The organism is Klebsiella sp. MBT K-1, assembly GCF_002556465.1.
Lineage (GTDB): Bacteria > Pseudomonadota > Gammaproteobacteria > Enterobacterales > Enterobacteriaceae > Klebsiella > Klebsiella grimontii.
This window is the reverse complement of record NZ_PDEL01000002.1, coordinates 342,058-398,651: the sequence shown is the minus strand read 5'-3', so window position 1 is coordinate 398,651 and position 56,594 is coordinate 342,058. Positions and strand designations below refer to the sequence as shown.

Below are 56,594 nucleotides of genomic sequence, written 5' to 3'. Positions count from 1 at the left end.
ACACCCGTTTCGAAGGCGTGAAGGGGACCAACCCGGAAGAGCTGATCGGGGCCGCCCATGCCGCCTGTTTCTCCATGGCGCTATCGCTGATGCTGAGCGAAGAGGGCTACACCGCCACCTCCATTGATACCGTGGCGGTGGTGACGCTGGATAAATCCGGCGGCGGCTTTGCCATCACCCAAATCGCGCTGCAGAGCAAAATCGTGCTGCCAGGCATCGAAGCCGATGCGTTTGACGGGATCATTCAAAAAGCCAAAGCCGGTTGCCCGGTGTCGCAGGTCCTGAACGCAGAGATAAGCCTCGACTACCAGCTTAATCCTTAATCTCACTGGCGCCCGCCGTCGGCGGGCGCTCCTGCCTTGAAAGCCATCGTTGGCAAATGCCCCCGGCGTGAATTAATGCTATCTTTGCCGCTCACGGAAAAGAGCAGGTAGGGTAATGATCGGCATACGTAAAACCATTGAGGCTCAGGTTCTGGGATTAACCGGGATAGCGCTAAAAGAGATCGATTTTGAGCATCCCAAAGGGGAACCGGGGCTATTTGGCCCGCAATCGGCGATCTGGCAGGTTCACGGCGATTTTACCTCCATGCTCTGCGGCGGCGTCAGCGCGCTGCTGTTACAGATGCTGCATCCTCTGGCGTTGGCGGGGGTCTGGGATCACTCAAACTTCCGTGAGGATATCTTCGGCCGCCTGCGCCGCACCAGCCAGTTTATTTCCGCCACCACCTTTGGTACCACCGCCGACGCCGAACGGCTGATCGCAAAAGTGCAGGGGATCCACCTGCGGGTCAGCGGCCGGGATAAAGACGGCACGCCGTATCAGGCCAGCGATCCGCACTTGCTGACCTGGGTCCACGTCGCCGAATGCAGCAGCTTTATGGCCTCGCATCTGCGCTATAAACGTACCGTGGTGAGCCCCGCCCGCCAGGAGCAGTATTATCAGGAAGCCGCCGAAATTGCCCGCCGCCTTGGCGCTCGGGATATCCCGGTGACGCCGCGGCAGGTTGCCGACTATCTGCAGGATATGTGCCCGGTGCTGCGCTGCGATGAGCGAACGCAGGAAGTGGCCGACGTACTGCTGTCGACCCGCCTGCCCGGTCGCCTGAGCCAGCCGGTTGGGCGAATGATGATGTGCGCCGGAATTGATCTGCTGCCGCCGTGGGCGCAGGAGATGCTCAATTTACCGCTGAGCGCAACGCAGCGCCACAGCGCGCGGATAGCGGTGCACGGCGTCGCTCGCGTACTGCGCGCGTCGGTGCGCAACGGCGCTTATCACTGCGCCATGCGCCGGATGAATCAATTTTAATTATTCAGGCTGCATTTTACCCGGGAATATAGCCATGGCTATTATTGTCATGGCTATTTTTTTTAAAAACAAACTATTCTCATTTATATATTTAGCGATGGTAAAAATAATTAAATATTCTCTTAACGGCGGCGAATTATTCAGGAAAAATTAAGCCGAAGCGCGTACGTTATTTATTTTTTTACGGAGAAGCGAACATGAGCGGGATGACTGATGAGAATCGGCGTTCTCAGGTTGCGCGTAAAACGACGCTGGTCAGCGTGGTGGTCAACCTTTTTTTATCCAGCGCTCAGGTGCTGGCGGGCGTGTTTTGCGGATCGCAAGGACTCATTGCCGATGGTATCCATTCTCTTTCCGATTTAGTCGCCGATTTTGTCGTGCTGCTGGCGAATAAAAAAAGCCGCCAGCCTTCGGATGACGATCACCCCTACGGGCACTGGCGCTATGAAAACGGCGCTTCCCTGGCGATTGGCGCGCTGCTGTTACTGGTTGGCGCGGGGATGCTGTGGTCCGCCTGCGACAAGCTGTGGCATCCGGAGTCTATCCAGAATGTGCATATTACCGCGCTGTGGGTGGCGCTCGCCGCGCTGGTCGCCAAAGAGATTTTATTCCGTTATATGCTAAGGGCGGCTAAGCAAATCCACTCTTCAATGCTGATTGCCAACGCGTGGCACGCCCGCTCAGACGCCGCGTCTTCGGTAGTCGTTGCGGTCGGCATCATCGGTAATCTGGCCGGTTTCGCGTGGCTTGACCCGGTTGCCGCGCTGGTCGTCGGCGCGCTGGTCACCCGCATGGGCTATACCTTTTCGTCTGACGCCCTGCATGACTTAATGGATCGCTCAGTGGACCGCGATACCGAGCAGCAGATAACCGCCACCATTCTGGCGACGCCCGGCGTTGCGGCGCTGCATGACCTCAAAACCCGCCGTGCCGGAGATTTCATTCTGGTCGATGTGCACATTGAAGTACCGGGAAATTTATCGGTTGCGCAAGGGCACGATATTGCGCTGACGGCGCGCTCGCGAGTACTAAATAGCCATAACGTTATGCATATGATGATTCATATCGACCCTTGTCGCGCGGAAATAGCCGCAATGAATACGTAGTTTATTCCCCAGAAACCTAAAGGATTTTATTATTCTGCGGACAATATTGCCTGGCAAATAAAAAAGGACCATAATTCAGCGGCTATTCTTTCATCGCTGATTAATAGCAGGTTGACGCATTGTCGTGTTTTTAAACAATATAAAAAGCCAATCGGCTAATAGAAAATATCTATTGCCCGTGCGAAATTTCAGGAAGTAATACAATGATTATCCGGCCAGAACAACACTGGTTTCTTCGTCTGTTTGACTGGCACGGCTCGGTGCTGTCAAAAATCGTCTTTCGCCTGCTGCTTAATCTGCTGATGTCGATTATCGCCATCATCAGCTATCAATGGTACGAGCAACTGGGGATCCATCTTACCGTCGCGCCGTTTAGCCTGCTGGGGATTGCCATTGCCATTTTTCTCGGTTTTCGAAACAGCGCCGGGTACAACCGCTTTGTTGAAGCGCGCAATCTGTGGGGAACGGTACTGATTGCCCAGAGAACGCTGGTGCGCCAGCTGAAGAATATCCTGCCGATGGAAAGCGTATCCCATCAGCGGCTGGTGAGCTATCTGGTCGCGTTTAGCTGGAGCCTGAAGCATCAGCTGCGCAAGACGGACCCGAGCGCCGATTTAGCGCGTTTGCTGCCGCCGCCAGACGTGGCGGACATTCTCGCCAGCTCGATGCCCACCAATCGTATTCTGCTGCTGGCGGGGGATGAGCTGGGGCGTCTTCGCGCGGAGGGGAAGCTCAGCGATATCACCTTCAGCCTGATGGACAATAAGCTAGATGAGCTCGGTCATGCGCTGGGCGGCTGCGAGCGCCTCGCCAGCACGCCGGTCCCCTTTGCCTACACGCTTATTTTGCAGCGCACGGTTTACCTGTTCTGTACGCTGCTGCCGTTTGCCCTGGTCGGCGACCTGCACTATATGACGCCGTTCGTGTCGGTCTTTATCTCCTACACCTTTCTGTCATGGGATTCGCTGGCGGAAGAGCTGGAGGATCCGTTCGGTACCGCGGCCAATGATTTGCCGCTGAACGCGATGTGCAACACCATTGAGCGCAACCTGCTGGATATGACCGGGCAGCATCCTTTGCCGGCGCAACTTGAGCCGGATCGCTACTACAATCTGACCTAATTTGTATGTTTATTATTCGTTAAATAAGTTAAATCTAACGCGTGATAGATAACATTGATTATACAGTCTCGGCCCTGATTGTTATGCTTTCGTTAACAAAAATGCCCGTTACGCTGGCTGGTAGCGGGTGATAAGAATCATGCGGCGTTTCACCTGCTATCCGCCGCCGAAAGCGCATCAGGAGTGAACATGAGTAATAAAAGACGCGTCGTTCCCGGCGTCCATCCGTATGATGGCCCGGCGGGAGGCTGGGGTGCCTTAAAAGCCACCGCCATCGCCGTTCGTACGCAAATGGATGCGCTCGATGCCCCCGCGACGCTACTGCGAACCAATCAGCCGGATGGCTTTGATTGCCCCGGCTGCGCCTGGCCCGATAAAGAGCATAAATCCACGTTTCAGTTCTGCGAAAACGGCGCCAAAGCGGTGACCTGGGAGGCCACCAGCAAGCGGGTCACGGCAGAGTTTCTGGCGGCGAACAGCGTCACGTCGCTGCTGGCCCGGAGCGATTTCGAGCTGGAAGGCTACGGGCGTTTAACCCAGCCTCTGGCCTACGATAAGGCCAGCGACACCCTGCGTCCGGTGTCATGGGAAGCGGCGTTTACCCGCATTGGCGAAGTTCTTCGCACCCTGCAGCCCAATGAAGTGGAGTTCTACACCTCCGGGCGCGCCTCTAATGAAGTGGCCTGGCTGTTCCAGCTGTTTGCCCGCGAATACGGTACCAACAACTTTCCTGACTGCTCCAATATGTGCCACGAGTCGACCAGCGTCGGCCTGCCGCAGTCGATCGGCATCGGTAAAGGGACCGTCTCGCTTGATGACTTTGACAAAACCGAGCTGGTTATCTCTATCGGCCACAATCCCGGCACCAACCATCCGCGCATGATGGGTACGCTGCACGAACTGGCGCGTCGGGGCGTGCCGATTATCGTCTTCAACCCGTTAAAAGAGCGGGCGCTAGAGCGATTCGCCGATCCGCAGAACGTCATTGAGATGGCGACCTACAGCTCAACCAACATTGCATCGACCTACTTCCAGGTCAAAGCGGGCGGCGACGCGGCGGCGCTTAAGGGGATCGCGAAGGCGCTGTTAAGGCTTGAGGAGGAGCAGGGCGAGGTGCTGGATCGGACCTTTATCGATGAGCATACCCTGGGCTTTGCCGACTTTGCGCGGGATGTCGACGCGACGCCGTGGCCGGATATCGAACGCGAGTCGGGCCTGACGCGCGGCGATCTTGAACGGGTGGCGGCGGCTTACGCTAAATCTCACGCCACGATTATCACTTACGGCATGGGCATCACCCAGCATAACAAGGGCACTTCCAACGTACGCCTGATAGCTGACCTGCTGCTGATGCGCGGGAATATTGGCAAGCCGGGAGCCGGGATCTGCCCGCTGCGCGGCCACTCCAACGTCCAGGGCAACCGTACCGTCGGCATCACCGAAAAACCGAGCGCCCAGTTTCTCGCCAACCTGCAGCGGGTGTGTGGTTTTACGCCGCCGCAGGAGCACGGCCATGATGCGGTAAAAGCGCTGCAGGCGATGATTGACGGTGAATCGAAAGCGCTCATCTGCCTTGGCGGTAACTTCGCGGTGGCCATGCCGGATAGCGAACGGGCTTTTCCGGCGATGCGGGGGCTGGATCTGAGCGTCCATATTGGCACTAAGCTTAACCGCTCGCATCTTCTGGTGGCGAAAGAGACCTTTATCCTGCCGTGCCTTGGGCGAACCGAACTCGATATTCAGGAGACCGGACGCCAGTCGATCACCGTCGAAGATTCGATGTCGATGGTGCACGCGTCATCAGGCAAGCTGAAGCCCGGCTCGCCTGAGCTGCGCTCGGAACCGGCGATTGTCGCCGCAATGGCAACGGCGACGCTGCCGGAGAGCAAAATCGACTGGCAGTGGCTGGTCGCCGACTACGATCGGATCCGCGATCTGATTGAGCAGACCGTTCCCGGTTTTGACCAGTACAATCAGCGTATTCGCCATCCCGGCGGTTTTCGTATGCCGCTGCCGCCGACGGAGCGTATCTGGCCGACGCCGACCGGTAAAGCGATGTTCTCGGTTTTCCACGGCGTGCGCGAAAACCTACAGGTGGAAGGTAACGATGTGATGCGGCTGGTGACGCTGCGCAGCCACGATCAGTACAACACCACCATTTATGCCATGGACGATCGCTACCGCGGGGTGTTTGGCCGTCGCGACGTGCTGTTTATGAACGAGCAGGACATGGCGGAGCAGGGATTCGAGCATGGCGATCGGGTCGATATCAGCTCCGCGCTGCCGGGCCACCAGCAGCGGCTGGAAGATATCACGCTGGTCGCCTACAGCATCGCGCCGGGCACCGTTGCTGCCTACTACCCCGAAGCGAACGTGCTGGTCCCTCTGGATTATCTCGATAAAGAGAGCGGCACGCCGTCGTATAAATCGGCGCCCGTCCGTTTAACCCTGCGCTCGAAAGAGATCCGCCCGCTGGCGGGGCTGCGCTAAGCCGCCGTTTCGCCCACGGCGCGGATAGCGACGCGGGCGAACGGCTACCTTTGCGCCAGAATCAGCTTAATCCCCAGCCCGACAAAACCGGCGGCAAAGCTGACTCTCAGCCCCTGTAAAACCCTGGGGCGAGTCAGCACGTACCCGCGCATCGCCGCCGCAAAGGCGCCATAGAGCATAAAAACCAGCAGCGTCATCAGCATAAACATGGCGCTCAGGATCAGCATTTCCCGGACCGGCGAAGCCGAGCCGCGCTGCATAAACTGCGGCAGAAAGGCGAGAAAGAAGAGCGGCAGCTTGGGGTTAAGCAAATTGATCAGAATGGCGTGGCTGATGACCTGCCGCGGGTTGCGTTGCACGACGCCTTCCACGCTCAGGCTGCCGCGCTGGGTCAGCGTGGCCCAGGCGAGGTACAGCAGCCAGGCGACGCCGGCGTACTTCACCAGTTCGAATGCGCCGGGCGTGCTGTGGAGGATGGCCGCCAGCCCGGTTATCGCCGCCAGCATATGCGGAATAATGCCCAGGGTGCAGCCGAAGGCCGCGGCAAAACTCATTCGTCTGCCCGCCGCCAGACCGGTGGCAATGGTGTACAGCGTCCCGGTGCCGGGAGCGATAACCACAATAAGCGAAGTCAAAAGAAACTCAGGGCTGATGAGCGCCATGATGTTATTCCTGATGTTGTGAATCGAGGCCCTGAGTATTTCGCAAAGCCGCGCGCCGGTATTGAACAAAATTGCACAACATTGGCTAGCGACTCGCCTGAACGAGCGCCTGATAGCTGCCCGGCGTGACGGCAAACTGTTTTTGAAACGCGCGGGTCAGATGGCTCTGATCGGCAAAGCCGGCCATGAACGCGGTATCGGCGGGGGAGTAGCCTTCCGCCAGCAGACGGCGAGCCAGGCGTACGCGGGCCTGTACCAGGTAGGCGTGCGGCGTAATGCCGGTTTCACGGGCGAAGCCGCGGATCAGCTGAAAGCGGCTGAGACCGCAGAGGGTAGCCAGCGCGTCGAGAGAGATTTTTTCTTCCGGGGCGTCGTCGAGATATTGCCTGGCCAGCGCAATGGCGGGAGTGCCGATTTTGGCGGGCCGCCTGGCGCAAAGATGATATTGGCTCACCTGCATCAGGCAGAGCAGCAGCGCCTCTTCCACGGCGGTATCGTCGGGCGCGCTGGCGACGATCTCGCGAAACAGCCGCTGCATTTGCCCGCGCAGCTGCGGGTCGTCGACGACCGGACGCAGGAGGATCTCTTCGGCCTTCATCTCTCCCTGCAGTTCGTCGACAACGCGCTCAGGATCGAGATAGACCATCCGCCAGCTGCGTGGGCCCTCCAGCGGGATACCGTCGTGCATCTCCCCTGGATTAACCATAATGATATTTCCGGCGGCGGCTTCAACTTTGCCCAGATGGCTCCACGAACGCTGCGCGCCCTGAGTGAAAATCCCGATGCCGAACCGATCGTGGGAATGGCGCGAAAAGCTCTGTTCCGTGACTAACGATATGGCTTCCAGCCCCGGCATGGCTATCCGGTGCTGCTGAACGTGATGAAGGCGAGTTTTCAACGGTTTCTCCTGCCGGGGCATAGCATGAGTGTAGCCTCAGGCGCGCGGGAGGAGCAACGGTCGACCGGCGCTTGAATTTCATCAACGCTGAACATAACATTTAGCTAACATTTTGCCTGCGGCGCGGGCAGCAGATTGCGCAAACAGTGGATCATTAATGGATATCAAACAGCTTAAGTACCTGATTGCGCTCGACAGAACACGACATTTTGGCCAGGCCGCGGCGGCTTGTCATATCACCCAGCCCACGCTATCTATGCGGATCCGCAATCTTGAGGAAGAACTCAATCTGACCCTGATTCAGCGCGGGCAGCGGTTTGAAGGGTTTACCCCGGAAGGCGAGCGTATTCTGGCCTGGGCGCGAGCGCTGCTGGCGGCGCACGACGGGCTGGAGGCGGAGGCGGCTATCTGCCGCGGGCAAATGGTCGGCCAGCTCAGAGTGGGAATGGTGCCTTTAGCCAGCCTGAATCCGATGCAGCTGATCAAGCCGCTGGCGGATAAATACCCGGAGCTGCAGTTCAGCCTGCTGTCCATGACCTCGGAACAAATTATCGACGGCGTCAGCCGCAACCAGCTGGATCTGGGGATCTGCTATCTGCATCACGTCGATAGCCAGCTGTTCAACGTGGTGTGGCTGCCGAACACCCGGATGGGTTTGCTGCACGATAAGCGCCATTTCCAGTTTGCTGACGCGATCCCCGGTTGGGAGACGCTGGCCTCGTTGCCGCTGGGCTTTTTGACCAAGGGCATGTACTACCGCGAATCGATTGAGATGAGCTTTAAGGCCAAGGGGCTGGCGCCAAAATACGTTTTCGAAAGCGACTCCACGTTTCAGATTATCCAGGCGGTGCAGGCCGGGATCTGCTGCGCGATTATGCCGCTGAACAACGGTCTGGAAGCGCTGAGCGATAATCTCGACATCAGACCAATCGCCGAGACGGAGGTCGACTCGACGCTGGCGCTGATCATGCGTAATAAAGAGCCGGTGTCGTCGCTGGCGGAAAAATGTTTTACCGATGCGCAGGTGATTTTTAGCGAACATCGGCCATCTGCGACTGGATAAATTCAAGCCAGACGCGCGTTCTGGCGGGCATAAAGTGGCGCTCACGATAGAGGGCGGAGAGCTGTAACGGCGCCGGCGGCAGCTCCAGCGTGACTTCCTGGAGTTCACCGCGTTCGATAAACGGGCGGCAGGGTTTCTCCCCCAGAATCGCGAAGCCGACGCCGGCAAGCGCGGCGTGCAGGGCCATTTCGCCACTGTTGACGCGATAGTGGCCGTTGACGCTAACCTTTTTGAAGCTACCGTCCGCCGCGGCGAACTGCCAGGCTTGCCCCGCCAGGGCGCTAACGGTGGTAATACAGGGCAGCGTAGTTAATTGCTCGCTGTTTGTCGGCATACCCGTTCTGGCAATCAGCTGCGGAGAAGCGACCACGCAGCAGGGAAACGAAAAGAGCGGGCGCGCAATCACGCTGGCGTCTTCCATTTTGCCGCGGGTAATGATCACCGCAATATCCACATCCTCTTTTAACACCTCCGTGCCCGCCAGATTCGTGGTACAGCTCACGGTTATTTTCGGGTAGCGCAGGGCAAATTGCGCCATGAGCGGCGCAAACAGCGAAGGGCCAATCTCGTTTGGCAGGCACAGGCGCAGCGGCCCTTCGGGTTCGGCCTGCTGCTGAGTCAGCTCGGCTTCCGTCGCGGCAAGTTGCTCCAGCAGCGGCCGCATACTGGCGAGCAGCGTCTGCCCGGCAGAGGTCAGCTTCATATGCCGGGTACTGCGCTGTATCAAACGCAGCTGAAGGCTCTCCTCAAGCTGTGAAATCTGTCGGCTTACGTTCGATGAGGGCATCTGCAGCGCTTTTGCTCCGGCGCTGAATGAGCCATTTTCCGCCACGGTGACGAAGACCCGCAGCGCGTTGAGATCCACTCTTTTCACTCTTGATTATCCCGATTTTGATAATTAACAACGCCACTTTTACCGGCTTATGCGCGGATTTACCAGCGGCTAGACTCTGCGCATTCCATTGTAAGGAGCTTTACATGCCCGGTTATCTGGTACGCGCAACGTTGATTATCGCTTTCGTTCAGTTCATCAACGCGCTTGAATATATGATTTTTAATCCCTTATTTACCTGGATGGCGCCGACGTTTCAGGTCCCGGTAAGCCAGGCGGGTTACGTCACCGGTATCTATACGCTGGCTTCAGTCATTTCGGGGATCGGCGTATGGCGATGGGTCGGTCAGCTCAAACCGCGCCGTTTTTTGCTCTGCAACATGGCCCTGTTGGGGGGATTAACGGCGATGACGCTAACCACCACCCGTTTTGACGTATTGTTATTCTGGCGTTTCCTTGCCGGGGTGGTCGGCGGGACCACGATGGGCGTGGCCAGTAGTCTGCTGGTCAACATTATGCCGCCGCAGCTGCGCCCTCGGGCATTGGCCTCAACGATTGCCGCATTCTCGCTGGTCAGCATTGTCGGCATGCCGACGATGCTATTTCTCAGTGAAAAAATCGGCTGGCAGAGTGCCCCCGCGACGATCGGCGGACTCTGTATAATCGCTTTACCGCTGATAGTCCTTGCGCTGCCGGAAAAATCCATCGAGGCGAGCCCTCAGGCGGGCTTGCGATGGTCATCCTCGCTGCTGTTTTACGCCTCCGGCAACGCCCTCGCGCAGTTCAGTCCAATGTTAATCATTCCGCTGTTGGTACCGCTACTTACGACTAAGCTGGGGGCCAGCGGCGACGAATTGCCGTGGCTCTTTTTCGCCGGCGGAGCGGCAGGGCTGTGCGCCACTAAATTGACCGGCAGGCTGTGTCAGCGTTATAGCGGCTACCGCATCAGCCTGCTGGGCAGTCTGCTTTTTATACTGAGCCTGAGCATTGCTTTTACCTTCAACCACGGCGGCGCACTGTTTATGCTGCTGTTTCTGGCAGCCGCCTACTGCCGTCTGGTGGCCTCATCGGCGGTGGCGATGCGTTTTCCAGCGGATAGCGCCAGGGCCGGGTTTACGCTTTTACAAAATACCCTGATGTCATTAAGCACGGCGGCGGCCTTTCTGCTTTCGTCGTGGTTGCTCTCGGTTGACGGGGGCGGCGAACGGGCGATGCAGGGGATATTGCTGCTCTGCGCCCTGAGCGCATTGCCGCTGCCGTGGCTGCTGCGGGTTCAGGAGAAAAGATTAGCCACGCGCGCCGCCGGCTAACCCGGCGGCGGCTAGCGTCAAATATTCTCCAGGCTGATCCCGCGGGTTTTCGGACCAAAGATACCCACCGACAGCATCACCATCAGCATGCTGGCGACGATAAAGCTAATCACCCCTGGGGTTCCGGCGTATTGCAAAATAACGCCGATCAAAATGCTGGTGATCGCCGTTGACAGCCGGCTAAAGGAGTAGCAGAAGCCAACCGCCCGCGCGCGAATGTGGGTCGGGAAGACCTCCGCCTGGTAGGCGTGATAGCTAATGGTCAGCCAGGCGTTTGACCAGGTGATCATAAACCCGCAAATCACCAGCAGCACCGGACTGTTCTGTAGGGCAAACAGGGTGCCAAACACCACCGTCATCAGCGCCGAAAGCACAATTTGCCATTTATTTTCAAAACGATGGACGAAGCGGGTGCAGAACAGACAGCCAATCGGATAGGCGAGGGTAATAAAGAACGCGTACAGCAGGCTGTGGGTAATGCTCGCCCCCTGACCGGAAAGCAGGGCGGGCAGCCAGTTGCCGAAGCCAAAGAAGCCAATGGCCTGGAAGAAGTTCATCACCATCAGCATGATCGTGCGTTTGCGGTACTGCGGCGCCCAGATCGCTTTAAAGCTTCCCAGCCTGCGGCGGTTATGTTGCGTCTCAATCCGGTGGCGCGGCGAGGGAGAAACGCCGCAGCGCTGTTCCATTTCGCACATCACCTTGTGGGCTTCCTCGTGGCGACCTTTTTCCTCCAGCCAGCGCGCCGACTCCGGCAGCTTCTTGCGGATAACCCAGATGATCAGCGAACAGAGCGCGCCGAAGATAATCACCCAGCGCCAGCCGGTCAGGCCGAAAAGGGCGATCGGCACCAGCATCCACGACATCAGCGCCACGGCGGGAACCGATAAAAACTGAATAAAGAAGGCGAAAGCGAAGGCTTTATTGCGCAGATGCGTCGGCACCCATTCGCTTAAATAAGTGTCGATGGTTACCAGCTCAATGCCGAGACCGACGCCCACCAGAAAGCGGCAGAAGATAACCCCTTCGGCGCTGCTTTGCAGGGCCATCATCAGCGAAAATACGCCATACCAGGCAAGGGCGAACATAAACGTCAGGCGGCGGCCCAGTTTATCCGCCAGCGGCGCAAGCAGGCTGGCGCCAATAAACAGCCCCATAAAGGTGGACGAGGCGAAGGCGGCCTGGTCGGAAATGCCGAAGATACCCTGTTCGCCGGTATGGAAAATATTCTCTGCCAGCAGCCCGGTGCTGATATAGCCGGTCTGAAAAAGATCGTACAGCTCGAAGAAGCCGCCCAGCGCCAGGAGGGTGATAAAAGACCACAGGCCAACGGAAGCGGGCAGCGCATCGATGCGGGCGGTCAGACTGGAGTGCGGATGTCCTGGGGAGGCGAACGCGGCGTCGCCCAGAACCTGGGTGGTAGACATATTGTTATTTTCCTCAGATAAAATGTTTGCCTGCTAATGTTATTTGATTGTTAATGGTTTTAAATTTTTAATCACATCGGTGAAATCGCATTTGCAGAATAAAATAGTGACAATGCTATCCCAGTAGAGTTGTATGCTGGTTTTAGCGCTTCATCCGCCCGCGGCCTGAAGGAATTCACCATCACACCGCTGAGTTTGATCTGGATTAAATTTAAGATAACGAGAGATTGTTGCGCTCTGGTTATTCACCTACATTCAAAGCGAGTACGACCACTCAGGAAAAAAATCATGTCCAGTAAGAAAGTCCTACAGGCAGCGCTGGCGGCGGCGCTTTCGCTGTCAATGATGGCAACGCCGGTCTTCGCCAATCCTGGCAACGGCAACGGCAACGGCGGCAGTAGCCATGGTAATAGCGGTAACCATGGCAACAACGGCAATAGCGGTAAAAACAACGCAGACAAGGGCAATCAGGGTCACAAACAGGGTAATCAGGGGCAGAGAAAAAATTACGGCAAACCCGATCATGTCTCTGCCGATATCAGCTTTTCCAGAGCGCGTTCGCTGGCGGTAAACTACGGTTTAACCGGCTACCAGTCGCTGCCGCCGGGAATCGCCAAAAACCTGGCTCGCGGCAAACCATTACCTCCGGGGATTGCCAAAAAAGCGGTTCCGGCATCGATGCTCAATGAACTGCCTTACTATCCAGGCTATGAATGGCGGGTGGTGGGTCAGGATTTAGTGCTGATCGCGCTAAGTACGGCGATCGTGACGTCGATAATTAATGGCGTTTTTGATTAGTGAATTAACCCCGGTTAGTGCCGGGGTTAGTTTTATCAGCACCGATTTAGCGCATTAAGGTCATTCTAAACAAATCGTCACTAAAGCGAGATTTTACCTTTACTCAAATAATTGAATGACTATAATGAGCACAAATTCATACAGGAGAAATATGTTGGACAGTCACCCTTACTTAAACATCAAGGCAAGCTGACGCTATTTTTTCTGCGCTGCTTGCCAACCGGCGGGCAGCAATCCTCCTGATCCAGACGATTGCATCCCATAAAAAATAACGCAGCCAGGCTGCGAGGATAATCGTCATGTTCCTGTTTAAAAATACATTATTCCCTCCACCGTCAACGCGACGTTAATCGCCTCTCCGGCGACAATTTGTCGTGTGCTTAATAAAGCACATAGTTAATTCTTCCAGCAAAAATGGAGGAAACTATGTTGATGTTTCCTTATATCGCAAATTTACTCGCCGCGATGCTGTTGGGCGCGCTGATTGGCGCCGAAAGACAGTGGCGGCAGCGGATGGCCGGCCTGCGCACTAATGCGCTGGTCGCCACCGGCGCGGCGGTGTTTATTCTCAGCTCCGTTGCCGCTTCCCCGGATAGCCCGGGCCGTATTGCGGCGCAGGTGGTCTCCGGGATTGGCTTCCTCGGCGCGGGCGTTATCATGCGCGAAGGCATGAACGTGCGCGGCCTTAATACCGCCGCCACGCTGTGGTGCTCGGCGGCGATTGGCGTCCTGTGCGGGTTAGGCCAGTTCTGGCAAGCCGCGGCGGCAACGCTGATCATCCTCTGCGCGAATATTTTACTGCGCGAAGCGGCGCAGCGAATTAATCATATTCCCGGCGCGACAGAAGAAGAGAAATGCTATGTCCTGAATATTATCTGTCATAGCGAACATGAAAACGCGATTCGTCAGCAACTACTCGCTATCAGCAAAGAGATGAGGCTCAGCCTGTTGGGGCTGGCATCCATAACCGCGCAAGAACAAGGGCATAAAGAAATTCGCATCGAGCTGGTCGGCAATGCCGATTATCGCAAGGCGCGAGACCTTATTATGGAAAAAATTGGCGGTCACGAAAATATTACGTCAGTCCGCTGGGCCATTGAGGGAAGTTAACTTTCGGGCAAGAGTTTGCATAAGGAGGGAATGATGAATGTTCCCAGACAATTAAAGTAAGAAGCATTTAATAGCGTAAAAATAAATTATGCATAAGCCAATTATGCAGGGATAACCACGTTTTTAATTTGAGGATAAATCATGACTGACATGAAAATAGAAAACCGGAAACTCAACCGGTCTGCGTCAGAAAATGATAAGCAGCATAAAAAAAGCTTCGCCATTGAAACCGAGGCATTTAACAGCCCGGATCATACGCTGGCGCGGCTCAACAGCAGCCGTCAGGGGCTCACCACCGAAGATGCCCTTGAAAGGCTGGATGAATACGGCCGCAATGAGGTTGCGCATGAGCAGGCGCCGCCGGCGCTAATTCAGCTTTTGCAGGCATTCAATAACCCGTTTATCTATGTCCTGATGGCGCTGGCCGCCGTCAGCTTCGTGACCGATTACTGGCTGCCGCTGCGTAACGGCGAAGAGACCGATCTGACCGGGATTATCATTATCGTCACGATGGTCAGCCTGAGCGGGTTATTGCGTTTCTGGCAGGAGTTTCGCACTAACAAAGCGGCGCAGGCGCTGAAATCAATGGTCCGCACCACGGCGACGGTGCTGCGTCGCGGTCCGGGTAACATGGGGCCGACGCAGGAGGAAATTGCCATTGAGGAGCTGGTGCCCGGTGACATCATCTTCCTGGCGGCGGGGGATCTGGTTCCGGCGGATGTCCGCCTGCTGGAGTCCCGCGACCTGTTCGTTAGCCAGTCGATACTCAGCGGCGAATCGCTGCCGGTTGAAAAGTATGATGTTCTGGCCAGCGTGTCCGGCAAAGGGTGCGACAGGCTGCCCGAGCCGAACAAGGACAAGAGTCTGCTGGAGATGGGCAATATCTGTCTGATGGGCACCAACGTCACCAGCGGCAGGGCGCAGGCGGTGGTGGTGGCCACCGGAAACCGCACCTGGTTTGGTTCGCTGGCGAAGTCTATTGTCGGCACGCGTACCCAGACGGCGTTCGATCGCGGAGTAAACAGCGTCAGCTGGCTGCTGATCCGCTTTATGCTGGTGATGGTGCCGATTGTGCTGCTGATTAACGGCTTCAGCAAAGGCGACTGGGTTGAAGCATCGCTGTTTGCTCTCGCGGTCGCCGTCGGCCTGACGCCGGAAATGCTGCCGATGATCGTCAGCTCAAACCTGGCGAAAGGCGCTATCGCCATGTCGCGGCGCAAAGTGATCGTCAAGCGGCTGAACGCGATTCAGAACTTCGGCGCCATGGACGTGCTGTGCACCGATAAAACCGGCACGCTGACCCAGGACAATATCATTCTTGAGCATCATCTTGACGTCAGCGGCAGCGAGAGCGGCCGGGTGCTGACGCTGGCGTGGCTTAACAGCAGCAGCCAGAGCGGGGCGCGTAATCTGATGGACCGGGCGGTGATGCGCTTTGGCGAGGGGCGGATTGCGCCAGCGACCAAAGAGCGCTTCGTGAAGCTTGATGAACTGCCGTTTGATTTTGTTCGCCGTCGGGTGTCGGTGTCGGTGGAAGATGTCCGCCACGGCGATAAAAGCCTGATCTGCAAAGGCGCGGTCGAAGAGATGCTGACGGTGGCCACGCATCTGCGCGAAGGTGACCGCGTGGTTGCGCTGGATGACACCCGACGCGATCTGCTGTTAGCCAAAACGCAGGATTACAATGCCCAGGGCTTCCGCGTGCTGCTGGTTGCGACCCGCAAGCTGGATGATTCTGCTCTGACAGCCCCGCTGTGCGCCGACGATGAGCAGGGGCTAACGGTCGAAGGAATGCTGACCTTCCTCGACCCGCCGAAAGAGAGCGCGGGAAAAGCGATTACCGCGCTGCGCGACAACGGGGTGGCGGTGAAAGTGTTAACCGGCGATAACCCGGTCGTCACGGCGCGGATTTGCCTGGAAGTGGGCATCGATGCCCACGGTATCCTGACCGGGCCGCAGATTGAGTCGATGACGGATAACGAACTGGAGCGCGAAGTGGAAACGCGCGCGGTGTTCGCCAAACTGACGCCGCTGCAGAAGTCGCGGATCCTGAAAACGCTGCAGAAAAACGGCCACACCGTCGGCTTCCTCGGCGATGGCATCAACGATGCGCCGGCGCTGCGCGATGCGGACGTCGGTATTTCGGTTGACAGCGCGGCGGATATCGCCAAAGAGGCATCCGATATTATCCTGCTGGAAAAGGATTTGATGGTGCTGGAAGAAGGGGTGATCAAAGGGCGTGAGACCTTCGGCAATATCATCAAGTATCTGAACATGACCGCCAGCTCTAACTTCGGCAACGTCTTTTCGGTACTGGTGGCCAGCGCGTTTATTCCGTTCCTGCCGATGCTGGCGATTCATCTGCTGATCCAGAACCTGATGTACGATCTCTCCCAGATCTCGCTGCCGTGGGACAAGATGGACAAAGAGTTCCTGCGCAAACCGCGCAAGTGGGATGCGAAAAACATCGGCCGCTTTATGCTGTGGATTGGCCCGACGTCGTCCATTTTTGATATCACCACCTTCGCGCTGATGTGGTACGTGTTCGCGGCGAACAACGTCGAAGCCCAGGCGCTGTTTCAGTCCGGATGGTTTATTGAAGGACTACTGTCGCAGACGCTGGTCGTACATATGCTGAGAACGCAGAAAATTCCGTTTATCCAGAGCCGCGCGACGCTGCCGGTGCTGCTCACCACCGCATTGATTATGGCGATGGGCATCTACATTCCGTTCTCTCCGCTGGGAGCGATGGTCGGGCTGGAGCCGCTGCCGCTGAGCTACTTCCCGTGGCTGGTCGCGACGCTGCTCAGCTACTGCGTGGTCGCGCAGGGCATGAAGCATTTCTATATCAAACGTTTCGGTCAGTGGTTCTGATAATAAGGAGGCGCAGAGATGAATCGTTCTCCGGACACTATCATCGCGCTGATATTTTTCCTGATGGGTCTGCTGGTGCTGCTGTTGGCTATCTGGCAAATCCTGTTCTGAATAAGGGGGCGCGATGCGCAAAGGTTCGCTGGACAAAGTCTTTATTCAGGTGGCGCTGATTGCGGCCATCATTATTTTGCTGACTATCTGGATTAGATAAGAGGATCCCGGGCCACTGGCCCGGGATGAGCATTTCTGCCGGAGAAAAGATTACAGATCGAAGCGGTCGAGGTTCATCACCTTGGTCCAGGCGGCGACAAAGTCGCTGACGAACTTCTGCCGCGCATCGCTGCAGGCATACACTTCGGCCAGGGCGCGCAGGACGGAGTTGGAGCCAAACACCAGATCGACGCGGGTCGCGGTGTATTTCTCTTCGCCGCTCTTACGATCGCGGCCGATAAACAGCTCAGCGTGCTCGTCAGCGGCTTTCCAGACGGTACCCATATCGAGCAGGTTAGCGAAGAAATCGTTGCTCAATACGCCAACGCGGTCGGTAAATACGCCGTGGCGGCTGCCGTCAAAGTTAGCGCCCAGCACGCGCAGACCGCCTACCAGGACCGTCATTTCCGGCGCCGTCAGCGTTAACTGCTGCGCTTTATCAATCAGCAGCGTTTCGGTGGAGATGCCGCCGCCCACGCGGCGATAGTTGCGGAAACCATCGGCCAGCGGCTGCAGCAGATCCATCGCTTCGACATCGGTCTGATCCTGACGCGCATCGACGCGGCCAGGGGCGAAGGGTACGCTGACCTGAACACCTGCCGCCGCGGCAGCCTGCTCAATGCCCACCACGCCGGCGAGGACGATGATATCGGCCAGCGACGCTTTACCGGATGCCTGCTGAATCGCCTGCAGGGTCGGCAGCACGCGGGAGGCGATGGCGTTGACCGGCCACGATTTCTGCGGCTCGAGCGCCAGACGCGCGCCGTTGGCGCCGCCGCGTTTATCGCCGCCGCGGAAGGTGGATGCGGATGCCCAGGCCACGGAAACCAGCTCGCTGACCGAAAGGCCGGCGTCGGCAATGGCGGTTTTCAGCGTCGCGATATCCTCTGCGGTCGGGGCGTGGATCGCCGCCGGTAGCGGGTCTTGCCAGATCAGATCTTCTTTCGGCACTTCCGGGCCCATGTAGCGGGACTTCGGCCCCATATCGCGGTGGATCAGTTTAAACCACGCGCGGGCGAAAGCTTCGTTAAAGGCCTGCGGGTCGTTCAGGAAGCGGCGGGAAATCTTGTCGAATTCCGGGTCAAAGCGCAGCGTCAGGTCGGTGACCAGCATGGTCGGCTTGCGTTTTTTCTCCGGGTTAAACGGGTCAGGAATGATTTCAGGGGCGTCTTTCGCTTCGAACTGAATCGCGCCTGCCGGGCTGCGGGTCTGCACCCACTCATATTTGTACAGGTTTTCGAAGAAGTAGTTGCTCCATTGGGTTGGCGTTTGCGTCCACACCACTTCCAGACCGGAGGTAATCGCGTCGGCGCCCGCGCCGCTGCCGTAGCTGTTCGCCCAGCCGAGGCCCTGCGCTTCGATCGGCGCCGCTTCCGGCTCTGCGCCAACGTGGCTGGTCACCGCGGAACCGTGGGTTTTGCCCAGCGTATGGCCGCCGGCGATCAGCGCGACGATCTCTTCATCATTCATCGCCATATTGCCGAAGGTCGCGCGAATTGCGGAGGCCGCGGAGAGCGGGTCGCCGCTGGCGTTAGGGCCTTCAGGGTTGACGTAAATCAGCCCCATTTCGGTGGCGCCGATCGCCTGCTGATTCAGGCTTTCCGGATGACGATGGGCCAGCCATTCGGTTTCATTACCCCAGTCAACGTCCAGATCCGGTTCCCATACGTCTTCACGACCGGCCCCGAAGCCAAACGTGCGGAAACCGGCGTTTTCCAGCGCCACGTTGCCCGCCAGCATATAAAGGTCAGCCCAGGAGATTTTCTGGCCGTATTTCTGTTTGACCGGCCACAGCAGGCGACGGGCTTTGTCGAGGCTGACGTTATCCGGCCAGGAGTTGAGCGGAGCGAAACGCTGCTGCCCGCGGCCCGCGCCGCCGCGACCGTCAACGGTACGATAGGTACCGGCGCCGTGCCATGCCATACGAATAAACAGCCCGATATAGCTACCCCAGTCCGCCGGCCACCACTCCTGAGAGTCGGTGAGCAGGGCGCGCAGATCGGCTTTCAGGGCCGAATAGTCGAGTTTCTTAAACTCTTCGCGGTAGTTAAAGTTTTCGCCCAGCGGGTTTGAACGATTGGAGTGCTGATTCAGCAGATCCACGCGTAGTTGATTAGGCCACCAGTCGCGGTTGCCGGTGCCACCGCCCGCGCTCTGCGTGGGCGTCGACGTTTCGGCGTGGAAAGGGCATTTCCCTGCCGACGGGGTATTCGAAGGATCGTTTGACGTGCTCATATCAGGCTCCGTTTGCTTTTGTGAATGCCATTACGATATACACTGCTACCAATAAGCGATATTTGAATGAGTCTACGGATTTAATAGTTATTTCCGTTCAATGCTCTTGTAAAAACCGAATATATATCATTGTTGAAGGGCTGGTTTTCAACAATGACCTCACCACCATAGTCGTAACATCAGCGTAAAGGAATCGTTAAGGCATCATCTCCGCCAGCGAAGACCCCATTATTTGCGTTATGACAATTTTAGTGCGTAAACAAGCTTAGCGCTGCCAGTATAAAGGCGTACCAAAAACGTCGATAAAATAGTCAATTACCGCCCGTACGTTAAGTGACGGATGCCGGGCGTGAGGGTAAATCGCCGAGACCGGCGAGGGGGTATTGCCGATTGCCGCGGCGTAGCGGGGCATCAGCTTAATCAGCTTTCCTTCTCCAGTCGCTTCATTAACCATCCAGTCGGGAAAGAGGACCACCCCCATCCCCCCCAGCGCAGCGGTCAGCAGCGCATCGGCGTTATTTGAAGTGAGCTGCGGCGTTTGCGGATAGTGCACCCATTCCCCTTGCGCAAGGCGGAACAGCCAGCGGTTGGGCCCGTTTGAGCCGCTGTAGACCAGCGTGCTGTGCTGGCGAAGATCTTCCGGCGTCTCCGGGATGCCGCGGCGTTGCAGATACGCCGGAGCGGCGACCAGATAGTGATGCTGCATACCCAGTACCCTGGCGTGAACGCTGGAATCCGGCAGGCTACCGATGCGAAAAATCACATCGGTCGCATCGCGGTGCGGATCGATGAAATCATCGGTCAGCGCCAGCTCAATCTGCATCTGCGGATAGCGCGCCGTTAGCCCCGGCAGCCAGGGCGCGATATGGCGCTGGCCAAAATAGACCGGGGCGTTGATGCGCACCAGCCCGCCCGGCTCAAGGCTCCGGTCCTGCAAATCGCGTCGCGCGGCGCTGAACTGTTCGCTGATGCCTCTGGCATGAGCGGCAAACAGGCGTCCTGCTTCGGTAGGCACCACGGCCCGGGTATTACGATAAAACAGCTGCTGGCCGAGCGCGTCCTCAAGCTGGTGAATAGTGCGCGATACCATTGAGGGAGAAACGCCTTCTCGTCGCGCCACTGTGGAAAAGCTCTGGCTGTCGTAAACGGCCATAAACAGCTGCAGCGCCCGAAAATTCACATTACCCGCATCGCTCATTAATGCAATATCCGCAAAAGTGTTTCCTTGATTGTATCGTTTTTCACATCACTCCGCTGTTTTATGCTCTGCCACCTCATTAATAATCGGATATCAACGATGCAGTTATTACTGATTTTTCTTGTGATTGCCGGCGGCATGGGATTATCCGTGGAAGCCGGACTACTCGGGCCGCTGGCCGGTCAGGTAGGGGACCTGTGGGCCACCTTCAGCATTTTCAGCGTCGGCAGCGCGCTGACGTTTCTGCTGATGCTGCTGTTTGGCCAGAGACAAAGCCCCTCGTTCTTTTCTTTGCCGGGCTGGCAGCTTACCGGGGGCATCCTGGGCCCCATCTATGTCGTCATCTTAACCATCGCCGTGCCGGTTATCGGTATCGCCATGACGATGATCGGCATTCTTGCCGGCCAGGTCTGCAAAAGCCTGTTGATTGACCATTACGGCCTGTTTGGTTCGCCAAAACGTAAAATCGACGGTCGGCGGCTTATCGCGCTGCTGTTTATCGTCGTCGCCCTGATTCTGATCGCCACAAGCTGAGGAGTTAAGATGAGTAGCATAATGATTTTGCTGGCGCTGGCCGGCGGCGCGATGTTGAGTATGCAGGCGGCGATTAACGGTCGTTTGGGCAGTCAGGTAGGCGTATTTCGTAGCGCGTTTCTCACTTTCTCCGTGGGCGCGTTGATCACCGCGCTGCTGATTTTCTACTTTGCGCCCCACCAGACGACGACGCTGCTGGATGTGCCGAAATGGCAGCTGCTGGGGGCATTTTGCGGCGTCCCCTATATCGTGATTATGGTGGTGGCGGTGCAGCGTATTGGTACCGCGGCGGCCACGGTGGCGGTGATTTTTGGCCAACTGGCCATGAGCTTGCTTATCGATAACTTTGGCTGGCTGGGTAATGACGCCATTACCTTTTCGCCGGGGCGGCTGGGGGCGATCGTTTGTCTGGGGCTGGCGCTGTTCTTTATTTATCGCTCCGGCACGGCGGCAAAAGCCGCAGAGAAGCGATAGACCGCCCACCTGTTCAGGTGAGTTGTCGCGCATCGCCAACCGCGGCCATACTGTTCGTCACCATGTAACTGGCGCTTTAGACAGATCACTGTCGGGGAGCATGGTTGCCGCCGCCGCGCGCCTGGGCATCACTTCGCTGTATGGAGATACGCTATGCCTGAGATTTCGTCGCTGCTGACCTTCGCTCTGGTGGCCCTTGGCCTGGTGCTGACCCCGGGGCCGAATATGATCTATTTGATTTCGCGCTCACTTTGCCAGGGAAGAAGGGCCGGGCTGGTCTCCCTCGGCGGGGTGGCGCTGGGGTTTGTCTTTTATATGCTGTGCGCGGCGTTCGGTATTACCGCGCTGATCTTCGCCGTGCCCTATGCTTATGACGTCTTGCGCATCAGCGGCGTTGTCTATCTGCTTTATCTGGCCTGGCAGGCGGTGAGGCCCGGCGGGCGCTCGGTTTTTGCGGTGCGGGATCTGCCCGCCGATAGCGGCCGTAAGCTGTTTTTGATGGGCTTTATCACTAATCTGGCGAACCCTAAAATCGCTATTATGTACCTCTCATTGCTGCCGCAGTTTATCTCTCCCGGACACGGCAGCATCCTTGCGCAGTCGCTGGTACTGGGATTTACCCAGGCGATAATTAGCGTGGCGGTTAACGCGCTGATTGTGATGATGGCCGGGCAGGTGTCGCTGTTTCTCGCGGGGCGCCCGTTGTGGCAGCAGTTTCAGCGCTGGCTGATGGCGACGGTACTGGCGGGGATGGCGGTGAAAATTGCCTTCGAAGCGCGGAAGTAATCGCTCTGCCCGGTAGCATAGCGCTGCCGGGCGCAGCGGAAGGGGATTAAGCCCCCGGGCCAATCAGCCGCGAGCGGATCGTGGCTTCCGGCATCATCTCCAGCAGACCGTTGCACAGCATCTCTCCCGCCTCCTGCCGCGCGCTAAGCGGCATTTCCGGCAGGCTTTCAAGAATAAACCACATCCGCGGACTCTCCACGCTCAGGCGAGTACGGACTCCCTGCCTCCAGTTCCAGCGTCGGCAGGTCACGCCGCGATCGTCGCCCCAGACCACTTCTCCCGCGTCGGGGTATTCGTCAACCGTCTGTCCTTCTTTAACGGTATCGAACGGCTCGCTGCCGTCCGCGATCTTGAGCTGTGGGGCGCCAACATACGCCGCCAGGTTTTCGCCGCCGACCGGCACGGCGTAGCGCAGGCTTACCGCGTTATAGAGATCGACGATAGGATCGAGCGCGGCCATCTCGCCATCGCGCAGCACCCGTTTGCGCAAGGCTTCCGCCGAGCAGGGGGTCCTTTTAGGTTTTGCGCCAAAGGCGCGGAATACTTCGCTCCAGGCCTGCAGGTGCGCCTCCGCCCACTGCGGCTCGCCGACGAGAACCGCTTTGCAGGCGGAGCGGAGCGCATCGGACCCGACCTGGGGAGCGCGTACGGCGGCGGAAACAACATCAATGCTCAGGGCGCGAAAGCCGGGGGCCATCGCGGAGACCTGCGGGCTGATTGACGGTAATACGCTATTCATTGGATAATCCTGTAACGACCATTTTAAAGCATAATATCGACCGATGACCAATAAAGTCAATATAACGACCGATGCGGGCGCCGATGCCGCCATGATCAATGAAGCCGTTGCGGCGCGCCTTAAACGCTACCGGGCGGAAAAGAAGATCTCCCTTGATGAGCTGTCGCGACGCGCGGGGGTCAGTAAAGGCATGCTGGTAGACATTGAAGCCTGCAGGGCCAATCCGAGCATCGCGCTGTTGTGCCGTCTGGCCTCGGCGCTGGGCGTATCCGTGGCCGATTTTGTCAACGTCGCCGCCGCGCCGCCGGTCAAGGTGATGGCCGCAAGCGATATTCCCACCCTATGGCAGGGCGAGCGGGGCGGTCATGCGCGGCTGCTTGCCGGTACCAGCGGACCGGATATGGTGGAGCTCTGGCAATGGAGTCTCTATCCCGGTGAGATTTTTACCTCGCCGGGGCACGGCGATGGCACGACAGAACTGCTTTTCGTGACCGAGGGCGCCTTAACCCTGACGGTCAACGACGCGAGCTATGTGATTGTCGCCGGAGAGTCCGCCGTGGCGCGCACCGACGCCCCGCATAGCTACGCTAACGCCGGGGATGCGGTCACGCGGTTCACTATGACGGTCAGCGAAAAAGCGCGTTAGTATTATCCCGACCGCGCTCCTCCTTCACGGCGAGCGCACCAAATCCATGCAATGCCCCATCATCACTCCCCATTATTGGGAATCGCGGCGACGCCTGTCGTCGCATGGCTGAGTTTACGCGCTCTGCGCGCCTGGCATAGACCTTGCAAACTCCTCGTCAGAAGGCAGCGCAACAGACAATTGAGATAACACAATAGCTGGCTAGGGTTCCGGTTCACTCAGGTGAACGTCTGGTCCGAGAGCTGGCGACCTCTGCGAGGTTACACGGCGGGACAAAAGCCCGGGAGACAGCAGCACCGTTGGGTGTCGCGCTGCCCCCGTTTCCCGTGCTAACCAGAGGTCCACCATGAAGACACCGCCGCTCCTCCGCTCTCTAATTCTGTCGCTGGCGCTGCTGGCCAGCGTCCCATCGTTTGCCGCCGTCAAAAAAGAGTTCAACGTCTGCTGGACTATCTACGCCGGATGGATGCCCTGGGGCACCATCAGCAACGAAAAAATCATCGATAAGTGGGCCAGTAAATACGGCATCAAAATCAATATCGTTCAGCTAAACGACTACATCGAGTCCATCAACCAGTATACCGCGGGCCAGTTTGACGGCTGCACCATGACCAACATGGATGCCCTGACCATTCCGGCGGCGGGCGGCGTTGACACGACGGCGCTGATTACCGGCAGCTACTCCGACGGCAACGACGGCGTGGTACTGAAGGGGGCGAATAAAAAGCTCAGCGATCTGAAAGGGATGGCGGTGTATCTCCCGGAGCTTTCGGTATCGCACTACCTGCTGGTTCGCGGCCTGGAAAAAGCCGGACTGCAGGAAAAAGACGTCAAAGTGGTCAATACCTCGGATGCGGATATCGTCTCGGCCTTTGGCACCAGCGGCGTACGCGCGGCGGTGGCCTGGAATCCGCAGCTTTCGGTTATCAAAAAGACGCCGCAAACCACGGAAGTCTTTAGCTCTTCGCAGGTTCCCGGCGAGCTGATCGACATGATGGTGGTGAATACTCAGACGCTGAAAGATAACCCGGCGCTGGGCAAAGCCCTGACCGGCGCCTGGTTCGAGATGATGACCAAAATGCGGGCCGGCGATACCGAGGCGCTAAACGCGATGGCCGCCGACTCCGGCACCGACCTCGCCGGTTACCAGGCGCAGCTAAAAACGACCCATCTGTTCTGGACGCCTGCCGACACCCTGACGTTTATCTCCTCGCCGGAGCTGGCCAAAACCATGCAGCGGGTGGCGCAGTTCTCCTTTGATAAAGGACTGCTGGGCGAGGGCGCGCAGAGCGCCGACTTTATCGGCATGACCTTCCCCGGCGGCGTCACCGTCGGCGATACCGCGAACAGCAAGCTGCGCTTTGACGACAGCTATCTGAAGCTGGCCGCGGCGGGCAAGCTGTAATGATTGACTCCGGGAGTCCACGCCATGCGCCACATTAACCGCTATCCCCGGCAGGGTATGCGCCTGACGCTGATGCTGTTGCCCTTTGTCCTGCTGGTCGCCGCCTGGTTTATCGGCTCGGCGGTGCGGCTGGAAGCCAATCCGCAGGATAAGCTGCTGCCCGGCCTGTCGCAGATGATCGCGGCCATTGACCGGATGGCGTTCACGCCGGATAAACGCAGCGGTGAGTATCTGCTATGGGCCGATACGCTGATTAGCCTGGGCCGCCTGCTGATTGGCCTGACGTTCTCTTCGCTGATTGGCCTGGGCATCGGCATCGCCGCCGGCGTGTTCCCGATGTACCGCGCGGCGCTGTCGCCGCTGATGACCGTGGTGTCGATGATCCCGCCGCTGGCGATCCTGCCGGTGCTGTTTATTGTCTTCGGCCTGGATGAGCTGTCAAAAGTGATGCTCATCGTCATCGGCATTACGCCGATGCTGGCGCGCGACCTTGAACAGCGGGCGCGGGAAATCCCGGCGGAGCTGTTTATCAAAGCGCAAACCCTCGGCGCCAATAGCTGGACGGTGGTGCTGCGGGTGGTGCTGCCGCAGCTGCTATCGCGGCTGATCACCTCTCTGCGCCTGCTGCTGGGCTCCGCGTGGCTGTTTTTGATCTCCGCTGAGGCCATCTCCGCCACCGCCGGGCTCGGCTATCGCATATTCCTCGTTCGCCGCTATATGGCGATGGACGTGATTATTCCTTACGTCATCTGGATAACGCTGCTGGCGTGGCTGATGGATCTGGCTCTGCGCCAGCTGCACAAAGCCTGTTGCCCGTGGGCGGAAGGAGGTCGGGCATGAGTTTTATCGACATCAAAAATATCTGGCAGGAGTATGGCGATCACGTGGTGCTGGAGCGCATCAATTTGCAGGTGAAAGAGGGCGAGTTCTGTTCGATGGTCGGCGCGTCCGGCTGCGGCAAATCAACCTTTTTACGTCTGCTGCTCGGCCAGGAAAAGCCGACTCGCGGCGAAATCACTCTCGACGGCCAGCCGCTGGCGGCGGAGCCGGACCGCAGCCGCGGCGTGGTGTTTCAGCGTTATTCGGTTTTCCCGCATCTCAACGTGCTGGATAACGTCGCCATAGGTCTTGAACTTCCGGCGTCACCGCTGTTTGGCCGGCTGTTTGCCGGCAGGAAACGCGACGCCCGCGAACGGGCGCGGCGGATGCTGGAGAAAGTCGGGCTGGAGCACGCGCTGGATAAATACCCGGCGCAGCTCTCCGGCGGGATGCAGCAGAGGCTGGCGATTGCCCAGGCGTTCGTGATGCAGCCGCGCGTGCTGCTGCTCGATGAACCCTTCGGCGCGCTGGACCCTGGGATCCGCAAGGATATGCACGGGCTGCTGCTCCAGCTATGGAGCGAAACCCGGATGACGGTTTTTATGGTCACCCACGACCTTGCGGAAGGCTTCAACCTTGGCACCCGGCTGCTGGTTTTCGACAAAGTGCGCATTGATCCGCAGGCGCCCAACGCCTGGGGGGCGCGCATTACCTACGATATCCCGCTCAATGAAGCGCGGATGTCGCAGCTGACGACCAGCAGCGACAATAACGTTTACGCATTAAGGAGATAGTTTGATGACCGCACTTTTTCACTCCTCCCCCAGCCTGCGCGAAGAGCGGCTCCCCGGCGGGGCGCACACCTCGTTAATTTTGCGCAAAGGGCAAATTCTGCGCCTGACCGATATCGACGGCGGGGCCAACGTCAGCATGATGATGCTTAATCCCCACGAGAAGAGCGAGCGTCTGAATCTGCCGGACACCCTCAAGGGCCAGCATACCGCGCGCCTGACCGCCGGGCACTGTTTCTACTCCGATATGGGGCGCGTCCTGGCCGGGATCGTTGCCGACAGCTGCGGCTGGCACGACCCGTTCGGCGGGGTGCTCAACGCCGATGAGACGCGTGAAAAATATGGCGCAGGACGCTACCAGGAGCTGCGCAACGGCTTCTATCGCAACGGCGTCGATAACCTGCTGGTCGAGATGGGCAAGTGGGATCTGGGCCTGGAAGACCTGCTGATGGTGGTTAACTTCTTCAGCAAAGTGACCGTCGATGAGGACGGCAGTTTCCGCTTTATCCCCGGCAACAGCCGCGCCGGAGATTACGTTGAGCTGTTTGCGCCGATGGATGTCCTCATGGTACTGACCGCGCTGCCGCATCCCCAGGACCCGGTCGCGGAATACGCCCCGCGGCCGATTCAGCTTAGCTGGTATCAGGCCGACGATGCGCAGGCGACCGCGGAAGCGCTCTTTACTCGCGATGAAAACCAGCGCGCGTTCCTCAACACCCAACTTTTTGCCCTGTAAGGAGACTGCGATGCGTCTTATCACCAGTAACCGTCGTCCTGAAGATGCCGTCTATCGCCATGTGATCCCGGCAGGGGAACCCTGGCTGTTTGAGGTACAAAAAGGGCAAACCCTGCGCCTGCTAGACCTCGAAGGCAACCAGGCCATCGATACTCTGTTTTACAACGCCGATAACCCCCGCGAACGCTACGATCCGCAGCGCACGCTGCGCCGCCAGGGCAATGCCTATCTGACCACCGGCAGCGTGCTCTATTCCAATCTGGGCAATCCGCTGCTGACCATCGTTGCTGATACCTGCGGTCGCCACGATACCCTCGGCGGCGCCTGCGCCCAGGAGAGCAACACCGTGCGCTACGCCCAGGATAAACGCTATATGCACAGCTGCCGGGATAATTTCCTTTGCGCCTGCCTGCACGATGGTCGCCTGCACAAGCGCGATATCGGCGCCAATATCAACTTTTTTATGAACGTCCCGGTCACCCCGGAAGGCGGTCTGACCTTTGAGGACGGCATATCGGCGGCGGGGAAATACGTTGAGCTGCGCGCCGAGTGCAGCGCCGTGGTGCTGATTTCCAACTGTCCGCAGTTGAACAATCCCTGCAACGGCTGGAACCCCACGCCCGCCGAGGTGCTGGTATGGAACTGACCCGCTGGCAGCGCTGGCGCCTGTTGGCCTTTCGGCTCTTCGCCGTCCGCGCCGATCGCCTTAACAGTACGCCGACGCGCAAACCTTAAGCGCCGGTTCCCCGGGGACGACCTCAGGGGAACATCGAATTTTTGCGGGACGACCCGCGACCCTGTGAGTTCCGCTTATGTTTGATACCTTACTGATTGCCAACCGCGGCGCGATTGCCTGCCGCATTCTGCGCACCCTGCGCGCGATGCAGGTGAAGGGCGTCGCCGTCTATTCCGAAGCCGACCTGAGCAGTCTGCATATCCGCGACGCCGATGAAGCCCTCAGCCTCGGCGACGGCCCGGCGGCGCAAACCTATCTGGCCACGGAGAAGATCATTGCCGCCGCGCAGCAGAGCGGCGCCCGGGCGATCCACCCCGGCTACGGCTTTCTGTCGGAGAACGCGGCCTTCGCCGAGGCCTGCGAAGCGGCGGGGCTGGCCTTTGTCGGCCCAACCCCGCGGCAGCTGCGCGTCTTCGGCCTGAAGCATACTGCCCGCGCCTTAGCCAAAGCCGAGGGCGTGCCGCTGCTGGAGGGCAGCGAACTGCTGGCCGACAGCGACGAAGCCTGCCGGGCGGCGGAGGCGGTGGGCTATCCGGTGATGCTTAAAAGCACCGCCGGCGGCGGCGGGATCGGCATGCGCGTCTGCCGCGACGCTCGTGAGCTGACGGAGGCGTTCGCCACGGTGCAGCGGCTGGGGCAAAACAACTTCAGCGACGCCGGCGTATTTCTCGAAAAATATATCGAACGCGCCCGCCATCTGGAGGTGCAAATCTTCGGCGACGGGCGGGGGGACGTTATCGCCCTCGGGGTGCGCGACTGTTCGGTACAGCGGCGTAACCAGAAAGTGATTGAAGAGACGCCCGCGCCGAATCTGCCGGAAGGCACCGCGCAGGCGCTATGCGCGGCGGCTATCGCGCTGGGTAAAGCGGTGAGCTACCGCAGCGCCGGCACGGTGGAGTTCGTCTATGACAGCACGGCGCGGCAGTTTTATTTCCTCGAAGTGAATACCCGGCTTCAGGTTGAACACGGCGTCACCGAGCAGGTGTGGGGCGTTGATCTGGTGCGCTGGATGATTGAGCTGGCGGCGGGCGATTTACCCCGGCTAGACGTGCTGGCTGCCGGGTTACGGCCTCAGGGGCATGCTATTCAGGCGCGGCTTTACGCCGAGGATCCGGGACGGCAGTTTCAGCCGTCTCCCGGACTGCTAACGGAAGCCATCTTTCCACCGGCGGACGGCGCCGCCCTGCGTATCGACCGCTGGGTGGAAGCCGGCTGCGAAGTGCCGCCGTTTTTCGACCCGATGCTGGCGAAAACGATCGCCTGGCGCCCCAGCCGCGATGAGGCTATCGCCGGCCTGGCGCAGGCGCTGGCGGAGACCCGCCTGTACGGCGTAGAAACCAACCGCCTGTACCTGCTGCAAATTCTTGGCTTTGCGCCGTTTACCGAAGGCGAGCCCTGGACCCGCTGCCTTGAGCAGCTGCGCTACCGGGCGGCCACCGTGGAGGTGCTGAGCGCCGGGACCCAGACCAGCGTGCAGGACTATCCGGGACGTCTCGGGTACTGGGCGGTGGGCGTACCGCCGTCGGGGCCGATGGACGATCGCGCCCTGCGTCTCGGCAACCGTCTGCTGGGTAATGCCGAGGGAGAGGCCGCGCTGGAAATCACCCTCAACGGGCCGACCCTGAAATTTAATACCGACGTTCAGGCGGTGGTGTGCGGCGCGCCGCTGGCGGTGACGCTCGATGGCGTTGACCAGCCGCTGGACCGCGTTTTTACCATTCCGGCGGGGGCGACGCTGAAGCTTGGCGCGATAAGCGGCGCAGGGGTCAGAAGCTATCTCTGCCTGAGCGGCGGTATTCAGGTGCCGGACTATTTGGGCAGTAAAAGCACCTTTACCCTCGGTCAGTTTGGCGGCCACGGCGGACGGGCGCTGCGCGGCGGCGACGTGCTGCATCTGGCGCCGCGCGCCGCCGCCAGAGTCGGGGATCAACTGCCCGCCGCGCTCCGCACGACGCTTGCGCAGGTACGGACGCTGCGGGTGATTTATGGCCCCCACGGCGCGCCGGAGTTTTTTACGCCGGCGTATATCGCGACTTTTTTCGCCACCGACTGGGAGGTTCATTTTAACTCCAGCCGCACCGGCGTGCGCCTGATTGGACCCAAGCCGCTGTGGGCCCGCGACAGCGGCGGCGAAGCGGGACTGCATCCGTCGAATATTCACGATAATCCTTACGCGGTGGGCGCGGTCGATTTTACCGGCGATATGCCGGTGATCCTCGGGCCGGACGGGCCGAGCCTCGGCGGTTTCGTCTGTCCGGTCACCGTTATTGAAGCCGACCTCTGGCAATTAGGCCAGCTCAAGGCCGGGGACAAAGTACGTTTCGTGGCGGTAGATTTACCCACCGCCCGGCGGCTGGCGCAAGGGCGGCGCGCCGAGCTGGCGACCCTAAGTCACCAGGCGATAGCCTGGCAGCCCGCGCCCCTGACGTCGCCTGTCGTCATGACCTGCGGCGAGGCGGATAAACGCCTGGTGGCGCGCCTTTCCGGCGATACCCACCTGCTGCTGGAAGCCGGGGAGCCGGAGCTGGATCTGGTGCTGCGTTTCCGCATTCATGCCCTGATGCAGGCCCTGGAGGCGCAATCCGCAGAAGGCGTGATTGATATCACGCCGGGGATCCGCTCGCTGCAAATCCATTTCCAGCCGGAAACCCTGCCCCTGGAGACGCTGCTGGCCCGGGTGCGTGGCGAGTGGTCCACGGTTTGCCTGAGCGACGATCTGCAGGTGCCGACGCGCGTGGTGCATCTGCCGCTCTCCTGGGACGACCCGGCCTGCCGCAAGGCGATCGATAAATACATGACCACCGTGCGCCAGGACGCGCCGTGGTGCCCGAGCAACCTTGAGTTTATCCGCCGGATTAACGATCTGCCTGACGAGCAGGCGGTATGGAATACGGTGTTTGACGCCAGCTATCTGGTCATGGGGCTGGGCGATGTTTATCTCGGCGCGCCGGTGGCGACGCCGCTCGACCCGCGCCATCGCCTGGTCACTACCAAGTACAACCCGGCGCGCACCTGGACGGCGGAAAACTCGGTCGGCATCGGCGGGGCCTATCTGTGCGTCTACGGCATGGAGGGACCCGGCGGCTATCAGTTCGTTGGCCGGACCTTGCAAATGTGGAATCGCTACCACGACGTGGCGGATTTTGCCGGCAAACCCTGGCTGCTGCGTTTCTTCGACCAATTGCGTTTCTATCCGGTTTCGGCCGAAGAGCTGCTGCAAATTCGCCGCGATTTTCCGCTCGGACGCTACCCGCTGCGCATTGAGAACAGCACGCTGCGGCTGGCGGAATACCAGCAGTTTCTCCACCGCGAAGCGCACAGCATCGGCGCGTTTCGCGAGCATCAGCAGCGGGCGTTTAACGCCGAACGCGATCGCTGGATAGCCAGCGGCCAGGCCCATTTCGACAGCCAGGAGGGCGCCGTGGATGAGGGTGGCGACGCGCCGCTGCGTCAGGGCGAGCAGGGGGTGGAGAGCCCGATTTCCGGCAACTTATGGCAGGTACAAACCGCGGCAGGCAGTCGGGTTCGCGCGGGGGATGTGCTGGTCGTTCTGGAGTCGATGAAGATGGAGATCCCGCTGCTGGCCCCCTGCGACGGCATTATCCAGCAGGTTCACGTGCAGCCGGGCAGCGCGGTGCGCGCCGGGCAGCGGGTGGCGGTGATTATTGAGGAGAAGGCATGATGCAGCAGACGTTTGATTTACGCCTGGCGACCCTGGCGGCAGACTATCGCAACGGCAAAACCACCCCGCGCCGCCTGCTGGCGGAAGTGCGCCAGCGGGCGCAGGCGCTGAACCCCGAATTCCGCTTATTTATCCATATCCTGAGCGAAGAGGAGCAGGAGCCGTTTCTGGCGGCGCTGGAAGGCCTCTCGCCGACCGAGCTGCCGCTATACGGCGTGCCGTTCGCCATCAAAGACAATATCGATTTGGCGGAGATTATCACCACCGCCGCCTGCCCGGCGTTTGCTTACCGGGCGGAGCAGAGCGCGACGATTGTCGCTCAGCTGATCGCGCTGGGGGCGGTGCCGGTCGGTAAAACCAATCTCGATCAGTTCGCCACCGGCCTGAACGGTACCCGCTCGCCGTACGGTGCTTGCCGCAACGGCTATCTTGCAGATTACCCATCCGGGGGCTCCAGCGCCGGTTCCGCGCTGGCGGTGGCGCTGGGCGTCGCCAGCTTCTCGCTGGGAACGGACACCGCCGGCAGCGGCCGCGTCCCGGCGGGGCTGAATAACCTGGTGGGTCTGAAGGCCACGAAAGGGCTGATCTCCACCGCTGGGGTCGTGCCCGCCTGCCGTACGTTAGACTGTGTGACCTTTTTCAGCGCCACCGCCGACGAGGCGAGCCAGCTGCTGGCGCTGGTCGCGCAGTACGATCCGCTGGATGCCTGGAGCCGCCATAATCCGCAGTGGAACAGCCGTCAGGCGTTCGGCAGGCCGGCAGCCGGTTTTCGTTTTGGCGTTCCGCGCGAGCTGAATTTCCTCGGCTGCAGCGCAAGCGAGCGTCTGTTTACCCAGGCCCGGCAGCGGCTGACGGCGCTGGGTGGGGTGGCGGTTGAGATCGAATTCGCGCCGTTTCTGGCGGCAGCCCGACTGCTGTATGACGGACCGTGGGTCGCCGAACGTTACGCGGTAGTCGGCCCGTTGATGGCGCGGCAGCCGGAGGCGGTGCTGCCGGTCATTCGCGAGGTGCTGGCGAAAGCGCCGGATACCGACGCCACGGCGACCTTTAAGGCGATCTATCAGCTACAGCAGTACAAAGCCCGGTGCGACGCGATCCTCGAGACCCTCGACTGCGTGCTGACGCCAACCTATCCGCGTCCGGTGACGCTCGACGAGCTGCAAGCGGAACCGATCGCGCGCAACGCCGATCTCGGGTATTACACCAACTTTATGAACCTGCTGGACTACGCCGCGGTGAGCGTGCCGTGCGGATTTATGCCGGACGGCTTGCCCTCTGGCGTTACCCTGTTTGGCCGGGCATTTACCGACCAGTATTTGCTCAGCCTGGCCGACGCGTTTCAGCGAGCGGAGCGGCTGCCGCTGGCCGGCGGGACGCGGCTGGAAACCCCGCCGCCCGAACGCGCCGCCGGTCATGACCGGATGGCGCTGGTTGTTTGCGGCGCGCATCTTGCCGGCCTGCCGCTAAACGATCAGCTGCTGGCGCGGGGCGGCCAGCTGCTGCAGGAAACCCGCAGCGCGCCGCACTATCGTTTGTACGCCCTCGCGGACGGTAAGCGCCCGGCAATGGTTCGCGATGAGAGCGGCGGGGCGGCGATTGCGGTTGAAGTGTGGGAGCTACCCAGCGCGGAGGTCGGTTCGCTGCTGGCGGCCATTCCCGCGCCGCTGGGCTTAGGGAAAGTTGAGCTTGCCGACGGACGCCGGTTAACGGGCTTTATTTGCGAAGCCGAAGGATTAGGCGAAGCCACGGAGATTACCGCCTACGGCGGCTGGCGCGCCTGGCTGGCGCGCTAGGACATCATCACCTCCGTCGAAGTCCCGAGGGAGGTGATTTTTGTGACGACGTCACGTTTCTAACATGCTGAAACATTTCTGCCAAATCATTAGCAACCTTTCGATAGGGCTCCCGCTGCGATAACGCTATTCTTCCCCGCTTTTCCTTTTTCAGGCCCTTTGTAACCCAGGTATATGACCGCTAATGTCCCTAATGAGAGATGAAATTCGCGACCATTCAGCGGAAGAGATGCTATTTATCCGCCGAGCCGTCATTGCGTTTCTACTGGTGGTGGTCTGCTTTGCCATCCTGATCCTTAATCTTTACCGTTTGCAGGTCGATCAGCACGATTTTTATCAGACGCGTTCAAACCAGAACGACATTAAAATGCTGCCCATCGCGCCGAGCCGGGGGCTGATTTTCGACCGCAACGGTATCCCGCTGGTACAAAATATTACCCTCTACCGTTTGCAGGTGATCCCGAGCAAAATCGCCGATATGACGGCGCTGCTGCAGCAGCTGACGCCGATCGTCGATTTAACCCCGCAGGATATCGCCGATTTTCGCGACGATATGCACCACAACAGCCGCTATAAAGAGGTGACCTTAAAAGCGGACCTGAGCGATGTTGAAGTGGCGCGTTTTGCGGTCAATGAGTTTCATTTCCCCGGCGTCACGGTGGAGAGCTACCAGCAGCGCGCATACCCCTACGGGGCCGAACTGGCGCACGTGGTTGGCTACGTATCGAAAATCAACGACAGCGATCTGCAAAAGCTGGCCAAAGCGGGGGAAGAGGAGAACTACGCCGCCGACCATAATATCGGAAAGCAGGGTATCGAAGGCTACTACGAGAAAGCGCTGCACGGCACCACCGGATATCAGGAGGTCGAGGTGGATAACCACGGGCGGGTGGTGCGCCTGCTGAAAGAGGTGCCGCCGGTGGCCGGGAAGAACATCTACCTGACGCTGGATCTGCACCTGCAGCAGTATATCGAGTCGGTACTGAAGGGGCAGCGCGCGGCGGTGGTGGCCGTCGATCCGCGCGATGGAGGCGTGCTGGCCATGGTGTCGAGCCCCAGCTACGATCCCAATCCCTTTGTCAGGGGCATCGGCTATCAGGCCTACCGTTCGCTGCTCGATAACCCGGACCGGCCGCTGATTAACCGGGTCACCCAGGGTCTCTATCCGCCCGCGTCGACGGTGAAACCCTACATGGCGCTGTCGGCGCTATCGGCGGGCGTTATCACGCCAACCACCTCCTTCTTCGGCGCGCCGACCTGGACGCTGCCGGGAACCCAGCGCCGCTACCGCGACTGGCTGAAGAGCGGCCACGGCATGCTTAACGTCACCAAAGCGATAGAAGAATCGGCGGACACCTTCTTCTATCAGGTTGCGTTTGAGATGGGTATCGACCGTATTCACGAGTGGCTCAGCAAGTTCGGTTACGGTCAGTCAACTGGCATCGATCTTAACGAAGAGTATGCCGGGGTGCTGCCGAGCCGGGAGTGGAAACAGCGGGTGCATAAAAAACCGTGGTATCAGGGCGATACCATTTCCGTCGGTATCGGCCAGGGCTACTGGATTGCCACGCCGATCCAGATGGTCAAGGCGCTGACGACCCTGATTAACAACGGCAAAGTGCAAAACCCACATCTGCTTTACTCCATGAAACAGGGGAATAAGGTTGAGCGCTATCAGCCGCCGCAGGATCTGCCGCAGGTTGGCGATCCGCGCTCGCCTTACTGGGGCGTGGTGCGCAACGGCATGTACGGCATGGCGAACCTGCCAAACGGCACCGGCTATAAGCTGTTCCATACCGCGCCGTACCAGCTCGCCGCCAAGTCCGGGACGTCCCAGGTGTTCAGCCTGAAGGAGAACCAGACCTATAACGCGAAAATGATCCCGGTGCGCCTGCGCGACCATATCTTCTACACCCTGTTTGCGCCGTATCAGCATCCGAAGGTGGCGATGGCGCTGATTCTGGAGAACGGCGGCGGCGATGGCGTGGTAGCGGGACCGACGGCGCGCGCCATCCTCGACCATATCTTCGACCCGGCCAACGCGCCGGCGGTACAGGGCGCGGCCTCGACGGTGCCGCAGGTGGAGAGCGCCGACGCGCAGTAGCGGTTATTCGTTGAGAGCATAAGCGTTGGCGGATTGGTTATTTGCCGCCGCCGGCGCTTTTGCGCATAGTAGCGTTCTGTGTTGCTGTGAAAAAGGCGCTCTGATGTCGTTAAGCCGAAATACCCTTCTTCTTGTCCAGACCGGGACTCCGCCGGATGAAATCGTCTCCGACCACGGCGATCTTCCCCTCTGGTTTGGCAATCTGCTGGCGCCGTGGCGCAATAAAATCAGCGTGGCGCGGGTGTATGCCGGCGAGCCGCTTCCCGCGCCGGACAATAATACCGTGGCGGTGATTACCGGCTCCTGGGATATGGTCACGGAGCGCCTGCCGTGGAGCGAAATGACCGCCGCATGGATCCGCGAGGCGATGGCGATAGAGATGCCGCTGTTTGGCGTCTGCTACGGGCATCAGCTAATGGCGCACGCGCTGGGCGGCGAGGTGGACTACCATCCAGCCGGACGCGAAGCGGGAAGTAAAACCATTTCACTGTCCGCACACGGCCTGACGGATCGTCTGCTGGCTGACCACCCGGCGCCGTTCAGCGCGCACCTCACGCATATGCAAACGGTCACCCGATTACCGCCGGGGGCGACGGTGCTGGCCTCGTCGCAGCACGATCCGCACCAGATTGTGCGCTACGGCGCGCATGCCGTATCTACGCAGTTTCATCCGGAGATCACCCCGGCGATTGCCCGCTCGCTGATCGCGTTCCGTCAGTCGGCGCTGCGCAACGAGGGGGTTGACCCGGACAGGCTGAGTCGTGACGTTGCGGAGAGCCCGGTGGCCTCGGCGATTTTGACCCGCTTTGTCGCAGGCTACCTGCAGCCGGATCTGAACCTGGCTTAACGTTAGCGCTGTTTTTCCGCGAGCCAGGCCGCCGTTTCTGCCAGGATTTCGTCGGAAAACGCCGAATCCGCGGTCATCCGCGCCAGAATTAACGCGCCGACCATGGCCGACCAGCTGCCAATCGCCGCGCGACGGCGGGCTTCAGCGTCTTGATCATCCATCGCTTCACTGAGCTGGTCTATGTACTGCCGCAGCCGGGCGGTCATTTCATCGCGCGCGGGTTCGGACTGGCGGATGGTCTCCGCCGCCAGCGCCGCCAGCGGGCAGCCGTTGGCAAAATTATCCCGGTGTTCGGGGGAGAGATAGCGTTCAACGCGCGACGCGAAGTCGTTTTCCGTCGTCTCGCTTTCGATCTTCAGTTCCGCGAGGGTTTGGGCGATCAGGTCATCCTTCGATTTAAAGTAGCCATAAAATCCGCCGTGGGTCAGACCGGCTGATTTCATAATATCGGTGACCGTGACCGCGTCAAAACCCCGCTCGCGAAACAAGCGTCCGGCGGCGGTCAGGATTATCTGCTTATTCTCTTCAACCTGTTTTCTGCTCACTCTCATGGCGTCGTCCTGCTGCGAAATTATTTATGATGACCATCATATAACATTATTTACAGTATACCCAACCCGTGCCATTATACATGACAGCCATCATGTATAAATTCAGGAGTACATCTATGAGCAGCAAATCAGCGGTACTGGTAACCGGCGCATCGACCGGAATTGGCGCAGTCTATGCCGAACGTTTTGCCCGCCGCGGCCACGACCTGGTGCTGGTCGCGCGTAACCGCGAGCGTCTGACGGCGCTGGCCGAGCGACTGCGCGGTGAAACCGGTGTTCAGGTCGACATCCTGCAGGCCGATTTAACCCAGGATAGCGACATCATCGCCGTGGAGCAGCGCCTGCGGGAAGACGCGCGTATTGGGATTCTGGTCAATAATGCCGGTACCTCGATTCCCGGTGATTTCCTCCACCAGAGCAGCGACGATATCACTCGCCTGATTACCCTCAACGTGACCTCAGTGGCTCGCCTGGCGAACGCCATCGCGCCGCGTCTGGCCGAAGCCGGAGAGGGGGCGATTGTCAACATCGCGTCGGTCGTTGGGCTGGGTCCGGAAATGGGGTTGACCGTCTACGGCGCCACGAAAGCCTTTGTGCTGTTTCTCTCGCAGGGGCTCGATGTTGAGCTGAGCGCGAAAGGCGTATACGTCCAGGCGGTACTGCCGGCGGCGACGCGCACCGAGATTTGGCAGCACAGCGGCAAAGATGTGGATACCATTCCCGGCGTCATGGAGGTGGATAAACTGGTCGATGCCGCCCTGGTGGGGTTCGACCGCCGCGAATCGGTGACTATTCCGCCGCTGCATGATGAAACGCAGTGGCAGGCGCTTAACGCGACGCGTCAGGCCATGCTGCCCGGCTTTGCGCAATCTGAACCGGCGGCGCGTTATCTGGGGTGACTGGCTGTTTGTATCACCGTGTATCGGAAAGGAGAGTCGATACACGCTTATGGCGCGCATTTCGAATACAAGTACATCCCGGAGGCGGCGCCAGGGGCGTCTGTCCGGGATGATGGTTGTGAACCTGTAGCCCGACAGGTGCGCAGCACCGCCTCCGGGAAATACAGTGACAACGTCACAAATTCAGGACGAAACCCAATAAAAAAAGCCGATAAGGTGAGTTATCGGCTTTCGAGGTTAGTGCGAGAACGAACTTACTGCGCCAGCAGCTCCTGGGCGGTACGCTCGACCAGGCTCAGCAGCACCTTCACGTCCTCTAACGTCACGATCGGGTTCAGCAGCGTCAGCTTCAGGCAGGTGACGCCGTTGTGCTCGGTCACGCCGACGTTAGCGCGGCCGGAAGCCAGCAGCGCATCGCCAACCCGCTGGTTGAGCAGGGCGATCGCGGCATCGTCGCTGCCCGCCATCTGCTGCGGACGCGAACGGAACAACACGCTCGCCAGCTGCGGCTGCATGACCAGCTCCAGCGTCGGCTGCGTTGCGACGTAATCCGCCACGTTCAGCGCCATCGTCACGCCGTGATCGATGATTTCCGCGTACTGCTTCTGGCCCAGCGCTTCCAGACCCATCCATAGCTTCAGCGCGTCGAAGCGGCGGGTGGTCTGCAGCGATTTGGACACCAGGTTCGGTACGCCGTGCTCTTCATCGAACTCGGAGTTCAGATAGGCCGCCTGATAGCGCATCAGCTCATAGTGGCGGGCTTCTTTTAACAGAAACGCGCCGCAGCTGATGGTCTGGAAGAACTGCTTGTGGAAATCCAGGGTGATGGAGTCCACTAGCTCAATGCCGTCCAGACGGTCGCGATACTTCTCGGACATCAGCAGCGCGCCGCCCCAGGCCGCGTCGACGTGCAGCCAGATCTGGTGCTCTGCCGCGACGGCCGCAATCTCGCGCAGCGGGTCAATCGCCCCCGCGTCGGTGGTGCCGGCGGTGGCGACGATCGCCATAATCTGCTCGCCGTTAGCCTGCGCCTCGGCGATTTTCGCTTTCAGATCCGCCACGTCCATCCGCGCGAATTCGTCGGTTTTCACCAGCGTCACGGAGCGGTAGCCGAGGCCCATCAGCGCCATATTCTTCTGCACCGAGAAGTGGGCGTTTTCTGAACACAGCACTTTGTACTGACGAATATCGCCCGGCAGACCATCCTGCTGGATGGAGTGCCCCCGGCGGGCGAAGAAGGCATCGCGCGCCAGCATCAGGCCCATCATGTTGCTCTGGGTGCCGCCGCTGGTGAAGACGCCGGCATCGCCAGCGCCGTAGCCGACCTGGGCGCGCAGCCATTCAATCAGCTTGATCTCGATGATGGTCGCTGACGGGCTTTGGTCCCAGGAGTCCATACTCTGGTTGGTGGCGTTAATCAGCACTTCCGCCGCCTGGCTAATCACCAGGCTCGGGCAGTGCAGATGCGCCACGCACTGCGGGTGATGTACCGACAGGCTGTCTTTCAGGAAGTACTCGATCGCACGTTCAATCGCCGCCTGGTTGCCCAGACCCTGTTCGTTGAAATCAAGGGTGATGCGCTCACGCAGTTCATCAACGCTTTTCCCCTGATACATTTCAGGCTGCTGCAACCACTGCGCTACCGCCTGGCTGGTCTGGGCGATCGCTTGCTGGTAGGCATCAATACTTTGCGCGGAACCAGCAAGAATCGGATTCAATTTGGACATTGCGGTCACTTACTCCACTCAGACCGGTTTTACGCCGGCGGCCAGCAGGGCCTGTTCAAATTTGTCGAAGAAAATTTCCAGCTCAGCGTTGCTGATCAGCAGGGACGGCAGCAGGCGCAGCACGCAGCCGTGGCGGCCGCCGCGCTCGAGGATCAGACCCGCTTCGAAGCATTTCTTCTGCAGCAGCGCGGAGAGTTCGCCATCCGCCGGGTAGCAGCCCATGTGGTCCGGCGCTTCGTCCGGTTTAACGATCTCGATGCCGATCATCAGGCCCAGACCGCGAACGTGGCCGATAACCGGATAGCGTTTCTGCATCTCGGCCAGCTTGCCTTTCAGCCATTCGCCCTGAGCGGCGGTTTTATCCGCAATCTTATTATCTTTCAGGTGGCGCAGGGTGGTCAGGCCGGTGGCCATCGCCAGCTGGTTGCCGCGGAAGGTGCCGGTGTGGTGACCCGGTTCCCAGGCGTCGAACTGCTTTTTGATACCGAGAACGGCCAGCGGCAGACCGCCGCCAACGGCTTTCGACATCACGATAATGTCCGGCTCAATGCCAGCGTGTTCAAAGGCGAAGAATTTACCGGTACGGGCAAAGCCAGCCTGAACTTCATCGATGATCAGCAGAATGCCGTGCTCCTGCGTCACTTTACGGATGCGCTGCAGCCATTCGACCGGAGCCGGGTTCACGCCGCCTTCACCCTGAACGGCTTCAAGGATCACCGCCGCCGGTTTACGCACGCCGCTTTCGACGTCGTTGATCAGGTTTTCGAAGTAGTAGGTCAGCGCTTTCACGCCGGCTTCGCCGCCGATACCCAGCGGGCAGCGGTACTGGTGCGGGTAAGGCATAAACTGCACTTCCGGCATCATGCCGTTAACCGCCGCTTTTGGCGACAGGTTGCCGGTGACGGACAGCGCGCCGTGGGTCATGCCGTGGTAACCGCCGGAGAAGCTGATCACGGAAGAGCGACCGGTGTATTTTTTCGCCAGCTTCAGCGCCGCTTCAACGGCATCAGCGCCGGACGGACCGGTGAACTGCAGGCAGTATTCTTTGCCTTCGCCCGGCAGCAGGGAAAGCAGGTATTCAGAGAAGCGATCTTTTAACGGTGTCGTCAGATCGAGAGTATGTAACGGCAAGCCGCTGGTAATGACACTTTGGATGCTCTGCAGCACGTCAGGATGGTTGTGGCCGAGTGCCAGAGTACCGGCGCCGGCAAGGCAGTCCAGATACTGTTTGTTATCCGCATCGGTCAGCCAGACGCCTTCCGCTTTGGTAATCGCAAGGGGCAGCTTGCGCGGGTAGCTCCTGACATTCGATTCGAATTCAGCCTGACGGGCCAAAAAGGTATCGTTGTTTGCATCTAATAAATCTGCGCCTAAAGTATCAATACGGACTTTATCCGTCATCATATCACTCCCACAACCAGCGTTACGGTTGAGCGCTGGTTGAATAAATTGGTGTAAGAAATTGAATCGCCATGCATTAAAGCGGGCACAATATATGGCTTTTTAGATACGCATTCAACGTTTTATTGATTAAGGTATATTTACGTTATTTTTACACTGGCGAAAATCAACCTAATTGATTGATTTAAAATGAATATTTTAAGGGTTGAAAGACCTTTAAAATTGTAATTATTAGTGAGGAAGTTTCTCGATTTTTATTAACGTTACGCGGATATTGCTGGCGAAAAGTTTCCGCCAGCAATGGCATGACTCAATGCAGCTCAACCGCATAATTCGTTAAAGGTGTGACTTTTTTCACCAACTTATTGTTATATAAAAACTGTTCATAAGCTTCATAGCGAGGTTTATCCAGCGCCGCCGGATCGCTGGCAAACAGAGGAAGGGTTTTCAGCCATGCCTGCTTGTTCAGTTCGGTATTGAGCTCGGGATGCGCGGCGGCAAACGCCTGCCAGGTCTCCTGAGGATGGGCGCGCAGGTAAGCGACGCCTTTTTGCAGCGCCTTGAGGAACGCCTTAATCTTCGCCGCGTTTGCTTCATCACGATTCGCGACAATCACCAGCTCGTCGTAGGCCGGTACGCCGTAATCCTCGACGTTCATCACCTGCGGATCTTTCCCCTGTAGCTTCAGCTCCAGCGCTTCGATATTACGATAGCCGCCGATGACCGCATCGACCTGGCCGGCCAGCAGGGCGCTGGTCAGCTGGAAGTTCACGTTGATGAGCTTGATGCTTTTGGGGTCGATGTGCGCGTGCTGCGCCATGGTGGCCAGCGTCGCCTGTTCGATACCGCTCACCGAGTAACCCACTTTTTTGCCTTGCAGATCGGAGGGGGATTTGATGCTTTTATCCAGCGCGATCACCGTGTTCAGCGGTGAATTAATCAGGGTGCCGACGCGGACCAGCGGCAGCCCTTCATCAGCAAAAAAATGGACCTGCGGCTGGTAGGTAATCGCCAGGTCCGCCTGGCGGGCGGCGACTAAGCGCGGCGGCAGCGCCGGGTCGGACGGCGGCACGATTTTGACGTCCAGGCCCGCCTCTTTAAAGGCGCCGATCTGTTCGGCCACCACGATCGGCGCATGATCGGGGTTGATATACCAGTCCAGCACCAGGGTGAGTTTCTCGTTGGCCAGCGCCTGACCGCTGAACAGCACGCCAAGGGCCATTCCGCTATAAAGATGTTTACGCATGGTTATTCCTTCTGTTTAAAATCGTTATTCCGGCGTCCAGTCGATCAGCCGGTGTAAAAAAGCATCCACCGCCAGCCAGAGCAGGACGGTCAGCACCACCAAAATAAACAGGGCCGCGAAGCAGATATCGGTTTGCAGGCGGGCGTTGGCGTTAAGCATCACGTAGCCCAGGCCTTCGGCTGAACCGACCCATTCGCCGATAATCGCCCCGATGGGGGCAACGGCGGCGGCCATCCGCAGGCCGGAACCAAGGGCCGGAAGGGCGGCCATCATGCGAACGTGGCGCAGCTGTGCGCCAAAAGAGGCCCCCATGGTGCGCGCCAGATCGAGATAGTCGCGGTTAACCCGGCGTAGACCGTCAAAAAACGCCGAGGTGACGGGAAAGAAAATCACCAGCACCGCCATCATCACCTTGGCGCCCATGCCAAAACCGAACCACAGCACCAGCAGCGGGGCGAGGGCAAAGACCGGGATCGCCTGGCTGGTCAGCACCAGCGGCATCAGCCAGCGCTGAAGGCGCGGCGAGACAATCATGCACAGCGCCAGCGTCACGCCGAGTAGGGCGCCAAGCACGAGGCCGCTGAGGATCTCGCTCAACGTGATCAGCGTGTGTTCGCCGAGGTACGAGCGGTTGACCCACAGAGCGCTTGCCACCGCCGAGGGTGAAGGCAGCAGAAAGGCGGGAATGCCGCTTCGGCTCGCCAGCCACCAGAGCAGCAGCAGGCCGCAGAACACCACGGCGGCGCGAAACAGTTTTGCGCTCATCCGTTAGCCCTTATCAGCTGTTGCAGCAGCTCCGCCTGGCTGGCCAACAGCGCCGGATCGTCCGGCGCGCGCGGCGGCATGCCGGACAGGCGATGCGCGTCGTCAATCCCGCCGGGAGCGGGGGAAAGGACCAGCAGACGATGGCTCAGGCGGCAGGCTTCCATCGGGTCGTGGGTAATCAGCACGACGGTGCGGTTCACCAGGAGTTCCGCGGCCAGGGTCTGAATGCGCGTCCGGGTCAGGGTATCGAGCGCGGAAAAAGGTTCGTCCATCAGCACAATGGGGCGGTCTTCATAGAGCGTGCGCGCCAGCGCCGCACGCTGGCGCATGCCGCCTGAGAGGGCGGCCGGGCGGTCGCCGGCGCAGTGTTCAAGACCAACCTGCTGTAACAGCGCGGCAACCCGCCGATGGTCTACGCGCTCTCCGCGCAGACGCGCGCCAAGCGAGACGTTGTCGCGCACGCTTAACCATGGATAAAGCAGATCTTTTTGTCCCATCCACGCCAGCCGTTTATCTATTGGCTGCCCGTCGCTGGCGCGAACGTCACCGGCGGTAGCTTTTGCCAACCCGGCGATAATGCGCAACAGGCTGGTCTTTCCAGCGCCGCTGGCACCCAGCAGCGAAACCCACTGGCCGCCGGGGATAGCGAACGTCAGATTGTCGAATATCCGCCGCGCGCCAAAGCGCAGGCTCAGACCGCGCACCTGGATACCGGGCGCCGTCACGCCGGGCGCTCCGCGACGGCGTTGAGGCCCATCTGCCAGAAGTTAGCCTCCAGACGCGTGGCGGTGGTGAAAATAGCGCTGAGTTCGGCGAAACGCGCCTCGCCGCCGCGCTGCTGCCAGAGGGTTTCCAGCAGACCGATGGCGTTATTGACGCCGTTCAGGTAACCCTCATCACCGTAGTTGCGGATCCAGGAGGCATAAGGATTGGCGGTCAGCCGGGTCGCCGGATCGTGCAGCAGGCCGAGGCCGATTTCCGCGTAGCCGGCAACGCAGGGCATCAGCGCCGCCAGCAGATCCAGGGCGTCGCCGGAGTGGCCGATGTCCAGCACGTAGCGGGTATAGTTAACGGTTTCCACGGCTTCCGCTTCGGCGGCCATCGTCGCTTCATCCAGTCCCCATTCCCTGCAGTAGCCGACGTGCAGCGGCAGCTCGTCAATAATGGCGTTCATCGACGCGGCGGCGACGCGCATTTCCGCCAGGGTACGCAGCTTGCTGACCAGCAGCGCGTAGCTGCGGGCGAAATGGATCAGAAACAGGTAATCCTGGGTCAGATAGCGGCGGAAGGCGGATTCGGGCAGGGTGCCATCGGCGAGCTGGCGCAGGAAGGGGTGGGCGACGTAGTGCTGCCAGTCGGCGCCGGCCTGCTGACGCAGGCGGCCATAAATACCCTGGGTAAACGCGGGAAGAATCACAGGACCTCCTGAAACAAGGGAGATCCGGGCGTGCTGAATGAAGTGTGAACAGGCAATGGCGCAAAACTGGCGGAAATGCCGACCCGTCCCTTCGCTGGCATGACCCAGATCAGGTTCAAAGGGTTCGGCTTACGCCATCTCAGCCCTCACGGGACACCCCTCGGTTTGGCCCCTGTTATACGACATTCCCTTTTTGATTACAATGCTGTGAATTTGCCGGGGATAGGTGACGTTGTCACTTTTAAATATCTCAAGAAATGGCTATTGCGCATCGTTTGCGCCCGGTGGCGGCTGACGCCTTACCGGGCGCGGATCATCAGAGGATCAGTGAAACTCTACCCAGCTGGCCCCGTTGTCTGCTGAACGTACGCAGCTCTCTACCCAATGCACGCCGAGCGCCCCGGCTTTGGCATCCGGATACCAGAAGTTTTCCAGCAAGGCCGAATCGCGACGGTCGGTTGCATCCATGGCAATGGCAAAGCGGCGATACAGATTCGACCAGGCCTCAAACAGCCCTTCGGGATGGCCGCCGCCAATCCGGTCGTCCTGCAGGGCCAGCGGGTCAAGATAGGGCATACCGCGTTCGAGGATGCGCACCGGCTCGCCCTGAATTTCGTAGCGCAGCTGGTTCGGCTGTTCATCCCACCACTCCAGGCTAGCTTTCTCCCCGACGATGCGGACTTTCTGTCCGTGCATTGAGCCGCTGTTGACCGCCGAGCACCACATCGACCCTACGGCGCCGTTGTCGTACTCCATCAGCACATGCGCGTTATCCTCCAGCGGTGCACGGCTTTTGACAAAACTCTGGCGGGAGCACATCAGGCGAGTGATATTAAGCTTCGGCGCCATGGTCTCCGCCAGGAACAGCGGGTGGGTGGCCAGATCGCCTAGCACGTAGCTGGGACCAACAAATTTCGGGTCCACCCGCCAGCGGGTGCTGGGGTTATCCTGCTCTACCGGCTGGTTATGGAAACCGTGGGCGAACTGCATATTGATGATGCGGATCTCGCCCAGCAGCCCCTGTTCAATCATCTGCCGAGCCTGCAGAATCAACTGATGCCCGGCGTAGCCGTAGGTGACGCCGATGATTTTGCGCTGTTTTTCGCTCAGGGCCACCAGCGCATCGGCCTCTTCGCCGGTAAAACAGAGCGGTTTTTCGCAGACCACATGCAGTCCGGCCTCAAGCGCCGCGCGACAAATGGCGTAGTGGGTGTTATTCGGCGTGGCGATAGAAACCGCTTCAATGCCGTCTTCCCGCGCCGCTTCTTCGCGAAACAAGGTTTCGTAGTCGGGGTAACAGCGCCCGACGTCCACGCCCAGCTGCTGGCCAAACTCGCGCCCGCGCTCTGCATCAATATCAAAAGCCCCGGCCAGCAGGGTAAACGATCCGTCGCGCAGCGCCGCGGAGCGGTGAATATAGCCAATCTGGCTGCTTCCGCCGCCGCCCACCATGCCCCAGCGTAAGGAGCGGCCTACAGGTTTAATACCGTTAATCATCTGTTTTCTCCCGATTAAAACCCAACGGATCGCAGGTAGCGCAGGCTTTCCGTGACCGCCTGCAGGCTGCCCTCGACGTTGCGCGGATCGCGCTCTTGCTCAATGGTGATCCAGCCCTGATAGCCGCGCTTGTCGAGAAAGGCGCGCACCGCCGGATAGTCAATGGCGCCGCTGCCAAGCGGGCACATCACCCCCTCCGCACAGGCCGAGAAGAAGTCGATGCCGCGGGAAATCACGCTCTCGAACACCTGCGGGTCAACATCTTTAAAATGCAGGTAATCAAGGCGGTCAAAATGGCGATCCAGCCAGCTGATGGGGTCCATGCCCGAATAGTAGAGGTGGCCAGTGTCGAGACACAAACCGGCCACCTCATGGGGAATCTGCGTCGCCAGCAGGTCGATTTCATCGGCAAACTCGATGCAGCCGCCGGCGTGAGGATGGATAACCGGACGCACGCCGTACTCCTGCCACGCCAGTTTGCTGATAGTGATAATGTGGTCGATCATCCGCTGCCAGTCGGCGGGTGACAGACGGGGGGCCAGCTCGCCGCGTCCGGCATATTTCGCCCGCTGCGGATTGCCGAAATCAATAATGACCAGATAAGGCGGCTGGAAGGGGTTACCCGGCGTCTTTTCCGCGGCCGGTACCTGCGACAGATTGCGGCAGAGGTTATGCGTCAGTTCGACAATATTCGCGAAGTTCTCTTCGCTGACCAGATCGTCGAAGATCGTTCCGGCAACCAGCGACAGCCCCTGTTTATTCAGCGCGGCGCTAAGTTCATCGGCCCGGGTCGGCAGATAGCTCCACGGGCCCAGTTCAATGCTTTTATAACCGGCCGTCGCCGCTTCTTCCAGCACCTTGGGCCACGGCGACAGGTAAGGGTTTTTGGGATCATCGACGCCCCAGCTGCACGGCGCGTTGGCAATATGTATGGTCATGATGGCTTCCTTTTCTGATGAGGAGAAAACATGACCAGTATTGAATGAAAATTTCATATTCAACAATGATGAAATTTAAATTCTTTGATGGGATTCAAGATTTATCTTGATAGCGTAAATGATGGTTTTTTATCAAATATAGCGCTGAAGCGGAGCGCGGCGACTTTATCCGCGCCCTCGGCAATCAGAGGTTTTCTTTGGTGAGGAGGTCAAACGGCTGCAGAGCGTTGATAAACGTCGCCCGCGGCTGGCTGACTGCCTGGATAAAGGCGTTAATTGTCGCCGCAGCGAACTCGCTAAGCCGGTGCGCAAGCATAAGATCGACGGTGCCGTCGATTAACGCCAGCTCGCCGTTGTCTACCGGGCCATGGCAAATCAGGGTGACCTGGTGCTGGCGTTGACGCGCGCGCAGGGCGTCGACAATACCTTCCACGCCGCCGCAGGGCGCGTAAATGGCCTTCAGATCCGGGTACTGTTGCAGCATCTCTTCCGTCACCTGGCGCGCGACATCGGCACGTTCGTGGCTGCGCACCGGTTCAAGCACACGATCGCCTTTGCCCTGTTCGCGCAGGTAGGAGCGGAAACTTATCTCGCAGCTTTCCTGACAAATAAACCGATTATCGCCGACGATAATCCCAATTTCGCCGTCGCCGTGACAGAGCCTGTCCACCGCCCAGCCGGCGGTGCGGCCCGCTTTCTGGTTATCCAGCCCGATATAGCCGGTACGCTGGGGAATGCTCATATCGGAGAGCAGGGTGAAGACGTGCACCCCTTTATCAATCGCCTGAATGAGGGCATGGCGGATAAGCGGATTATCCAGCGCCACAATGCCGATAACATCCACTTCAGTGCTCAGGCGGCCGATCGCGGCGGCCATATCGTTGATGGCGTTAATATCATAATGCAGAAAAACGGGGGCCTGCGTCGGGCTATGCCACGCGAGTGCCGCCTGTTCAAGCGCCTGCGCCAGCTGTTGATAAAACGAGTGTGACGGCTGCAGCAGGATAAACCCCATTCTGAGGGCTATCGCCGACTGGCCGGCAGCCAGCCGATAGTGGGATTGCTCAAGCGCGAAGCCTAATCGCCGCGCGGACTCGAGTACTTTACGTTCGGTGCTATCTTTGACGGCGGCCCGTTTATTGAGCACTCTGTCTACCGTCGCAATACCCACTCCGGCGTCTCTGGCTATGTCGGTCATGGTCACTTTTTTCGCTGACATCGGTCTCTTCCTTTGAGGTTATTGATAAAAATCTATCATTATTTGCGCGGGCAAAAAGCGAAGCCACTCAGGGTTTATAAAAAAATGGCGAAGCGTCTGCTTCATTGAGCTGATATTCAGGCGGCGGGGACTACACTAAGTGCATCACTAATAATGGAACAGGATGCCATGACCTATTCACTCTCGAGAAAATTCCTCGCCGCCACCTCTGCGCTGCTGCTGCTTTCAATGAGCGCGGTACCGGCTAGCGCCGCTGGCGACAGCACCGATGCCGTCTCTCCGCTCAACGCCGCGAATGGCTTAAGCGAAGCGGCAAAGCAGTACCTCCTGCATTATCCCTCCCGCAGCGGCGTTGACGGTAAAACCGCCCGCGAAGATACCGCCGCGGTATTTATTCCCTTTGGCGCGACGCCGGAAGGGGGGTGGCCTGTGGTGGTCTGGGCTCACGGTACCGTGGGCGTGGCGAACCACTGCGCGCCGTCGTTAAACCCGCGCAGCGATCGCGATAAGCAGTATCTGAATACCTGGCTGTCGCTGGGCTACGCGGTGGTCGCGCCGGATTATGCCGGGCTGGGCTCTGCTGGCCTGCACCATTATCTTAACGCCCGCGGCGAAGCGTGGAGCGTTCTTGATGGCGTTCGCGCCGCCCTGAAGCAGTTTCCGCTTAAGAATGAGCTTATTCTGGTAGGGCAGTCGCAGGGTGCGCACGCCGCGTTCGCCAGCGCGGGATATCAGCCGGAATATGCGCCGGAGCTGAACGTTCGCGCGACGGTGCTGACCGGTACGCCTTATTTTGAGAAAGGAACCACCGCCGCCGATGTGCTTCCACCGGCAGTCGGCAAAGCGCCGACCGGAGGCGACCCGAAAATACCCTATATTTTCTATATTTATCTGTCTGCCGCCGACAGCAACCCGCAGCTTAATCCGGCTGATTATTTCCAGGATAACGCGCTGCCGCTGCTGAAAGAGGCGAGCAATTTATGCATTACGCCGTTAAACGATGAGGTCATGAAGGCCGGTCTTAATGCCGCTAACTCACTTAAGCCGGGAATAGACTCCCTGTTAAACGCCAGCGTGGGCAGCATGCTTTATCCGACCCTGAAAATCGATCACCCGGTGTTTATCGGTATTGGCGGCGCGGATATCAACGTGCCGACGGCAATGCAAAAACGCTTTGCCGATGCGGTAAAAAGCGCGGGAACCCGGGCGGAGGTTCATATTTATGCCGGCCTGGATCATAGCGGTACGGTTAACCCGTCCTTACGCGACTCGGTGCCGTTTCTGATTAAGACGCTGAACGATAAGCGATAGTGCCGGCAGGCCGCCCTGAGCGATGGGGCGGACTTCGATTACCAGTATTTAGGGATCAGATAGCCATACATCACGACCGCGACAACAATCATCAACGTAATAATCGCCCAGTCCGCTTTTAGTGATTTTACTGCGTTCATAAGTTCCTCTTTTTTCAATGAATCATCGGGGAACCTTACCGCCGCCGCGCGCGATAGAAGGTGATGAAGATCACACATTAAAATTTGTCATACAAATAAAGTGTGTCGATTTTTAAATTTTCTCAGCAATATTTTGTCCGCTCATTCGTCTACCTCAGCACAGGCTAATATTCACGAGCATTATGAGGTAAACAGAAGATGAGAGATTTCGATATGCACGGTCAGCATCACCATCAGCGCTTTGGTCGTCACAGAATGGCAAAACCGCTTATTATCGGCGTGGCGTTAATCGCCGTGCTTGGGCTGGTGGTGATGTCGCTGTGGAATGCGCTGCTGCCGGCAATTCTTGGCGTGAAGAGCATCGGTTTCTGGCAGGCGTTAGGGATTCTGGCGCTGTCGCGGATCCTGTTCGGCGGCCTCGGTTTTCGGCCGGGCATGTTTGGCATGGGGCACGCCCGGCGGCGGATGCATGAACGCTGGATGAACATGAGCCCCGAGCAGCGCGAGGAGTTTGCTCAGCGCTTCGGCCGCCGCGGGCATCACGGCCCCTGCGGCTGGCGTGACCGCCGAGGCGAGCATGGGCCGCAGCAGGAGAGTCCAGCTAAAAACGCGGATCCCGAGTGAACACAATGAAAAACGGCACCGTGGCGGAGTCACGGCTTGTTTCCGCCCTCAACGCCTGCCGGTCGCGGCTGAAGGCTTTTATCCGCGGACGGACCCCGCTGCGCGATGAGGCGGACGATATCCTGCAGGAAGTGACGTATCAGCTCATTCGCGTCGAGCAGCCGGTGGAGAATATCGCCGCCTGGCTGTTTCGGGCGGCGCGTAACGAAATGACCGACAGGGCGAGGAAAAAACGCGAGCTGCCGCTGGCGGGCGGCTTCAGCGAGGAGGAGGAGGGCGATTCTCCTGAGGACGAGCTGGCCGAGACGCTGTTTGGCGTGCCGCAAACGCCGGAGGATGAGTATCTGAAAGCGCTGCTCTGGGAGGAGCTAAACCAGGCGCTTTCGGAGCTGCCGCCCGCCCAGCGTGAGGCATTTGAGAAAACCGAACTGCAGGGCTATAGCTACCGGGAGCTGGCCGAAGAGTCCGGCGTCAGCGAGCAGGCGCTGCTCTCGCGTAAGCATAAAGCCGTTCTCTACCTTCGCACCCGCCTGCGTAGCCTGTACGATGAGCTCCTCGCCGGTTAGGCGTATTCCGGCCCCGTTCACAGGGCGCCGGATGATGATGGCTTATAGCCCCAGGCCGTGAGGAACACGCTAATCGCGCATTCGGCGAGCGGCTCCAGCGTTTCTGCCGTTAGCGCATTTTGCGCAATTAAGGCTCCCGGCAGCGGATAGCCCATAATCGCGCCGAGAAACGCCGTCGCCTGGAGCTGCGGGTCGCTGAGGGTCAGCTGGCCCTGATCTCGTTTCTTCGCGAGGATATCGCTGAGCGCCTGCAGTACGCGGCCAGAGGGTCGTTGCTCAAGCGTGACGTACAGCTCCGGTTTTTGCACCAGCACCTGGATGAGCAGGCGTTGAAAGTGGATGTTTTCCGGTGCATAAAAATGGTGCTGGACAACCCTGGCGAATCCCCGCAGCAGCGCCGGCAGATCCTGCTGGCTGTCCTGTAGAAGCTGTTGCAGGGGCGGCTGCATAGCGTCGTTGAGAAAGGCGAACGTCTCCAGCAGCAGCGCGTCTTTTCCGCCGGGGAAATGGCTGTACAGCGTCGGGCGCGTGGTTCCCGCTTCGGCGGCGATGGTATCCAGAGACACATCAAGCCCGTGCTGCAGAAACAGCGCCCGGGCGGTTTGTAAAATGCGTGGGCGGGCTTTCATCGGCCGCCCGCGTTGATTTCCCATCAGTTGAGTCCTTACGGTTTGCGTCTTTTTAGCCGCATCATTCCTTGCTGCACCAGCAGGAAAAATAATGGCGCGAAAAACAAGGTCAGCAGCGTCCCGGTGAGCATGCCGCCGATGACCGCGGTGCCTATCTCTCGTTGGCTGGAAGCCCCCGCGCCGGTAGAGAGTACCAGAGGGATTACGCCAACAACAAATGCGAGTGAGGTCATCACGATGGGGCGCAAGCGCAGGCGCGCGCCTTCGAGGGTGGCTTCCGACAGGCTTTTCCCTTGCTGGAACTGCGCCAGGGCGAATTCAACGATCAGAATCGCGTTTTTGGACGAGAGGCCCATTGTCGTCAACATCCCCACCTGGAAGTAGATATCGTTTTCATAACCGGCGAGCAACGAAGCGCTGATGGCGCCAATAATGCCCAACGGGATAATCAGCATTACGGCAATGGGAACCGACCAGCTCTCATATAAGGCGGCCAGGCATAAAAACATAAAGGCCAGCGACGCCAGGTAGACCCACAGCGTTTGCACCGAAGATGACTGCTCCTGCCAGGACAAACCGCTCCATTGCAGATCAAACCCGTTCATCGAGCTGACCAGGTCGGCCATCTCCGCCATCGCGGCGCCGGAACTGACGCCCGGCGCCGCGCCTCCCTGAAACTGCACGGCCGACAGACCGTTAAACCGCTGAAGCATCTGCGGTCCGGTGGTCCAGCGCAGGGATGAGAAGCTGTCGAAGGAGGCCATGTTGTTGCTGTCGCCGCGCACAAACCAGGCGGATAAATTTTCCGGCGTCGAACGCCAGGCCGCATCTCCTTGCATATACACGCGTTTAACCCGCCCACGGTCGATAAAGTCGTTAACATATACGCCCCCCCAGGCCGCTGAGAGCGTATTGTTGATATCAGTCTGATCCAGGCCCTGAGCCTGCGCTTTTTGTCTGTCGACATTGACCTGCAGCTGCGCTTTTTCTTCCAGACTATTAATTCGTACCGCGTCCAGAGCGGGATTTTCTCTGGCGGCATTGAGCAGGGTGGTTTGCGCCTGCATAAGCGCAGCGCTGCCATTTTCCGCGCTGTCCTGCAGCCATAGCTCAAAGCCGCTGGATTGCCCAAGCCCGCGCACGGTCGGGGGCGACATCACGCTGATGTTGGCCTGCCGGGCGTTTTTATTAAAGTACTGGTTCGCGCGGGAAATAATGGCCTGGGCGCTGTTTTTCTCACCAGGACGCAGGTCCCAGTGCTTTAACTCAGCGAATGCCATGCCGACGTTCTGCCCACTGCCGGCATTGTTTCTCCCGGTGACCATAAAGATAACGTTGAGGTTATCTTCCTCCTCGGTCATAAAATAGCGCGCAATATCAGCGCCAACCTCCTCGGTCATTGACATCGGCGAGCCAGACGGCAGCGTGTATTGAACCATGACCGCGCCCTGATCCTCCTCGGGCAGAAATCCGCTAGCGAGCTTCTGATATTGCCAGAGCATCAAAAAGGTCAGGATCAGGGCCAGGCAGACAAAACGAAACGGACGGGCGGTTATTCGTTGGAGCGTGGCCAGGTAGCGGTTCTGACTTATCGTCACGCCGCGATTGAAAAGGGTGAAAAAACGCCCTTTTTTCATGTGTCCTGGCTTGAGCAGGTGGGCGCATAGCGTTGGCGTCAGCGTCAGAGCGACCAGCGCGGACAGCGCCATGGCTGAGACAATAGTCACGGTAAACTGGCGATAGATAATCCCGACCGAGCCGCCAAAGAGCGCCATCGGAATAAAAACGGCGGAGAGAACCAACGCAATACCGATTAGTGCCCCGGTTATCTCATTCATCGAGCGCAGCGTGGCCTCCAGCGGGGTGAGGTCTTCCTCTGCCATCAAACGCTCAACGTTTTCCACTACCACGATAGCGTCATCAACCAGCAGGCCGATTGCCAACACCATCGCAAACAGGGTGAGCGTATTAATGCTGTAACCGAGCAGGCTGAGAATACCGAAAGTACCCAGCAGAACTACCGGAACCGTAAGGGTCGGGATCAGCGTCGCCCGCCAGCTCTGCAGAAAAAGATACATGACGGCCACGACAAAGAGGATCGCTTCAATCAGCGTATGCACCACGCTTTCGATCGATACCGTCACAAACGGTGTGCTGTCGCGCGGATAGGCGGCGACCACGCCTTGCGGAAAGCGGGAAGAGAGGCGTTCGACTTCGGCCCGAACTTTTTCCGCCGTTTCCAGCGCGTTGGCTCCCGAGGCCAGTTGAATCGAGATCCCGGCGGAGGGGTAACCATTGAGCGTAGTTTGGTTTTGATAGTTTTCCGCGCCGATCTCCACGCGGGCCACATCGCGCAGGTACACCACCGAGCCGTCGCTATTCGTGCGCAGAATAATATTCTCAAATTGCTCAGGACGTTCAAGCCGAGACTGCGTCGCCACCGTGGCGTTCAGATACTGTCCCTCAAGCGTCGGCAGCGAGCCAATTTCACCGCTGGTAACCTGCGAATTCTGCGCTTCAATGGCGGCCTGCACGTCCGAGGGCATCAAACCGTAGCTGGTCAGCTGGAGCGGATTAAGCCAGATGCGCATGGCGTACTGCGCGCCAAAAACGGTGGTTTCACCCACGCCTTCAACCCGGCTCAATGGCTCCTGCAGGGAACTGACGAGGAAATCGCTGATATCAAGGCTGGTTAATTGCTCGCTTTTGTCATACAGGGCAACCACCATCAGGCTGTCGCCCTGGGATTTGGTAACGGTAATGCCTTGCTGCTGTACCTCCTGTGGTAAGCGGGTAATCGCCTGGTTTACCGCATTTTGTACCTGTACCTGCGCCATATCAGGATTTACGCCCTGATCGAAGCTAAGGCTAATCCGCGCCTGCCCAGCCGAACTGCTGCTTGAGGAGAAATAGATCAGCCCATCGATGCCTTTAATCTGCTGCTCCAGCACCTGGGTAACGCTATCCTCGACGGTTTCCGCTGAAGCGCCGGTATAGTTCGCCGTGACGTTGACGGCAGGAGGGGCGATATCCGGATACTGTTCTACCGGCAGCGTCAGCAGGGCAAGGGCGCCGGCCGCCATAATGCAGATAGCGATGACGGCGGCAAAAACGGGGCGAAAGACAAAAAAGCGGGCCAGCATTGTTACGCACCTCAGGTCAGTTAATGGCGTCTTGCAGGGTAAACACCGCAGGCGGCGCGCTTATCGCATCATCGGGCGGAAGCGGGGTAAAGGGCAGCCCATGGAATGCCTCATCGTGAACTTTGCTCATCAAGAAGGCGCCGATCTCAGAACATGACGTCGCACGCTGGTATTCACTCCACAGATAGTCGTAGGTTTGAATGCTGAAAATATTCTGCTGAAGTAAAAAGTGCAGATAGCGCTGCCGCTGTTCCACGCGCTGGCTAATGAGCAGGGCGCGACAGCGCCAGGCCTCGGCGGGTTCTTGTAGGTGGGAGCAGGCGTCATAGAGCGAGGCGCCCTGCGCGGGTAGGCTGGGTAAAGCGGCGTTCACCGCGCCGGGAAAAATGGCTAATGCAATGAAATAAAAAAGCTTTCCCCATTTTCTTTCGTTGAACATCAGTCTGATCTCGTTTGTTTATTTACTTTACAGTAAAGTAAATAAAATGTTTAAACAAGCGATAGTCTGTACGAATGAAAAAAGGGAAAGCGAGAGTGTTAGCAGAAGGCTCCTGGCCGGGTTTTAGAACATGCTGTTGCCGCTGGCGGTTTTTTGCGGAACGTTCTGGGTAACGTCCCAGTGCTCAATGATTTTATGCTGCTTGTCGAGGCGGAAGATATCAATAATCGCCCGCGTCACGCCCGGCTCGCGACCGGTGACCTCAACGTGCAGGATCACATGATCGCCATCAACAAACGCCTGCTTAATTTCACTGTGGGAGTCGGGATATTTGTTCTTCAGGAAGGCGATGAACTGCTGAAAGCCTTCCACGCCGTCTTTCGCCATCGGGTTATGCTGTATGTAGCGGTCTCCGAGATAGGGTCTGGCGGCGGCAAAGTCTTTGTCATTTAACGCTTTATTATAAAAATCAATGACCTTCTTTTTATTCAGCTGTTCATTTTCACTGTTGCCCGCAAAAACGGCGGGCGTCAGAGCGCAGAACAAGGAATAGGCGACAATCGATTTTTTTAACATAACATTCTCCGGTTGGGGCAGGTGTGGGAATCAACCTCCCCAGCGGCTTTTCAGGTAGTTAACGGCCTGCTGGGTTTGCGGCTGATTGAGGTAATTCTCTCTGAACAAAATCGTGCCCTGAATTTGCGGCATGGATTCATTCAGATCAAGCTGCTTTTTCAATTCCGGCACGCCGCCGTTAATCATCCAGTCGGGTTCGTTCTTCGACGGTTCGCCCACCTTGTACAGCGCCACGCCGATATAGAGGCGGGTATGGGTGGGTTTCACCACGTCAGCCCACCACTTTGCCAGCACGTCGTAGCGGGCCGCGTCGCGGGCGAAGGGCCAATAAATCTGCGGCGCGATATAGTCCAGCCATCCCTGCTGCACCCAGAGACGGGTATCGGCATAGGACTCATCGTAGGCCGCCGCGCCGCGGGTGTCGGAACCGGCCGGATCGTGGGAGCGGTTGCGCCAGACGCCTGCCGGACTGACGCCGAATTCAACCTCGGTGTTCAGCTGCTTGATGGTACGGGAAACCTGCTCGATCAGCAGTTGGGTATTATGCCGCCGCCAGTCCGCCTTCACGGCAAATCCCTGACCGTACTGCTGGAACGTCCGGCTGTCGTTCAGCGCCGATCCCGGCGATTCGGTGTAGAAATAGTCGTCGAACTGGACGCCGTCAACAGGATAATGCTCCACGACTTCCGCCACGATACTGGTTATCCAGTCGCGCACTTCCGGGATGCCCGGATCGAGCACGAAGCGATCGCCGGAGGTGCGTATCCACTCG

The 56,594-nt window shown here is 58.9% G+C and carries 52 protein-coding genes and 3 riboswitches (2 of these 55 only partly in view); of the genes, 29 read left to right on the top strand and 23 right to left on the bottom strand.

The window, feature by feature from the left end:
- The 5 genes from CMQ96_RS04370 to CMQ96_RS04350 form a co-directional block, all read left to right on the top strand.
- Positions 1-323 carry the 3' portion of an OsmC family protein gene (locus CMQ96_RS04370; RefSeq protein ID WP_004138064.1) on the top strand. 109 nt of this gene lie to the left of the window's left edge, so the window shows 323 of its 432 coding nt (coding positions 110-432); its start codon lies off the left edge, out of view; it ends in the stop codon at positions 321-323.
- A gap of 115 nt (positions 324-438) precedes the next feature.
- Complete coding sequence (locus tag CMQ96_RS04365) at positions 439-1,308, top strand: oxygenase MpaB family protein (protein WP_098066039.1); 870 nt, start codon at positions 439-441, stop codon at positions 1,306-1,308.
- Positions 1,309-1,505: 197 nt separating this feature from the next.
- The gene (locus CMQ96_RS04360; RefSeq protein ID WP_004138056.1) at positions 1,506-2,414 is read left to right on the top strand and encodes a cation diffusion facilitator family transporter; all 909 of its coding nucleotides are present in this window, start codon (positions 1,506-1,508) and stop codon (positions 2,412-2,414) included.
- Positions 2,415-2,617: 203 nt separating this feature from the next.
- A complete protein-coding gene (locus tag CMQ96_RS04355) occupies positions 2,618-3,535 on the top strand; it encodes a bestrophin family protein (RefSeq protein ID WP_049090374.1) in 918 nt (305 codons plus the stop codon).
- Between the two features lie 189 nt (positions 3,536-3,724).
- Entirely contained in the window at positions 3,725-6,025 is a 2,301-nt protein-coding gene (locus CMQ96_RS04350) for an FdhF/YdeP family oxidoreductase (protein ID WP_064410669.1), read from the top strand.
- A 44-nt stretch (positions 6,026-6,069) separates the two neighbouring features.
- Here the strand turns inward: CMQ96_RS04350 and CMQ96_RS04345 are convergent, their stop codons facing one another.
- Together CMQ96_RS04345 and CMQ96_RS04340 are read right to left on the bottom strand one after the other, a co-directional pair.
- Positions 6,070-6,687: a LysE family translocator gene (locus tag CMQ96_RS04345; RefSeq protein ID WP_024358210.1), complete on the bottom strand. Its 618-nt coding sequence runs from the start codon at positions 6,685-6,687 to the stop codon at positions 6,070-6,072.
- Between the two features lie 85 nt (positions 6,688-6,772).
- The gene (locus CMQ96_RS04340) at positions 6,773-7,585 is read right to left on the bottom strand and encodes an AraC family transcriptional regulator (RefSeq protein ID WP_024358209.1); all 813 of its coding nucleotides are present in this window, start codon (positions 7,583-7,585) and stop codon (positions 6,773-6,775) included.
- A gap of 157 nt (positions 7,586-7,742) precedes the next feature.
- Here CMQ96_RS04340 and CMQ96_RS04335 point away from each other — a divergent pair, with 157 nt between their 5' ends.
- A complete protein-coding gene (locus CMQ96_RS04335; protein WP_098066036.1) occupies positions 7,743-8,648 on the top strand; it encodes a LysR family transcriptional regulator in 906 nt (301 codons plus the stop codon).
- Here CMQ96_RS04335 and CMQ96_RS04330 read toward each other — a convergent pair.
- Positions 8,617-9,522, bottom strand: coding sequence for a LysR family transcriptional regulator (locus CMQ96_RS04330; RefSeq protein ID WP_024358208.1), 906 nt, complete (start codon positions 9,520-9,522; stop codon positions 8,617-8,619). The genes CMQ96_RS04335 and CMQ96_RS04330 overlap by 32 nt on opposite strands.
- 104 nt (positions 9,523-9,626) lie before the next feature.
- Between CMQ96_RS04330 and CMQ96_RS04325 the strand changes: the two genes are divergently transcribed.
- The gene (locus CMQ96_RS04325) at positions 9,627-10,790 is read left to right on the top strand and encodes an MFS transporter (RefSeq protein WP_098066033.1); all 1,164 of its coding nucleotides are present in this window, start codon (positions 9,627-9,629) and stop codon (positions 10,788-10,790) included.
- 17 nt (positions 10,791-10,807) lie between these two features.
- Here the strand turns inward: CMQ96_RS04325 and CMQ96_RS04320 are convergent, their stop codons facing one another.
- The gene (locus tag CMQ96_RS04320) at positions 10,808-12,217 is read right to left on the bottom strand and encodes an MFS transporter (RefSeq protein ID WP_004138039.1); all 1,410 of its coding nucleotides are present in this window, start codon (positions 12,215-12,217) and stop codon (positions 10,808-10,810) included.
- A gap of 288 nt (positions 12,218-12,505) precedes the next feature.
- On the opposite strand from CMQ96_RS04320, the gene CMQ96_RS04315 reads away from it, so the two are divergent.
- From CMQ96_RS04315 to mgtU, 5 genes are all read left to right on the top strand, one after another.
- Complete coding sequence (locus CMQ96_RS04315) at positions 12,506-13,015, top strand: anti-virulence regulator CigR family protein (RefSeq protein WP_024358206.1); 510 nt, start codon at positions 12,506-12,508, stop codon at positions 13,013-13,015.
- A 414-nt stretch (positions 13,016-13,429) separates the two neighbouring features.
- Positions 13,430-14,125, top strand: coding sequence for an MgtC family protein (locus CMQ96_RS04310; protein ID WP_004138035.1), 696 nt, complete (start codon positions 13,430-13,432; stop codon positions 14,123-14,125).
- 141 nt (positions 14,126-14,266) lie between these two features.
- The gene (gene mgtA / locus CMQ96_RS04305; protein WP_098066030.1) at positions 14,267-16,999 is read left to right on the top strand and encodes a magnesium-translocating P-type ATPase; all 2,733 of its coding nucleotides are present in this window, start codon (positions 14,267-14,269) and stop codon (positions 16,997-16,999) included.
- A gap of 18 nt (positions 17,000-17,017) precedes the next feature.
- A complete protein-coding gene (gene mgtR, locus CMQ96_RS04300; protein WP_004101989.1) occupies positions 17,018-17,110 on the top strand; it encodes a protein MgtR in 93 nt (30 codons plus the stop codon).
- Between the two features lie 13 nt (positions 17,111-17,123).
- Positions 17,124-17,210 (top strand): magnesium transporter protection protein MgtU, encoded by an 87-nt coding sequence (mgtU, locus tag CMQ96_RS28820; protein ID WP_255256980.1) that lies wholly within the window; start codon positions 17,124-17,126, stop codon positions 17,208-17,210.
- Positions 17,211-17,260: 50 nt separating this feature from the next.
- On the opposite strand, the gene katG is transcribed toward mgtU, so the two are convergent.
- Positions 17,261-19,444: a catalase/peroxidase HPI gene (katG, locus tag CMQ96_RS04295; protein ID WP_004138022.1), complete on the bottom strand. Its 2,184-nt coding sequence runs from the start codon at positions 19,442-19,444 to the stop codon at positions 17,261-17,263.
- A gap of 265 nt (positions 19,445-19,709) precedes the next feature.
- Complete coding sequence (locus CMQ96_RS04290) at positions 19,710-20,642, bottom strand: LysR family transcriptional regulator (RefSeq protein WP_098066027.1); 933 nt, start codon at positions 20,640-20,642, stop codon at positions 19,710-19,712.
- 99 nt (positions 20,643-20,741) lie between these two features.
- On the opposite strand from CMQ96_RS04290, the gene CMQ96_RS04285 reads away from it, so the two are divergent.
- From CMQ96_RS04285 to CMQ96_RS04275, 3 genes are all read left to right on the top strand, one after another.
- Entirely contained in the window at positions 20,742-21,176 is a 435-nt protein-coding gene (locus CMQ96_RS04285) for a DMT family transporter (RefSeq protein WP_004138020.1), read from the top strand.
- Between the two features lie 9 nt (positions 21,177-21,185).
- Positions 21,186-21,650: a DMT family transporter gene (locus tag CMQ96_RS04280; RefSeq protein WP_024358203.1), complete on the top strand. Its 465-nt coding sequence runs from the start codon at positions 21,186-21,188 to the stop codon at positions 21,648-21,650.
- Positions 21,651-21,704: 54 nt separating this feature from the next.
- Positions 21,705-21,784: riboswitch (ZMP/ZTP riboswitch) on the top strand.
- A gap of 19 nt (positions 21,785-21,803) precedes the next feature.
- Positions 21,804-22,436, top strand: a complete 633-nt coding sequence (locus CMQ96_RS04275; RefSeq protein WP_004138018.1) for a LysE family translocator — start codon at positions 21,804-21,806, stop codon at positions 22,434-22,436.
- Between the two features lie 46 nt (positions 22,437-22,482).
- On the opposite strand, the gene CMQ96_RS04270 is transcribed toward CMQ96_RS04275, so the two are convergent.
- Entirely contained in the window at positions 22,483-23,175 is a 693-nt protein-coding gene (locus CMQ96_RS04270) for a B3/4 domain-containing protein (protein ID WP_098066024.1), read from the bottom strand.
- 43 nt (positions 23,176-23,218) lie between these two features.
- Here CMQ96_RS04270 and CMQ96_RS04265 point away from each other — a divergent pair, with 43 nt between their 5' ends.
- From CMQ96_RS04265 to CMQ96_RS04220, 10 genes are all read left to right on the top strand, one after another.
- Positions 23,219-23,821 (top strand): XRE family transcriptional regulator, encoded by a 603-nt coding sequence (locus tag CMQ96_RS04265; protein WP_004138015.1) that lies wholly within the window; start codon positions 23,219-23,221, stop codon positions 23,819-23,821.
- Positions 23,822-24,011: 190 nt separating this feature from the next.
- Positions 24,012-24,110, top strand: a riboswitch (guanidine-I (ykkC/yxkD leader).
- A 57-nt stretch (positions 24,111-24,167) separates the two neighbouring features.
- Positions 24,168-25,226, top strand: coding sequence for a putative urea ABC transporter substrate-binding protein (locus CMQ96_RS04260; protein ID WP_004138013.1), 1,059 nt, complete (start codon positions 24,168-24,170; stop codon positions 25,224-25,226).
- 24 nt (positions 25,227-25,250) lie between these two features.
- Positions 25,251-26,066: an ABC transporter permease gene (locus CMQ96_RS04255; RefSeq protein WP_098066021.1), complete on the top strand. Its 816-nt coding sequence runs from the start codon at positions 25,251-25,253 to the stop codon at positions 26,064-26,066.
- A complete protein-coding gene (locus tag CMQ96_RS04250; RefSeq protein ID WP_098066018.1) occupies positions 26,063-26,839 on the top strand; it encodes an ABC transporter ATP-binding protein in 777 nt (258 codons plus the stop codon). The genes CMQ96_RS04255 and CMQ96_RS04250 overlap by 4 nt, the downstream gene beginning before the upstream one ends.
- 4 nt (positions 26,840-26,843) lie before the next feature.
- Positions 26,844-27,572, top strand: a complete 729-nt coding sequence (locus CMQ96_RS04245) for an urea amidolyase associated protein UAAP1 (RefSeq protein ID WP_064410674.1) — start codon at positions 26,844-26,846, stop codon at positions 27,570-27,572.
- Between the two features lie 10 nt (positions 27,573-27,582).
- Positions 27,583-28,218 (top strand): urea amidolyase associated protein UAAP2, encoded by a 636-nt coding sequence (locus CMQ96_RS04240; protein WP_004138008.1) that lies wholly within the window; start codon positions 27,583-27,585, stop codon positions 28,216-28,218.
- A 166-nt stretch (positions 28,219-28,384) separates the two neighbouring features.
- Positions 28,385-31,990 carry an urea carboxylase gene (gene uca / locus CMQ96_RS04235; protein ID WP_064342653.1) on the top strand — a complete coding sequence of 1,202 codons (3,606 nt, stop codon included), beginning with the start codon at positions 28,385-28,387 and terminating at the stop codon, positions 31,988-31,990.
- A complete protein-coding gene (gene atzF, locus CMQ96_RS04230) occupies positions 31,987-33,783 on the top strand; it encodes an allophanate hydrolase (RefSeq protein ID WP_098066015.1) in 1,797 nt (598 codons plus the stop codon). The genes uca and atzF overlap by 4 nt, the downstream gene beginning before the upstream one ends.
- A gap of 184 nt (positions 33,784-33,967) precedes the next feature.
- Positions 33,968-35,887, top strand: a complete 1,920-nt coding sequence (mrdA, locus tag CMQ96_RS04225) for a penicillin-binding protein 2 (protein ID WP_176518975.1) — start codon at positions 33,968-33,970, stop codon at positions 35,885-35,887.
- Positions 35,888-35,990: 103 nt separating this feature from the next.
- Positions 35,991-36,734 carry a glutamine amidotransferase gene (locus CMQ96_RS04220; protein ID WP_049090385.1) on the top strand — a complete coding sequence of 248 codons (744 nt, stop codon included), beginning with the start codon at positions 35,991-35,993 and terminating at the stop codon, positions 36,732-36,734.
- 2 nt (positions 36,735-36,736) lie between these two features.
- Here CMQ96_RS04220 and CMQ96_RS04215 read toward each other — a convergent pair whose 3' ends face one another.
- Positions 36,737-37,285: a TetR/AcrR family transcriptional regulator gene (locus CMQ96_RS04215; protein ID WP_098066011.1), complete on the bottom strand. Its 549-nt coding sequence runs from the start codon at positions 37,283-37,285 to the stop codon at positions 36,737-36,739.
- Positions 37,286-37,401: 116 nt separating this feature from the next.
- Here CMQ96_RS04215 and CMQ96_RS04210 point away from each other — a divergent pair, with 116 nt between their 5' ends.
- Entirely contained in the window at positions 37,402-38,184 is a 783-nt protein-coding gene (locus tag CMQ96_RS04210) for an SDR family oxidoreductase (protein ID WP_024358192.1), read from the top strand.
- Positions 38,185-38,438: 254 nt separating this feature from the next.
- On the opposite strand, the gene CMQ96_RS04205 is transcribed toward CMQ96_RS04210, so the two are convergent.
- The 9 genes from CMQ96_RS04205 to CMQ96_RS04165 all read right to left on the bottom strand — a co-directional run bounded on the left by CMQ96_RS04205 (position 38,439) and on the right by CMQ96_RS04165 (position 48,394).
- Positions 38,439-39,920 (bottom strand): aspartate aminotransferase family protein, encoded by a 1,482-nt coding sequence (locus CMQ96_RS04205; protein WP_162626001.1) that lies wholly within the window; start codon positions 39,918-39,920, stop codon positions 38,439-38,441.
- A 9-nt stretch (positions 39,921-39,929) separates the two neighbouring features.
- Complete coding sequence (locus tag CMQ96_RS04200) at positions 39,930-41,315, bottom strand: diaminobutyrate--2-oxoglutarate transaminase (RefSeq protein ID WP_098066008.1); 1,386 nt, start codon at positions 41,313-41,315, stop codon at positions 39,930-39,932.
- A 307-nt stretch (positions 41,316-41,622) separates the two neighbouring features.
- Positions 41,623-42,558, bottom strand: a complete 936-nt coding sequence (locus CMQ96_RS04195; protein ID WP_064342656.1) for an ABC transporter substrate-binding protein — start codon at positions 42,556-42,558, stop codon at positions 41,623-41,625.
- Between the two features lie 24 nt (positions 42,559-42,582).
- A complete protein-coding gene (locus CMQ96_RS04190; protein WP_032711032.1) occupies positions 42,583-43,323 on the bottom strand; it encodes an ABC transporter permease in 741 nt (246 codons plus the stop codon).
- Positions 43,320-44,048: an ABC transporter ATP-binding protein gene (locus tag CMQ96_RS04185; protein ID WP_024358188.1), complete on the bottom strand. Its 729-nt coding sequence runs from the start codon at positions 44,046-44,048 to the stop codon at positions 43,320-43,322. Before CMQ96_RS04185 ends, CMQ96_RS04190 begins: the two co-directional genes overlap by 4 nt.
- A complete protein-coding gene (locus CMQ96_RS04180; protein ID WP_024358187.1) occupies positions 44,045-44,740 on the bottom strand; it encodes a TenA family protein in 696 nt (231 codons plus the stop codon). The genes CMQ96_RS04185 and CMQ96_RS04180 overlap by 4 nt, the downstream gene beginning before the upstream one ends.
- A gap of 69 nt (positions 44,741-44,809) precedes the next feature.
- Positions 44,810-44,911, bottom strand: a riboswitch (TPP riboswitch).
- A gap of 153 nt (positions 44,912-45,064) precedes the next feature.
- Entirely contained in the window at positions 45,065-46,237 is a 1,173-nt protein-coding gene (locus tag CMQ96_RS04175) for a Gfo/Idh/MocA family protein (protein WP_004137164.1), read from the bottom strand.
- A 14-nt stretch (positions 46,238-46,251) separates the two neighbouring features.
- Positions 46,252-47,175, bottom strand: a complete 924-nt coding sequence (locus CMQ96_RS04170) for a sugar phosphate isomerase/epimerase (protein WP_098066005.1) — start codon at positions 47,173-47,175, stop codon at positions 46,252-46,254.
- A 184-nt stretch (positions 47,176-47,359) separates the two neighbouring features.
- Positions 47,360-48,394, bottom strand: coding sequence for a LacI family DNA-binding transcriptional regulator (locus CMQ96_RS04165; RefSeq protein ID WP_049086045.1), 1,035 nt, complete (start codon positions 48,392-48,394; stop codon positions 47,360-47,362).
- Between the two features lie 168 nt (positions 48,395-48,562).
- Between CMQ96_RS04165 and CMQ96_RS04160 the strand changes: the two genes are divergently transcribed.
- Positions 48,563-49,705, top strand: coding sequence for an alpha/beta fold hydrolase (locus CMQ96_RS04160; RefSeq protein ID WP_098066107.1), 1,143 nt, complete (start codon positions 48,563-48,565; stop codon positions 49,703-49,705).
- A 38-nt stretch (positions 49,706-49,743) separates the two neighbouring features.
- Here CMQ96_RS04160 and ykgR read toward each other — a convergent pair whose 3' ends face one another.
- Positions 49,744-49,845, bottom strand: coding sequence for a small membrane protein YkgR (gene ykgR, locus CMQ96_RS29010; RefSeq protein WP_004137159.1), 102 nt, complete (start codon positions 49,843-49,845; stop codon positions 49,744-49,746).
- 198 nt (positions 49,846-50,043) lie between these two features.
- On the opposite strand from ykgR, the gene CMQ96_RS04155 reads away from it, so the two are divergent.
- Both CMQ96_RS04155 and CMQ96_RS04150 read left to right on the top strand, forming a co-directional pair.
- Positions 50,044-50,469 (top strand): hypothetical protein, encoded by a 426-nt coding sequence (locus tag CMQ96_RS04155; RefSeq protein ID WP_004120488.1) that lies wholly within the window; start codon positions 50,044-50,046, stop codon positions 50,467-50,469.
- Between the two features lie 5 nt (positions 50,470-50,474).
- Positions 50,475-51,035, top strand: coding sequence for an RNA polymerase sigma factor (locus CMQ96_RS04150; protein ID WP_049086048.1), 561 nt, complete (start codon positions 50,475-50,477; stop codon positions 51,033-51,035).
- 17 nt (positions 51,036-51,052) lie between these two features.
- Here CMQ96_RS04150 and CMQ96_RS04145 read toward each other — a convergent pair whose 3' ends face one another.
- The 5 genes from CMQ96_RS04145 to CMQ96_RS04125 form a co-directional block, all read right to left on the bottom strand.
- The gene (locus CMQ96_RS04145; protein WP_049090388.1) at positions 51,053-51,688 is read right to left on the bottom strand and encodes a TetR/AcrR family transcriptional regulator; all 636 of its coding nucleotides are present in this window, start codon (positions 51,686-51,688) and stop codon (positions 51,053-51,055) included.
- Positions 51,689-51,699: 11 nt separating this feature from the next.
- Entirely contained in the window at positions 51,700-54,807 is a 3,108-nt protein-coding gene (locus tag CMQ96_RS04140; RefSeq protein WP_049103525.1) for a multidrug efflux RND transporter permease subunit, read from the bottom strand.
- 16 nt (positions 54,808-54,823) lie between these two features.
- On the bottom strand, positions 54,824-55,246 hold the full coding sequence (locus CMQ96_RS04135; RefSeq protein WP_024358179.1) for a hypothetical protein: 423 nt from the start codon (positions 55,244-55,246) through the stop codon (positions 54,824-54,826).
- Between the two features lie 123 nt (positions 55,247-55,369).
- Positions 55,370-55,822, bottom strand: a complete 453-nt coding sequence (locus CMQ96_RS04130) for a nuclear transport factor 2 family protein (RefSeq protein ID WP_098066002.1) — start codon at positions 55,820-55,822, stop codon at positions 55,370-55,372.
- A 30-nt stretch (positions 55,823-55,852) separates the two neighbouring features.
- A protein-coding gene (locus tag CMQ96_RS04125; protein ID WP_176518978.1) for a glycoside hydrolase family 10 protein crosses the window boundary here: on the bottom strand, positions 55,853-56,594 show its 3' portion. 548 nt of this gene lie beyond the right edge of the window; only the last 742 of its 1,290 coding nucleotides appear in the window; the start codon falls outside the window, past its right edge; the stop codon is at positions 55,853-55,855.

Bases quoted from the DNA above. Each gene is read 5' to 3' on its own strand.
- CMQ96_RS04365 (WP_098066039.1), top strand. From the start codon at position 439: ATGATCGGCATACGTAAAACCATTGAGGCTCAGGTTCTGGGATTAACC.
- CMQ96_RS04360 (WP_004138056.1), top strand. From the start codon at position 1,506: ATGAGCGGGATGACTGATGAGAATCGGCGTTCTCAGGTTGCGCGTAAA.
- CMQ96_RS04355 (WP_049090374.1), top strand. From the start codon at position 2,618: ATGATTATCCGGCCAGAACAACACTGGTTTCTTCGTCTGTTTGACTGG.
- CMQ96_RS04350 (WP_064410669.1), top strand. From the start codon at position 3,725: ATGAGTAATAAAAGACGCGTCGTTCCCGGCGTCCATCCGTATGATGGC.
- CMQ96_RS04345 (WP_024358210.1), bottom strand. From the start codon at position 6,687: ATGGCGCTCATCAGCCCTGAGTTTCTTTTGACTTCGCTTATTGTGGTT.
- CMQ96_RS04335 (WP_098066036.1), top strand. From the start codon at position 7,743: ATGGATATCAAACAGCTTAAGTACCTGATTGCGCTCGACAGAACACGA.
- CMQ96_RS04325 (WP_098066033.1), top strand. From the start codon at position 9,627: ATGCCCGGTTATCTGGTACGCGCAACGTTGATTATCGCTTTCGTTCAG.
- CMQ96_RS04320 (WP_004138039.1), bottom strand. From the start codon at position 12,217: ATGTCTACCACCCAGGTTCTGGGCGACGCCGCGTTCGCCTCCCCAGGA.
- CMQ96_RS04315 (WP_024358206.1), top strand. From the start codon at position 12,506: ATGTCCAGTAAGAAAGTCCTACAGGCAGCGCTGGCGGCGGCGCTTTCG.
- CMQ96_RS04310 (WP_004138035.1), top strand. From the start codon at position 13,430: ATGGAGGAAACTATGTTGATGTTTCCTTATATCGCAAATTTACTCGCC.
- mgtA (WP_098066030.1), top strand. From the start codon at position 14,267: ATGACTGACATGAAAATAGAAAACCGGAAACTCAACCGGTCTGCGTCA.
- mgtR (WP_004101989.1), top strand. From the start codon at position 17,018: ATGAATCGTTCTCCGGACACTATCATCGCGCTGATATTTTTCCTGATG.
- mgtU (WP_255256980.1), top strand. From the start codon at position 17,124: ATGCGCAAAGGTTCGCTGGACAAAGTCTTTATTCAGGTGGCGCTGATT.
- katG (WP_004138022.1), bottom strand. From the start codon at position 19,444: ATGAGCACGTCAAACGATCCTTCGAATACCCCGTCGGCAGGGAAATGC.
- CMQ96_RS04290 (WP_098066027.1), bottom strand. From the start codon at position 20,642: ATGAGCGATGCGGGTAATGTGAATTTTCGGGCGCTGCAGCTGTTTATG.
- CMQ96_RS04285 (WP_004138020.1), top strand. From the start codon at position 20,742: ATGCAGTTATTACTGATTTTTCTTGTGATTGCCGGCGGCATGGGATTA.
- CMQ96_RS04280 (WP_024358203.1), top strand. From the start codon at position 21,186: ATGAGTAGCATAATGATTTTGCTGGCGCTGGCCGGCGGCGCGATGTTG.
- CMQ96_RS04275 (WP_004138018.1), top strand. From the start codon at position 21,804: ATGCCTGAGATTTCGTCGCTGCTGACCTTCGCTCTGGTGGCCCTTGGC.
- CMQ96_RS04270 (WP_098066024.1), bottom strand. From the start codon at position 23,175: ATGAATAGCGTATTACCGTCAATCAGCCCGCAGGTCTCCGCGATGGCC.
- CMQ96_RS04265 (WP_004138015.1), top strand. From the start codon at position 23,219: ATGACCAATAAAGTCAATATAACGACCGATGCGGGCGCCGATGCCGCC.
- CMQ96_RS04260 (WP_004138013.1), top strand. From the start codon at position 24,168: ATGAAGACACCGCCGCTCCTCCGCTCTCTAATTCTGTCGCTGGCGCTG.
- CMQ96_RS04255 (WP_098066021.1), top strand. From the start codon at position 25,251: ATGCGCCACATTAACCGCTATCCCCGGCAGGGTATGCGCCTGACGCTG.
- CMQ96_RS04250 (WP_098066018.1), top strand. From the start codon at position 26,063: ATGAGTTTTATCGACATCAAAAATATCTGGCAGGAGTATGGCGATCAC.
- CMQ96_RS04245 (WP_064410674.1), top strand. From the start codon at position 26,844: ATGACCGCACTTTTTCACTCCTCCCCCAGCCTGCGCGAAGAGCGGCTC.
- CMQ96_RS04240 (WP_004138008.1), top strand. From the start codon at position 27,583: ATGCGTCTTATCACCAGTAACCGTCGTCCTGAAGATGCCGTCTATCGC.
- uca (WP_064342653.1), top strand. From the start codon at position 28,385: ATGTTTGATACCTTACTGATTGCCAACCGCGGCGCGATTGCCTGCCGC.
- atzF (WP_098066015.1), top strand. From the start codon at position 31,987: ATGATGCAGCAGACGTTTGATTTACGCCTGGCGACCCTGGCGGCAGAC.
- mrdA (WP_176518975.1), top strand. From the start codon at position 33,968: ATGTCCCTAATGAGAGATGAAATTCGCGACCATTCAGCGGAAGAGATG.
- CMQ96_RS04220 (WP_049090385.1), top strand. From the start codon at position 35,991: ATGTCGTTAAGCCGAAATACCCTTCTTCTTGTCCAGACCGGGACTCCG.
- CMQ96_RS04215 (WP_098066011.1), bottom strand. From the start codon at position 37,285: ATGAGAGTGAGCAGAAAACAGGTTGAAGAGAATAAGCAGATAATCCTG.
- CMQ96_RS04210 (WP_024358192.1), top strand. From the start codon at position 37,402: ATGAGCAGCAAATCAGCGGTACTGGTAACCGGCGCATCGACCGGAATT.
- CMQ96_RS04200 (WP_098066008.1), bottom strand. From the start codon at position 41,315: ATGATGACGGATAAAGTCCGTATTGATACTTTAGGCGCAGATTTATTA.
- CMQ96_RS04195 (WP_064342656.1), bottom strand. From the start codon at position 42,558: ATGCGTAAACATCTTTATAGCGGAATGGCCCTTGGCGTGCTGTTCAGC.
- CMQ96_RS04190 (WP_032711032.1), bottom strand. From the start codon at position 43,323: ATGAGCGCAAAACTGTTTCGCGCCGCCGTGGTGTTCTGCGGCCTGCTG.
- CMQ96_RS04175 (WP_004137164.1), bottom strand. From the start codon at position 46,237: ATGATTAACGGTATTAAACCTGTAGGCCGCTCCTTACGCTGGGGCATG.
- CMQ96_RS04170 (WP_098066005.1), bottom strand. From the start codon at position 47,175: ATGACCATACATATTGCCAACGCGCCGTGCAGCTGGGGCGTCGATGAT.
- CMQ96_RS04165 (WP_049086045.1), bottom strand. From the start codon at position 48,394: ATGTCAGCGAAAAAAGTGACCATGACCGACATAGCCAGAGACGCCGGA.
- CMQ96_RS04160 (WP_098066107.1), top strand. From the start codon at position 48,563: ATGACCTATTCACTCTCGAGAAAATTCCTCGCCGCCACCTCTGCGCTG.
- ykgR (WP_004137159.1), bottom strand. From the start codon at position 49,845: ATGAACGCAGTAAAATCACTAAAAGCGGACTGGGCGATTATTACGTTG.
- CMQ96_RS04155 (WP_004120488.1), top strand. From the start codon at position 50,044: ATGAGAGATTTCGATATGCACGGTCAGCATCACCATCAGCGCTTTGGT.
- CMQ96_RS04150 (WP_049086048.1), top strand. From the start codon at position 50,475: ATGAAAAACGGCACCGTGGCGGAGTCACGGCTTGTTTCCGCCCTCAAC.
- CMQ96_RS04145 (WP_049090388.1), bottom strand. From the start codon at position 51,688: ATGGGAAATCAACGCGGGCGGCCGATGAAAGCCCGCCCACGCATTTTA.
- CMQ96_RS04140 (WP_049103525.1), bottom strand. From the start codon at position 54,807: ATGCTGGCCCGCTTTTTTGTCTTTCGCCCCGTTTTTGCCGCCGTCATC.
- CMQ96_RS04135 (WP_024358179.1), bottom strand. From the start codon at position 55,246: ATGTTCAACGAAAGAAAATGGGGAAAGCTTTTTTATTTCATTGCATTA.
- CMQ96_RS04130 (WP_098066002.1), bottom strand. From the start codon at position 55,822: ATGTTAAAAAAATCGATTGTCGCCTATTCCTTGTTCTGCGCTCTGACG.